Source organism: Microbulbifer elongatus (assembly GCF_021165935.1).
Taxonomy (GTDB): domain Bacteria; phylum Pseudomonadota; class Gammaproteobacteria; order Pseudomonadales; family Cellvibrionaceae; genus Microbulbifer; species Microbulbifer elongatus.
On record NZ_CP088953.1, the window covers coordinates 3,385,319 to 3,442,989 of the forward strand.

The following is a 57,671-nucleotide window of genomic DNA, read 5'->3' on the forward strand; positions in this document are numbered from 1 at the left end:
TCCGGCTCAATCACGTCGTCGCTACTTTCGCCCAGAACCTCATCCACTTCGGCCTGTACTTCGTCCACTTCGGCTTCGACGTCGTCCAGTTCGGCCTCGAGGGTGTCGACGTCGTCAATTACCTCACCATCCACTTCTTCCGCACTTTCGTAGCTGGACAGGTCTTCCTCTTCAGACTCTGGCCACTCGGAAAACGGGAACGGCTTCTCTTCGGTGTTGTAGATCAGAAACTGCAGCGTCTGATAGATATAGGAGGAAATCTGATCCCCCAGGCGGCGCAGGTTATCGTTGGCTCCGCCAGTAAAAATGGCGAACAGGAATTGGGCGATAACCACCGCCAGCATCACAAAGCCGGCGATTTCCAGCAGCACCGCAAACAGCACCATATACACAAGGCGCAGCCACTGGTTGGTTGAGGTCAGGTTTTGTTTCAATTCTTCATTGCTCATTGGGCGATCACCAGTCCGTTGTTGGGCACCACAAATGGGGACAGGCCGGCCACCAGGCCAGCCACGATTCAGTCAATCCGAAATTCAGGAACACTCAATATAGTCCGATTTCGTTTCAGATTTGATTCCGCGGCGAGAATCCAGTCCTCTACCTGGCGGCGCTCAGGATTCCGGCCACTCGGAAAAAGGAAACGGTTTTTCTTCGGTGTTGTAGATCAGGAATTGCAGGGTCTGGTAGATATAGGAGGCAATCTGATTGCCCATCTGGCGCAGATTCTCATTCGGGCCACCAGAGACAATGGCGAACAGGAACTGCAACACGATCGTCGCCAGCATGACGACACCCGCAACCTCCAGCAGGATCACGAACAGCACCATGAACAACAGACGCGTCCAGTGGTCGGCCGAGGTCAGGTTCTGCTTCAGTTGTGCATTATTCATAGTATTTCCGCAGCGATTGATAAGGAGTCAGGGTTTGGCCGAATAGGCCACATCAAAGGTTTGCGCCCCGGACATCAGCTCGCGGATAACCGTGGGAATCGGGGTACCTTCAAATAATATGGCGTGAATGGCAGAAACCAAGGGCATATAGACGCCCAATTCATCGGCTTTGGCCTTAATCAGGCGAACCGTGTTCACGCCTTCCGCCACCTGGCCGATCTCGGCAACCGCATCTTCCAGTTTCTTGCCCTTACCCACCAGGTATCCCACCCGGTAGTTGCGGCTGAGATCCGAAGAGCAGGTAAGAATCAGGTCTCCCACACCGGCAAGACCGATAAACGTCATGGGATCGGCGCCGATGGCCTCGGCAAAGCGCATCATTTCCGCCAGCGCGCGCGTGATCAGCAGACTGGTGGTGTTCTGCCCACGCCCCAGCGCAACGGCCATACCGGTGACAATCGCGTAAATATTTTTCAGCGCCCCCGCCAGCTCTACGCCAAACACATCGTTACTGGAGTAGACGCGGAAGGTCTCTGAATGCAGCACCTTCTGGATGGTAGTACACAGGGACTCGTCTTCACTGGCGATCACCGTGGCGGTGTAGTGCCCCGCGACAACCTCCTTGGCAAAGTTAGGGCCACTCAGTACCCCAACCCGCATACCTTCGGTTTCCTCGCGCAGAATATCGCTCATCAGGTGGAAGCTGTCGTGCTCCACGCCCTTGGTCAGGGAAATGAGCATGGTGCCCTGATCCAGCACCGGCGCGGCGCGGTGCACTACCTCACGGAAAGATTTACTGGGGATCGCCACAAATACCACCTGACAACCACGCACTGCCTGCTCGAGGTCTGCGGTGATATTGAGGTCCGGATGCAGTGCTACGCCGGGCAGGTAGTGGCGATTTTCCCGATCCGCCATACAGGCGGCGGCGCGCTCGGGGTCGCGCATCCACTGGCGGGTGTCGTGGCCGTTTCCGGCAACAATATTGGCGATCGCGGTGCCAAAACTGCCACCACCGAGCACGGCGATGGACATTCTGGATTCCGGGGCGTCTGAAGATACGTCTTGCTGGGTCATACCACTCTGTCGTGTTTCGTGTGCAGCGTGGGATTATACGGAGCCCGCTGCCAGCACCCAATGGGCGCAGAGGAAATTGATCATTTTTGCCAAGTTCGCCAATAAATGCCGCCTAATCACGGCCAATTCGCGTAAAAAACCGGCAGGCAAAATATAGCTCAGTCTTTTCCGCGCGGACCAAACCCGGAGCAGTTTTCGAGGCAACGCCACCCAATAAAAAAGCCGGCGGAGAAGCTCCGCCGGCTTTTGCAGCAAAACACCTACGGCGGGCTTAGCGATTCAGCTCCAGCAGCAGTGTGTTCAGGCGGCGCACATAGTCCGCAGGGTCCGCCAGCTGGTTGCCCGCCGCCAGATTTGCCTGATCCATCAGGATATTGGTGAGATCCGCAAAGCGGTCTTCATCCTGCTCCTGATCCAGGCGCTGCACCAGCGGGTGATTGGGGTTCACTTCAAATACCGGCTTGGCATCCGGCAGTGTCTGTCCCGCCTGCTCCAGAATACGGCGCATCTGCAGCCCCATATCGTTGTCGCTGGCCACCAGACACGCCGGGGAATCCACCAGGCGGGTCGTTGCGCGCACGTCTTCCACGCGCTCTTTCAGCACTTCCTTGACGCGCTCTACCAACGCACCGGCTTCTTTTTCTGCCTTTTCGCGCTCGGCCTTGTCGTCTTCATTTTCCGCTTCACCCAGATCCAGGGCGCCTTTGGCCACGTCCTGGAACGCCTTGCCGTCGAACTCCTGCATATGGCCAACGAACCACTCGTCCACCTGATCGGTCAGCAGCAGTACTTCGATGCCTTTCTTGCGGAAGACTTCCAGGTACGGGGAGGACTTGGCGGTGGCAAAGTTGTCAGCGCACACGTAATAGATGTTCTTCTGACCCTCCTGCATGCGACCAACATAGTCTTCCAGGGACTGATCCTGCTTGGCATCGTCGGTGTGGGTGGTGGAGAAACGCAGCAGCTTGGCAATTTTCTCTTTGTTGGAGAAATCTTCCGCCGGGCCCTCTTTCATCACCGAGCCGAACAGATCCCAGAACTTCTGGTACTGATCCGCGTCTTTCTTCGCCAGCTTGTCCAGCATGTCCAGCACGCGCTTGGTCAGGGCGCTCTTGATGGCGTCGGTATTCTGGTCTTTCTGCAGGATCTCGCGGGAGACGTTCAGCGGCAGATCGTTGGAATCCAGTACACCCTTGACGAAGCGAAGGTACAGGGGCAGGAACTGCTCGGCGTCGTCCATGATGAAGGTGCGCTGTACGTACAGCTTGAGGCCGCGGGCGGCATCGCGCTGGTACAGATCAAAAGGCGCGCGCGCCGGGATATACAACAGGCTGGTGTAGTCCAGCTTGCCTTCCACACGGTTGTGGCTCCAGGTGAGCGGGTCGTCAAAGTCGTGGGAGATATGCTTGTAGAACTCTTTGTACTCCTCACTTTTCACCTCGGAGCGCGGGCGGGTCCACAGGGCCTGGGCGGCGTTGACCGCTTCAAACTCTGGCGCCTTGTCTTCCTTGCTCTCCTCGTCATCAGAGGGCACTTCCTGCTTCAGCATTTCCACCGGGATAGCGATGTGGTCGGAGTACTTTTTGATGATGGAGCGCAGGCGCCAGTCATCGGCAAATTCTTTGGCTTCATCTTTCAGGTGCAGCACCACGCGGGTACCGCGGTGCGGCCATTCGACGTTCTCCACCGAGTATTCGGCTTCGCCGCTGCACTCCCAGTGCACACCCTGGCTGGCATCGGCGCCTGCGCGGCGGGTGAATACGTCGACCTTGTCGGCGACGATAAAGGCGGAGTAGAAGCCCACACCGAACTGACCGATCAGGTGCGCGTCCTTCTTCTGGTCGCCGGTAAGGTTCTGCATAAAGTTGGCGGTGCCGGAGCGGGCGATGGTACCGAGATTCTCGATGACCTCGTCGCGGCTCATACCGATACCATTATCGGTAATGGTCAGGGTACCCGCGTCCTTGTCGAATTCGATGCGGATACGCAGATCCGGGTCTTCCGCCAGGAGGCCGGGATTGGAGAGCGCCTCGAAGCGCAGCTTGTCGGCGGCGTCGGAAGCGTTGGATACCAGCTCGCGCAGGAAAATCTCCTTGTTGGAGTACAGCGAGTGGATCATCAGGTGCAGTAACTGCTTGGCCTCTGTCTGGAAGCCGTGGCTCTCTTTATGCGCCTCAACAGTCATGAGTGGTATCTCCCCTATCTAAAACAACTTCGGCCTGCCCGACGGCAGACAATTCAATGTCAGGGGATGCAATATTGGGACGGTCACGCGCAATTCAAGCGCGCGACCGGGTTTTGGCGGAGGGCGACCGGTACAGCTCCCCCCGGCGGCAGTGACTATTTTTTCGACGCTGCGGCGATTGCCTGTACCAGCTTGCCGTTACCAGTGATATCCGCAATAAAATTGCCGGTGAGATCAGAGATTACCCGGGACTCCGCGTTCATCAGGATGACAATGCCCACCTTGCGCTTCTCGGAATAAGCGATGGCTGCGCGGAAACCGGCGACCCAGCCCCCGTGGAAGACAATGCGATCATCCCCCACCGTGTACAGTCGCCAGCCGAGGCCGTAACCGGCGTGGTCGATATAGTCACGCCAGATCCGATGACGCAGGTGGCGGCGGGTCTCCACCCGCTCGGTGGTGAGGTCGTTGATCACCTCGTGGGACAGGATATCCGGGTAATAGCCCATCTGCGCCTTCAGCCACTGGGCCATATCGCTGATGCTGGCATTCACACCCGCTGCCGGAGCCGCCAGGTAATACTCTTTCTCGACCTTCACCGGGCGCCAGCCCTTGCCGGTCTGCACATGGGGCGCGGCGCGATTGTTCGCCGCCATAAAGCTTTCCCACCCCAGCGAAGCATCATCCATTTTTAACGGCGTGAAAAAGCGCTCTTTCAACTGGCGCCCGTAGGGCACGCCGGTGGCCTTCTGAATCACGTCTTCGATCAGGCTGAACAGCACATTCTGGTAGCCGTAGCATTTGCCGGGAGCGCAGTGGGGGTCGATGGAAGCAAACTTCGGCAGAATTTTGGACAGGGGCCGATTGTCTTCCAGATAGTTGTCGTAAGCGTTTGGGGTAAGGCCGGACGAGTGACTGAGCAGGTGCTGCACCTGCAGCTGCATGGACAGCGCCGGGGTCTTGAAACTGAGCTGTGGCACATAACGCACCACCTTATCGCCCCAGTTGAACTTGTGCTTGTGCTCCAGCACGGCCGCCATACTGGAGGCGAAGGTCTTGGACACGGAGGCGAGACGGAATACGGTGTGCGTAGTCACCTTCTGGTGCTTGCCCTTCATCCGCACCCCGTAGGTGTCCATGGCGACCACCTTGTCGCGATCCACGATGACATAAGCGGCGCCGGGAATTCCCTGCTGCTTCAGCAGTTGGCGGAAATAGCGATCAAACTCCCGGGCACTGGCTTCCACGCTTTTCGCGACAGCCTTGTTGGCTGTGCGCGCGCTGGCGGACTTGTCGCCGCGGCCGGCATCGGCAACCGCCGGGGCCGTGGCGCTGGTCAACGCAACGGCAACGAGAAACGGTACCCACGCGCCACGCAGATCACTGTAGATTCTGTGGAAAATGCCCTGAAACACCTTGAAGTACACCGTGTGCGTTACTGCAATACACCGAGTTGCCCAGCCATCGGCCGCCCCTGCTGTGCCCGGTCGGCATAACAGGCGAAACGCCCCACCCGCTCAGACTGCGTCGGCAAATGTGTGGAAGTCTGAATATAAGACTAGCAGCCCGGCAAAAAATTCTTTGCCCGGAAACCCCCGGTCACAGTATCCCCAGCGGCGACGCATTGTAATAAAACTGGAACAGGCGCGCATGTTAGCGCATTTTTTACCCCTGCTGGCGCAGGAAGATTTTCTCCGGGCATAAAAAAACCGCCTCGTGGCGGTTTTTCCAAGCACGGGAAGGCCGGCGGCCTTCCCTGCACTCCTGCAACTTACAGCTTGCCGGAGTTCTCGCTCAGGTAGGCAGCAACACCTTCCGGGGAAGCGTTCATGCCTTTGTCACCTTCCTGCCAGCCCGCCGGGCAGACCTCACCGTGCTCCTGGTGGAACGCCAGCGCGTCAACCATGCGCAGCATCTCGTCGACGTTACGACCCAGTGGCAGATCGTTCACCACCTGGTGACGCACAACGCCTTCTTCGTCGATCAGGAAGGAGCCACGGAAAGCAACGCCGCCTTCAGACTCAACGTCGTAGGCCTGGCAGATTTCGTGCTTCACGTCCGCAACCAGGGTGTACTTCACTTCACCAATACCACCGTCGTTGATGGCGGTGTTACGCCAGGCGTTGTGAGAGAACTGAGAGTCGATGGAAACACCGATTACCTCAACACCGCGCTTCTGGAACTCCTCAAAGCGGTGGTCGAAGGCGATCAGCTCGGACGGGCACACAAAGGTGAAGTCCAGCGGGTAGAAGAAGATCACCGCCTTCTTGCCCTTGATGGTTTCTGCCAGGTTGAACGCGTCAACGATTTCGCCGTTACCCAGTACTGCTGCCGCGGTGAAATCCGGTGCGGGCTTACCTACTAATACAGCCATGAGAACCTCCTCAATGAGATAGATAATGGATTGTAGAAATGGTCAATTTATAACCAGCAGCTATAAATAGACAAAAGATCGATAGGGGGCCGCTATGATACACAGGGGCCTAAGGCAGTCCCATTAAATTTTTATATAACGCCAATAGCAGCTGCCCCACGCCGTTTGCCCTCCTCATAACCCCAGACCAACGGGTCAAATTCAACCCTTCTGGTTACCATACGACCAACTAGAATACATACTGAACGGTCGAAAAATCTTATTGACACTTATTCTCATTAACAATAAGATCCACTCTCCGTTGAATAGAAGACTGTATTTGCGCCAGGTTACCGCGATGTATGTATGTATCTGCAAAGGCATCACCGACAGCCAGATTAAAGAAGCTGTATACGATGGTTCCACCTCAGTGAAAGCACTGCGTCGCCACCTCGGGGTATCCTCCCAATGCGGCCGCTGTGCGGAACTGACGCAGGAGATTATCGACGAGACCATGACCGCCGGTATGCTCACCAACACCAACAGCGCCCTCTTCTATTCCGCCGGCTGATTGCCGGCGCCCACTCGCCGTCGTCTCGCCCCGGCATCACTTATTTACCGGCACCGCTGCGGCATCCCGCTCCCCCACCTGCGCCCCCTGACCTAGGCTTAAAGCTGCCACTTTGCTTTTACCTGAGCCTGGAGTCTGTGCGGGTCCATGAAACAACAGCTGCTGCACCTTGCCGAACGACTGCGCGCCAGTTTCTGGGTTATCCCGGCAATCATGATGGCTGCGGCGATCCTATTCGCGCAGGGGTTTCTTAGTATCGATCGGCACTGGAACGTTGAACAGCTCCCCGGGCTGGGCTGGTTACAACTGCGCGACCCGGACAGCGCCCGCGCTTTGCTGTCCGCCGTTGCCAGCTCCACCATTACTGTGGCAGGTACCGTCTTCTCTATTACCACCGTCGCCCTGACCCTCGCCTCCAACCAGTTTGGCCCCCGTCTGGTACGCAACTTCATTCGCGACCGGGGCACCCAGATTTCCCTGGGCATCTTTCTTTCTACCTTTGTCTATGCGCTGCTGGTCATGCGCGGTATCGACACCAGCGGCCCGCGACACCATCACACCCTCGCGGTCAGCTTTGCGCTGCTGATGGCACTGGCCTGTATCGCCTACCTGATTTATTTCATTCACAACGTCGCCCAGTCCATTCAGATCGACAACATCACCTTTGAGATCAACCGGGAGTTTCGCAACGCGCTGGATACTATTTATCCCGCGGACGACTGTCGCAACCCAAGAACCTGCAGACGGGATATACGGGATATCCCACTCGCGGACGACCGCCTGCAGGTACGGGCCAACAAAGAGGGGTACATTCAGCGCATCGATAACCGCAAGCTGATTGCCTGGGCCTGCGAGCACCAGTGTACGGTGCGCCTGAAAATCCATCCGGGGGCATTTCTCTACCACTGGGGCAATATCGCCACGGTGCACAATCCGCCGCGAAATATTGACAGCCAGGCGATCGCCGAAGCCATTCAAGGCGCGATCACCCTCGGCGCGCAACCCACTGCCGAGCAGGATGTCATATTCTCCGTTCGTCAATTGGCACAGATCGCGGTGCGCGCCCTGTCGCCGGGGATCAACGATCCCTTCACGGCCTATACCTGCATTGACCGCCTGGTGGATGGGATCGGTATCATTCTGCAACGCCCCGCACTTCCCAACTGCTTTCACGACGACGATCAGAACCTGCGCCTGGTCACCACCGAACTCAACTTTGCCGATGTGTTGGCAGCGGCCCTGGATGAAATCCGCGAGTACGGCCGGGACAGCGGCGTGGTCATGCGACATTTATGCAGCGCACTGATTGCGCTTGCGGAAATCTGCTCGCGCAAGGAAGAGCAGCAGGCCCTTAGGCAATTGATCCAACGCCTGCAGGAGGATTGCGAAATCAGTCTGAAAGACAGATTTGATGTCGCCGCGATTCAGAAGCAGCTCTCCAAAATGCGCAGCGAGCTCGAATGAACCCGCGCCCGCCGCAAACAATCTAAACAGCAATCGTTCTCAGTGTAGTTTTCGGCCTTTTTCCCGTTAATTTTCTGGCTTTTTTCCTGCACGTTCGCCGACATTCCTCGCTTGACTTGTCCTTTTCTGCAACGCAAACTCCACACAATCTCGCGCTGTGGACTCTACAATTCTGATGGTACAGGCCGGAATAACTCCGTTGCTGTTCACCGCCTGTTTTAGAAGATCAGCGCCAACGTTTTGATTAATAATTACCGCCACAGGACATTGCGACCCGGCTCAAGGAGAACACCATGAAAGGCGATCCCAAAGTCATCGAACATTTGAACAAGGCACTGGGAAATGAGCTGATTGCCATCAACCAGTATTTTCTGCACTCCCGTATGTTCAAGGACTGGGGCCTGAAAGAGCTGGCCGACAAGGAGTATCACGAATCCATCGACGAGATGAAACACGCCGACTGGCTGATCGAACGGATTCTGTTTCTCGAAGGTATTCCCAACCTGCAGCATCTCGGCAAACTGCTTATCGGTGAGAACACCGAGGAAATGCTCAAGTGCGATCTGAAGCTGGAACAGAAAGCCATTCCTGATCTGCGCGACGGCATCGCCTACTGCGAATCGGTACGCGACTACGGCAGCCGTGAACTGCTGCAGCGCATTCTCGATTCCGAGGAAGAGCACCTGGACTGGCTGGAAACCCAGCTTGGGCTGATCGACAAGGTCGGCCTGCAGAACTACCTGCAGACCCAGATGGTGTCCGCCTCCGAGGAATAAAATACCCTGGGAGCCGGCCCTGCAGACGAACGGGGCGAAGCGCGCTGTTCGTCTGCAGGGCCGGCTCCTACAGGCAAATTCCGGGCACAAAAAAACCGCGAAATCTCGCGGTTTTTTTGTGCCCGGGCTTATGGCTCCGAGATTCGGCAGTGATTACTCGCCCTGCTCGGCATCCTTGGCGGCTTCCTCGATCAGGGTTTTCAGCTCACCGCTTTCATGCATCTCCATGATGATGTCGCAGCCACCCACCAGCTCCTGCTTCACCCACAACTGCGGGAAGGTCGGCCAGTTGGCGTATTTCGGCAGTTCCTGACGGATATCCGGGTTGGACAGCACGTCCACATAGGCAAATCGCTTACCACAGGCCATCACAGCCTGGGAGGCACGCATGGAGAAACCACACTGCGGCGCGTTGGGGCTGCCTTTCATATAAAGCAGGATGTCGTTATCGGCGATCTGCTTTTTGATGTTTTCCAGAGTATCCATAGTGGAATCTAACCTCGAGTTTATGCATTCATGCCGGAAGAGCGCACACTAAAGCACTTCCCATCAGCGGTCGCCGGGTGGCGATGTCGCACATCGCACGCCTCCGGGGCCACAGTCGCGCGGATTGTACCTGACCCCCATGCATTCCGCACCCTATGGGCGGGCTTTACTCCGGGGCGCCCTCCCGCCCCTGCATGACCGGGAAATCACAGGTGTGCCAGGCTTTCATCCCGCCGAGCAGATTGCGTACATCGCGAAACCCGGCTCGGCGCAGAATACTCACCGCCACGCCGGCCCGGTGCCCGACACCGCAGGTCACGACCAGAGGGGCGTTTTTATCCAGCGCCAACTTCGCCAGCTTCTCTTCGAGATGCCCCACAAAACAATGCAGGGCACCGGGAATATGTCCGGCAGCGAACTCACCGGCCTCCCGCACGTCGAGGACCCGCTGGGATGGCAGCGCCTGCCTCAGGGATTGTGGCGAGATCACCCCGCAACACCCCCAGGGCTGCCCACTATCGCGCCAGCCTGGGAAACCACCCTTGAGCCCGCCGACAACCCGGTCGAGGCCAATCCGCGCCAGGTGCATTGCACCCTCGCGGATGTCTTCCTCGCGGTCGCACACCAGCAGAATCCTGTCCTGGGACTCCGCTACCCAACCACCAAACACCGGCAAACCCTGGAGCCACACGCTGTAGCTGTTTTTGATATGCGCGGCGCAGTAGCCCTCGGGCTCCCGTGTATCGATCACCTTCGCATCGCGGGCAGCCTCAGCGAACCTGTCTGGGGGCATCAAGGCCACCGCGTCCACAGAGGCCGATGGCTGCAACCCACCGTTGAGATTGACGAGCTCCATCCGTCGGAAATACGGAGGTCGAGGTAGCTCCTCGCCACCTTTCTGCTGCGCAAATGCCGCCCTGTCTTTGACGAATACCGGGTTGACCCGACGCTCCCGCCCCAGGGTAGAGTGCGGAATGGCATGCATCCCACTGCCACAGACCGAGCCCGGACCATGGGCGGGAAACACCAGCACCTCGTCGTCCAGCCCCCCGAGTTTCTCGTGCACCGAGTCGTAGATACACCCGGCATTTTCCACTGCACGCGCTTCGTCCGGCAGATCGCTGCGACCGGTATCCCCGTAGAAAAGCGTATCACCGGTAAACACGCCCCAGGGGCGGTCATTTTCCAGCCCGAACACCAGATAGCACACACTTTCCGGGGTATGCCCCGGGGTATGCAGGGCGACCAGCTTCAGCGCACCAACTTCAAACCCCTCGCGGTCACCCAGTGCGATATCACCTCGCCCGAACAGCGCGTGCCCGGTATTCACCACTTTGGCCCCGGTTACCTCCGCCAGATAACGGGATCCCATCACGAAATCTTCGTGTCGGTGTGTTTCCAGAATGTGGGTAATCCGGCACCCAAGATCACGGGCAGTCCGCAAATACACGTCCACGTCCCGCCTCGGGTCCACAATAGCCGCTACATCGCCGTCCGTAATCAGGTAAGCGAAATGCGAGATGACCGGAGTTTCGATCCGCACCAGTTGCATAGTCGACTCCTCGCAATCGAATGCCAAAAACCTGCTCTGCCGCTTCCCCTTCCCGGCCCGAAAGTGGCTTTCAATGGTTACTACAGGTTAGGCACAGCCTGTGTCTTTAACGACTCCCGAGAAAACGATAAACCGACAAAAAGCTGTGCTAGTATTGCCGGTTCCCCGGGGAAATTGCGGTCACGATACGCCCAAGGCGTATTTTCTGCGGTTTCCCTTTTACTTTGGGCCCTTTTGTCTCGCATTGCTTGTCGAAAGTTTGTCGATCGCTATCGCGAAAGCAGGCCCAACAGAGACCCACCCACAGAGGAGATATACGGTGGCTACTCCCGCACTGATGCAGAACTACGGCAACAGAACCCTGACCCTGGTCAGAGGTGAAGGTAACTACGTGTGGGATGACAATGGCCGACGATATCTCGACGCGCTCTCCGGGATCGCGGTGTGTGGCCTCGGCCACTGCCACCCGGCGGTTACGCTGGCGATCCAGGAACAGGCCAACACCCTGCTGCATGTCTCGAACCTGTACAACATCCCGCCCCAGGAACAGCTGGCAGATAAACTGGTAAAGCTGTCGGGAATGGACAATGTGTTTTTCTCCAACTCCGGTGCCGAGGCCAACGAGGCAGCGATCAAGCTGGCACGCAAGCTCGGCAACGAGCGCGGCCTCGCCTGCCCCAAGATCGTGGTGACCGAAGGTGCATTCCACGGGCGTACCCTCGCCACCCTGACCGCCACCGGCAACCCCAAGGTGCAACAGGGCTTTGCGCCGCTGCCGGAAGGCTTTTTGCGGGTGCCGTATAACGATGTGGCAGCCATCGACGCGCTGGCCGATAGCCACGATGATATCGTGGCGATTCTGGTAGAGCCGGTACAAGGTGAAGGGGGCATCCGTATTCCGGACGCCGATTACCTGCTGCGCCTGCGCGCACTCTGCGACAACCGGGACTGGCTGCTGATGCTGGATGAAATCCAGACTGCCAACGGCCGTAGCGGCAAGCTGTTCGCCTATCAGCACACTGATGGCCTGCTGCCGGATGTGGTCACCACGGCCAAAGGCCTGGGTAACGGCGTGCCCATCGGCGCCTGCCTGGCGCGCGGTAAAGCCGCCGAACTATTTACTGCCGGCGCCCACGGCTCCACTTTTGGCGGCAATCCGCTGGCGTGCCGCGCTGGCCTGGCCGTGCTGGAGACCCTGGAGAGCGAGTGGCTGATCGAGAAAGCGGCAACCCTCGGTACGCAACTGCTGGAGCAGCTCAGATCCGACCTGGCCGGCTGTGCGCACATCAAAGACATCCGCGGCCTGGGATTGCTAATCGGCATCGAGCTGGATCGCCCCTGCGCCGAACTGGTGGATCTGGCCCGGGCCCAGGGACTGCTGATCAACGTCACCGCCGGCAACGTGGTGCGCCTGCTGCCGCCACTGACTCTGAACGATACGGAATGCCAACAGGTCGCCAGCACCGTCGCCGCACTGGTGCGGGACTTCGCGCAACAGGCCGCCTGACGACAAAGGAATTAAAGAGGATACCAATATGGCAGTCAGACACTTTCTCACTCTGCTCGACCTGAATCGGGACGAATTGCGTTCAGTCGTCGAGCGCGCGATCGAGCTCAAGGCACTGCGTAACCAGGGCATTGCCAGCGAACCGTTTCGCAATAAAGTGCTGGGGATGATTTTTGAGAAATCGTCCACGCGCACCCGGGTTTCTTTTGAGGCGGGCATGGCGCAGATGGGCGGCAGTGCCCTGTTCCTGTCCCCCCGCGACACCCAGCTGGGACGCGGTGAACCGATTGAAGACAGTGCGCGAGTGATCTCGCGCATGGTCGACATGGTGATGATCCGCACCTTCGGCCACAACGTGCTGGAGCGCTTTGCGGAATACAGCAAGGTGCCGGTGATCAACGCCCTCTCCGACAGCTACCACCCCTGTCAGCTGCTGGCAGACCTGCAGACCTACGTAGAACATCGCGGTAGCCCGGAAGGCAAAACCGTGGCCTGGGTAGGAGACGGCAACAACATGTGCCACTCCTATATCAATGCCGCGCTGATGTACGACTTTGAACTGCGTATCGCCTGCCCGGAAGGCTACGATCCGGACGAAGCCATCCTCGCCCGTGCCAAAGACCGGGTGCAGGTGGTGCGCACCCCAAAAGAAGCCGTCAGCGGCGCCGACTGGGTTGCCACCGATGTGTGGGCGTCCATGGGCCAGGAAACCGAGCAGCAGATCCGCCTCAAGGCGTTCGACGGCTACCTGGTCGACCACGAGCTGATGAGCCACGCCAACCGGGATGCCATCTTTATGCACTGCCTCCCGGCGCACCGCGGCGAAGAAGTCAGTGGCGAACTGCTGGAAGATGAAAAAATCTCCGTAGTGTGGGGCGAAGCCGAAAACCGACTGCACGCACAGAAGGCGCTGATGGAATTTCTCCAGGACAACAGCAACTGACCGGGTGATTCACCCACGGCAGGGTGCCGGCCTCTGACTTCCCGGAGGCTGGCGCCAGTACCTCCCCCCACTGCCCTGATGCAATGGGAGTTGTCCACAGAATGAACACGCCCCGGACCGGCAGATCACCCGATCTGGCACCAGAATCATCTCGCAACACAATCGCGACAATCCCCGGAATGCCAGCCTCTGCCTGGCGCCCAAATTGACCTGCCAGTGCCGATTTGATCAGAGAATGCCCAACCGGGAATTGTTATTGCCGGGCTTAATTTGAGACGGGTTTACTATTAAAAAATATTCTTAAACTGTGGATTGCGCGCCATCCACTGTTTACTTTTTATACCCGCCCAGTAATGGCGGGCGTTGCCGGGGAATAGAATTCAACCTCGCACCGCCTACCCACAAATTATCCACAAGTAACTCCGTGGTTATCCGCCTTGAATTACCCCCCCAACCGCATTATCTTGTTGCTCATTCGAGATCGGACCCCAATATATTGGGTTTAAGCACTAAGCAGCCCCCAGATGTAGCCCAGGCGGCATCGGGGAAAACGGCGCAATGTGACTTTCTGCGCCAGCAGATCAACCACAACATATAGTGTCTGTACTCTATCGCACCAACTAGCTGGCTTTTCAGGTTATCCACTTTTACAACCTTCCCTGTGAATGTGGCGCCAGAGGCAAATGCCCGGGCCAGACGCAGTATCAAAGCAGTACCCCACAAGAGTTACCCGAGCGAAGCCATGACTTCGCCGCCACTACTTGTGCCTGCGGAATCCTTACGATTCGCGCAAAAACTGTGCTGAATGGCGGAATACTGGTCGCGAGAACAAATTAAGGCCACAAGCCGACACACTGAAAAATCAGAGCAAAAACCCAGGCAGTCGACCCCGACGCGCACGAAAACTTACGGAGAAATTCATGCACACAGAGACAGGGCGTTCCCAGTCTGTGCCTAATGGCACTACCAAGGATTCGGTAACAGACCAGGCCAGCAGCAACACCTCACTGGCTGCCACCGCCCCCGGTCAGATTCGCGTCATCAAGCGCAACGGCACCGTTGTGCCCTATGACGACAGCAAAATCTCCGTCGCTGTTACCAAGGCGTTCCTCGCCGTTGAGGGTGGCACCGCTGCCGCCTCCAGCCGTATCCACGAGCGTGTGGCGGACCTGGTTGCCCAGATCAGCGCCACCTTCAAGCGCCGCATGCCTTCCGGCGGCACCATTCATATCGAAGAAATTCAGGACCAGGTCGAGCTGGAACTGATGCGCGCCGGTGAACACAAGATCGCCCGCGATTACGTGCTGTACCGCGAAGAGCACGCGCGCCTGCGTGCCGAGAAAGACAAAGAAAAGGCCACCGCGGCGGTCCAGTCCAGCGATACCCATCCAAGCATTCGCGTGAAGATGGAAGACGGCTCACTGGTACCGCTGGATATGGAGCGCCTGCGCACCATCGTCAGCGAAGCCTGTGAAGGGCTGACCGATGTAGACGCCAGCCTGATCCTGAACGAAGCGCTGAAAAACCTGTACGACGGTGTCTCTGAAACTGACATCAACACCGCACTGGTGATCACCGCGCGCACCCTGGTTGAGCAGGAGCCCAACTACACCTACGCCACCGCTTTCCTGCTGCTGGACAAACTGCGCAGTGAGGCCCTGCGCTTCCTGAACGTGGCCGAGTCCGCCACCCAGAAAGAAATGGAAAGCCTGTACAAGCCGGCCCTGGCCGCCTACGTGGCCAAAGGTATCGAGCTGGAACTGCTGGACCCGGCGCTGGCCAACTTCGACCTGGAAAAACTCGGCGATGCGATCAAACCCGAGTGCGATCACCAGTTCACCTACCTCGGCCTGCAGACTCTGTACGACCGCTACTTCCTGCACTCCGATGAAGTCCGCTTCGAACTGCCGCAGCTGTTCTTCATGCGCGTGGCCATGGGCCTCGCCATCAATGAAGACAAGCCGAATGAGCGCGCCATCGAGTTCTACGAACTGCTGAGCTCCTTCGACTACATGAGCTCCACCCCGACGCTGTTCAACGCCGGCACCCTGCGCCCACAGCTGTCCTCCTGCTACCTGACCACCGTGCCGGACGACCTGCACGGCATCTACGGTGCCATCCAGGACAATGCCATGCTGTCCAAGTGGGCGGGCGGCTTGGGTAACGACTGGACGCCGGTGCGCTCTCTCGGCTCCTACATTAAAGGTACCAACGGTAAATCCCAGGGTGTTGTGCCCTTCCTGAAAGTGGCCAACGACACCGCGGTTGCGGTCAACCAGGGCGGCAAGCGCAAGGGCGCCGTGTGTGCGTATCTTGAAACCTGGCACCTGGACATCGAAGAATTCCTCGAGCTGCGCAAAAACACCGGTGACGACCGCCGCCGTACCCACGACATGAACACCGCCAACTGGGTGCCAGACCTGTTCATGAAGCGCGTGTTCGAAGACAAGGAGTGGACCCTCTTCTCCCCGGCGGACACCCCGGACCTGCACGACCTGTTCGGCGACAAGTTTGAAGAGCGTTACAACCACTACGAACAGCTGGTTGCCGAAGGCAAACTGAAGCTGCACAAAAAAGTGCGCGCGGTGGACCTGTGGCGCAAGATGCTGGGCATGCTGTTTGAAACCGGCCACCCCTGGATCACCTTCAAGGACGCCTGTAACCTGCGCAGCCCGCAGCAGCACGCCGGTGTGGTACACAGCTCCAACCTGTGCACCGAGATCACCCTCAACACCAAGGCCAACGACGAAATCGCGGTATGTAACCTGGGCTCGGTCAACCTGTCCCAGCACATTGGCGAAGACGGCAAGCTCGACATGAGCAAGCTGGAAAGCACCGTGAAAACCGCCGTGCGCATGCTCGATAACGTCATCGACATCAACTACTACTCCGTGGAGACCGCGCGTCAGTCCAACATGCGCCACCGTCCGGTGGGCCTGGGTCTGATGGGCTTCCAGGACGCGCTGTACAAGGCCGGCATCTCCTACTCCAGTGATGAAGCCGTACAGTTCGCCGACACCACCATGGAAGCGATCAGCTACTACGCCATCTCCACCTCCAGTGACCTGGCGGCAGAGCGCGGCAGCTATGGCAGCTACGAAGGCTCCCTGTGGAGCCAGGGCATCCTGCCGATCGACTCCATCGAAATTCTCGCCAAGAACCGCGGCGAGCAGTTTATCGACCAGGACACCAGCAGCACCCTGGACTGGGATCTGGTGCGCGACAAGGTCGCAAGCCAGGGCATGCGTAACTCCAATGTGATGGCCATCGCCCCGACCGCGACCATCGCCAACATTACCGGCGTTTCCCAGTCCATCGAGCCCACGTACCAGAACCTGTACGTGAAATCGAACCTGTCTGGCGAATTCACCGTAGTGAACCCCTATCTGGTACACGACCTGAAAGCCCGTGGCCTGTGGGACAAGGTGATGGTCAACGATCTCAAGTACTACGAAGGTTCTGTACAGAAGATCGACCGCGTACCGGCCGACCTGAAAGCCAAATACGCCACCGCGTTTGAAGTAGAGCCGCGCTGGATCGTAGACGCCGCCAGCCGCCGTCAGAAGTGGATCGATCAGGCCCAGTCCCTGAACCTCTACATCGCCGGCGCCAACGGCAAGAAGCTGGACCTGACCTACCGCATGGCCTGGTACCGCGGCTTGAAAACCACCTACTACCTGCGCGCCCTGGCCGCCACCACCACGGAAAAATCCACCGTGAACAGTGGCACCCTGAACGCCGTGAGCGCCGGTGGCGCCCCCGCTGCCAGCGCCGCACCGGCAGCCGTACCCGCGGCCTGCTCGCTGGACGATCCAGACTGCGAAGCCTGCCAATAAGCGCTCGTTACAAGCCAAAAGACTCTCGGGGGAGAGCACCGCGTGGAGCCGCTGGCAGCAGCGGCCCCCACGCAACCAAGACCATAAGCGCCGCCCCGGCACCGGGCAAAAACTCAACAAAAGAGTCAAACCCGGGCCGGGCGCAGGTCGCACACGACACACATTTTGGATACCCCATCACCGATGGGGCATCGCACGGAAAAGATAAGGGGAAGACATGCTGAGCTGGGACGATATCGACACACAAGCCAAGCCAGAGCCCAAGAAAGCCGAACCGCAACCGGTGCCGGGTGCACTGCAATCCGAGCAGCAGGCAGTCACCGAACCCAGCGCTAACTACCAGGTAGAGAGCGCCAGCAGTGCCCCGGCATCGACCGCGGCCCAAGCCGAGTCCACCTCCAAGGCCACGCCCTCTTCAGCGGTCGAAGCCGCGCGTGCCGCCGTAAACGATCTGGATCCGGCCCCGGGCCTCGAAGAACTGGAAATGGGCGCTGCCCGTATCCAGGTAGACGAAAAGCGCATCATCAACTGCCGCGCCGACCTCAACCAGCTGGTACCGTTCAAGTACGACTGGGCCTGGCAGAAATACCTCGACGGCTGTGCCAACCACTGGATGCCGCAGGAAGTAAACATGAACAAAGACGTGTCCATGTGGAAAGACCCCAATGGTCTGACCGAAGACGAGCGTCGCATCGTGGAATACTCCCTGGGTTACTTCTCCACCGCCGACTCCCTGGTAGCCAACAACCTGGTGCTGGCCATCTACCGCCACATCACCAACCCGGAATGCCGCCAGTACATCCTGCGCCAGTCCTTTGAAGAAGCCATCCACACCCACGCCTACCAGTACTGTGTAGAGTCCTTAGGCATGGACGAAGGCGAAGTCTTCAACATGTACCGCGAAGTCCCCAGCGTCGCCAAGAAAGCCGCCTGGAGCCTCGCGCACACCGGCTCCATCAGCGATCCCAACTTCAAGACCGGCACCGCAGAAACCGACCAGGAGCTGCTGCGCAACCTGATCGCCTTCTACGCGGTCACCGAAGGTATCTTCTTCTACTGCGGCTTCACCCAGATCCTGTCCATGGGTCGCCGCAACAAGATGACCGGCGTTGCCGAGCAGTTCCAGTACATCCTGCGCGACGAGTCCATGCACCTCAACTTCGGCATCGACGTGATCAACCAGATCAAACTGGAAAACCCGCACCTGTGGACCGAACAGTTCCAGCAGGAAGTCACCCAGATGATCCTGGAAGGTATGGAACTGGAAGTGGCCTACGCCCGCGACACCATGCCCCGCGGCGTACTCGGCATGAACGCGGCCATGATGGAGGAATACCTCCACTTCATCGCCAACCGTCGCCTGAGCCAGCTGGGTCTGAAAGAACAGTTCCCGGGTGCCCAGAACCCCTTCCCGTGGATGTCCGAGATCATGGACCTGCGCAAGGAGAAGAACTTCTTCGAAACACGGGTCATCGAATACCAGACCGGTGGTGCACTGCAGTGGTAACGCACTGAGAACACATCGACTGTAGATAAGGAATACCTACAAGAAAGAGTCGCTCACAGGATGAGAGGTATTGAAGCGGGCGAAAGCCCGCTTTTTTTATATCTTGAGAAAAAGAGTGGAGAAAAGCGCAAAAACATCAAGTCTGATACAAAGTTGATCACGCTGCTGCGCCAGGCTATCGAAGCCACCAAGGACGACGATGGTTGGGCCGATCTCGGTGCTGTCGGCTCCAATATCTCCAATGGGACTTCCTTCGACTGCCGAAACTATGGCTTCAAAAACCTGAGCAGCCTGCTAAGGGCTATCGATCTTTTCGAGCTAAAACGCAGTCAGGGTAAGTCATATTTGGTCAGGGACACTAAAAGAAATAAAAAGAGTTAATTACCACTGCGCGCTGCTTAGCTAGATTACTCTTGTCCTTTCCGCTTTCCCCGCATTCCCTTGCGGGCCTGCTTCATTTCCTCTTCAGTTACAAAGCCGTCGCCGTCTTGACCTATGCGGGAAAACATTTCCTCAGGGTCGCCTCTTTTCGGCGAGAAAGCTGAGAACTCATCCACGGAAATTCGGCCATCGCCATCCGTGTCGAGCTTTGTCATCATATCGCCAAGGCGACCGCCCTTGCCCCCGGTAGAAGATTCTTCCTGGGCAAAGCTGGTGGAGGTAACCAGCAGCATGCTGCTAATAAACAGAGCGTGGACATTCTTCATTGGTAGATTCCTTAATCAGAAAATTCCGTCATTCACATTCATCAAAAACCCCGGCGCAAGCACCGGATGCACCTTATCCGAAGGCAGCCCCCGGATTCTTTACCACCACATACGTTGCCGTCTTCGGCAGCCAGCGATAGTAGTTACCTTTTGCATAAAAATAGGGTTTACCGCTGACAATCACCTTGCGGTATCCCACTGGTAGCGCTTTTGCACGATATCCCACTGGGTACATTTTTTTTCACAACCACAACCGTTTTCTGTTGCGGTTTCGCGTGATGGTGGTGTGCACTGTGACGCTCGCTATAGCGTGGGCTCGCATCCGCATAAGGGGCCGCAATACTTCCTGAAAACAGGACCAGTGTCATGGCAATGGCCATCAAGGGCTTCTGCAGATTTGGCATAGGTTTCCTCCTAAGTTTGCAGATCCGGTTCAGTCGCGTACGGCGTTCGAGTACCGATGGAAGAATTCTATTCGCTGGCCAGTTAAGTGGGGTTTCTGCAAGCTAAAGAAATGTAAATAACCGTTTACCGCACTTTACCCACAAAAAAGGCCGCAGCAGGTAACCCCACTGCGGCCTTGTTTTCCCCGGGGCATACCCGGGCTTGAGTTGGATCTACTGATTCAGGGACTCGTAGTAAGAAGAACGATCGATCAACAAATCACAAACCGGTTTGTGCAGGTCGATATGAATCTTACTTCCCTCGGTGTTGGAGCCCGGGGCGCCGGTTTCCGTGAGGGTTGCTTCTTCCGCAGTCATCGCACAGTACATCTGGAAGCCATCGTTGTTGGATACCCAGCCGCCAGTGGGTTCACCGTAGGGGCCGGCGCACCATTGGCAACCATCCAGTGGCGTGTTGCCGTTGCCCCACTCCTTACCGGAGAGCTGCCAGGCGTGCATACCGCCAATGGCGTCCTTGTTCTGTTCCGCCTGCGCGTACCAGTCGACAAACTTCTGGTAACGCACGTTCAGGTCTTCGGCCACTGTCGCTTCCGAGGCCACCGGCCAGCTGAACTCACCGATATAGGTTGGCTTATTCAGTACCCGCCCTACTTCGGCGAGTTGGTCGATATTAGCCAGGGTTTCCGCGTCGGACATATTCCACCAGGTGGGATAAAGGTGCGCACTGATTGCGTCGATAGTGGGCAAATCGTTGACCGTTCTGACGAAATTGAAGTCATCCCCGGTGCCATTATGGCCAAATGAGGACTCCGCACCGATCGATACCAGATGACTGGGGGCGAGTGACTTGATCAGACTGGAAATATCGTCCACCCACGCTTTGAAAATTTGCACATTACAGCTGCTTTCACAGCGGGGTTCGTTGGCCAGCTCCCACATCATGATGGCCGGATCTTCCGCGTAGGTATAGCCGGTCAAGGGGTTCTGGTGCTGCAACAGTTCGGTGATAAAGCCTTTGAACTTGTCTACGGACGACGGCGTGGAGAAATGCGGCGAACCGTAAGAATCCAGGTTACCGAAGTAGTTCCAGTGATCCGCCAGTGACAACACCAGCTTGATGTCGTACTGATGAGCCAGTGCCACATAGTTGTCGAACAGCTCGAAACTGCGATCCACAATGGCCTGCTCGGCAGCGGTGCGATTCGCTTTGGTCAGCAGGAAGTCTTCACCGGACTTCATGTTGATGCAGACACCATCATGGGTTTTGGTGTCGTTGCAGAACATCCAGGTGCGCACCGAGGTCATGCCGAGATGGTGCGCGCGCTGAAAGAAGTCTTCCGCCATAGCTTCCGGCTTGTACATCAGGTAGTACTGGTTGGAACCGTTAAAGTAGAACGGCTGGTTACCCAGAACAAACTGTGTGCCCAGGGTATCCACATAGAAGGGACCGGGGGCATTACCCACCTGCACCCTCAAAGCTTTTTTCAGGCTAGTGCCGGCAACTCCAAATTCCAGGTCGTAGAGACCATCACCGCTGGTAGGAATTACCAGTGGGCTGTTACCAGCATATACCTGGGTGGCACCACCGTTAACGGAATACGTCAGGTCACCGGTGGCGTCCTTATCGAAGTCCACGGTAATGTCCGCACCACTGCTCAAGTGGTCGAACGCCTGTGGGCTGTTGATTTCCAGGTTGCCGAGGAAGTTCACGCACAGGTTGTGTACGCTGGCCCAGCCCCAATCGCCTTCGCGATTAATCATGCCGATGCGATGTACACCCGCACTCAGGTTGTGCACAAACTCCATGTCCTGGGGTGCTGAAACGGGCGTATTCGGCCACACCATATTCGACAGGCCACCGTCGTCCAGCAGGTAGGACACATACTTGTCGCCGCCCTCGGTGCTATAGGTGAGCAGTACCTGATACTGACCGGCCTTTTCCAGACTAAAAGTCCAGTAGGCGGCGCTGCCATTGGTGCCGGTGACCTTCGCGCGGTCACCTTCAATTACAGCACCTTCGGAAGTCACCGTGCTGATATCGAAGCAGTCACCGGTAAGCGCTTCCGTAGCGGTCACCAGGAAATCTGCCGAGGCACTGCCGTGATCACTGCTGCTGAACTGGGCGCTATAGCTGACGGTTTGCCCACTACTTAGGCTGGCCACGTGCGCTTCATTCAAGGTGAGTACACCGCTGCCGTAGCTGTAGTCACTGGCCTGCAGAGCGACACCATCGGCGTTAACACCGGTAAAGGAGAAGGAACCGGAATCCAGGTTGAAGGCCAGCGCGGTGGGCGCATCTACATTGACGGTCTGGCTATCCGGAGAGACCGTTGGCATCACCACAGGCTCGCTGTCTACACGCAGCTCTACGGATACGGACTGGTTGCCCAGGTCGGCATCCTCGAAAGTAGCGGTCAGGGTATAACTGCCCACCGCGAGTGTGCTGATATAGCCCGCTTCCAGGGTCAGGCTCGCCGCACTCACGCTGTAGTCGATGCCCTGCTGGAGCGTGGTACCGCCATTTCTGAGGCCGGTAAAAGTATAAGAGCCACTGCTCAGGCTGTAGCTGACGCTTTCACCGGAACCAACCTGTACGCTCTTGCTGGCCGGGCTCAGTGTGGGATCTTCCGGCACTACTTCCGCCGGGATAACCCGCACGTCGCCCAACAGGATATAGCCCCAGTTACCACCGGTTCCATCCACGCCGATAACCTGTTCCCCGGCACTCAGGTTCGCAGTTATGGAATAGGTCTCGGTACCGGTGGTGGCCGGTGTTGCAACCTGTTGCGTGCTGCCACCCACATAGAATGTATTGGTTTTTTCACCGTGGGGGGACTGGTAATCAAACTCCACCACATATTCCCCGGACATGGGGGCGTAGTAGAGCCACTGCGCCTGGCCGTGATTGAGTTCAACAAAGCCGTCCACCAGTTCCGCGCCGTCGCTGAGCACGGCATCCTGCGGTGTCAGTGTCTGGGCTTCGTCGCTCACCTCCACCACATTGATATCGACCGCAAGTGGCGTGGCGCTGGCAAAATTTAGCTGGAAACTATAGTTTCCTGTGTCAAGGCTGCTCAGGTAGGCAGCACTGAAAGTGAGCTCGTAACCGTTCAGGCTGTAGGCACTTTCACCCATGGACGTCGCCAGCGTGGTGTTGTCCACGGACACCAGAGTGTCGCCATCAGTATTCAAGGTAAAGACCACATCGCTGCCGCCATCGCTGTTGAAGGAGCGGGATTGTGGAGATACGACTGGCACCGGATCGGGATCGGGATCGGGATCGGGATCGGGATCGGGATCGGGATCGCCACCAGTCTCGCAGTCTTCAATAAATTCCCATGGCCCCCAACGCTCATTGCGATCGGGTGCAGTGCCTATCACCCACCATTTGGCTTTGAAGTGGGCGCTGTCATAGGTGACCAGTTCGTTACCTTTGTACTGGAAGGCGGTATCCCATTCCGGCGCGGTACAGGCGGCCGCCTGTGCACCAAGGGGAACGGCCATCATCGCGGCTATTGCCAGCGACAGGCCTGTTTTTGCTTTTATCATTTCACTCACCATGCATTTTTTATTGGTGTTTCATTGGAGTGAGTTCGCCGTTAACTGCGACCAGTGTCGATACAGCGGACAACAGCGGCACAAGCAGAATCTGACTGCCCGGCAACTCTGCGGCCCGCGATACACGCACCGCACTTCACGGCAAAGGAACTGCCGTGCAATGACCAGCGCACCACGGTGCACCAGCCACTGTTCTTTGCCTATTGCCGGCACGCACCGGCAAATATCGGCGGTAATCACACCGCCTCAGGGCACCCTGCTGACACAGGCGGATACATCACCCGGCCACTGATTCCACTGCCAGGCCCAGCCTCCTGCATAACCGAGGTCGTGCAGGCGCGCGCACAGATCGCGGCCATCTACCGGGTCATTGAGAACATTCAGGTCTTCAACATAAAACTCGCCAACCACAATGGGCTTGTCGACGCCCCAGTAGTCTGCTGAGTGATGGAAAGGAGACCAGGCCCCGTTCTTGCCTTCATTGTTGTAGTAGTGGGGCTGATAGAAATCGAGCACGGCCAGAGCGTCCCCGTCTGCGGCGGCGATCAGGCGATCGTCCCGGTACAGATTGGTTCCGCCGGCCACATCGGAGTTGTATTTACCCATGGATTTAGAGCCGGTGGTCACCAGTGCCTGCTGGCCGAGGTTCTGTGCTACCCGGTGAATAGTCGCCGCCATTTTTGCCTGTACCCGCTGTAACTGGGCCAGGGTCGGCCGACGACCACCATCCGCGGCGAGCCAGGATTCCGTCATGTTTTCCGGTTCGTTGAACAGCTCCCAGGCCACGAGTTGTGGATGGCTGTTGAGCTGCTCCACCATCGGCGTGAGAGCGTTGTCCAGATAGGATTGCAATACCGCGTCCTGAGTCAGTAACCGGTAATTATCGAAGGTCGGCGGATTGCGCACGTCGTTGGCCCGCAACATATCGAAAGACCATAGGGAGGGGACAATGTACACGTCGTACTCCGCGGCAATATCCAGTGCCCGCTGCAGGTCCTGAATGAAGCTGCCACCAGGCCCGGTGACCACCTGCTCGCCATTTACATTGCCCCAGGCCGGGGTATAGGAACCGTCGGTGTGAATCCACCAGCGCAGGGTATTGCCGCCGGCATCCACCAGATCCTGCAAGGCACTGCGCAGGGAATTTTCATCCAGACCATTGCCAATATCGTTGGCGAAATTGAACCAGGCGATATTGAAACCGTTCAGGTACAGGGGCTTGCCGTTGTACAGAATACGACTGTTGGCGGCAGCGGCTTCCACCGTGACGGTTTTACTGTGTTGATGGGATTTTCCGCTGTCATCAAGCACCGTCAGGGTCACGGTGTACTCCCCGGCACTGTAGCTGTGGTTTACCTGTGCACCGGTTGCACTACTACCATCGCCGAAGGTCCACTGATAGCTGACGATTTCCCCATCTCCATCGTAGGAGTTGGTCCCATCAAAGCTGATCTGTTCATCGGGTTGCGGTACACCCGGTGCGAACGTGAAGCGTGCCAGCGGTGTACCGTCATTAGCGACCGGCACGTTTTTCTGAGCGACGATCTGCGAGTAAGCACCAAACACATCACAGGCATCGTCGTACTGATACTCTGGATTACAGTAGATGGTAAAACGATCCCAGTCGTTATACAGACCGTCACAGGCCATGGCCGGTCCCGGTGTGGTATCGCAGTAAGGGCCGCCCATATTTTCTTCGCTGGGGATTTCCCAGAAATCCGTGTCGGACAGAATCCACATCAGCGCGCCATCGAGATCCTCGGCGTCGGCAATTGCCAGCCATTCCTCGAAAACACGTTTGCGCTCTGCCGGGGTAATACCGTCGCGGCCGTCCCAGTGCATCCACGGCTTCATGGTATTGGGGTCAAACTGCAGCATCCGGCCATATTCACCCATGTACACGGGCTTGCCCATGGCGCGCGCCTTGGCGATACGGCTGCGGGCAAACTCCTTGGCCTGCTCCTCATCCAATCCCCACCAATCCGGGTACATATGGAAAGAGGCCGCATCGATATTCGGGAAACTGTGATCGGTGACGAAGTCGTTGCCGTCTTTGCCCTTCTGGTCTTCAGGTTCCCAGGGATTGTCCGCATCGAACCCTTCGGTGCCGGTGGACACCAGATGGCGCGGTGCGATGGATTTGATATGGGAGGAGATATCGTCAATCCAGTCGTGGAAGTCGGCTTTCTGTTCCGGCGTACAGGTGATGCAGCGCGGCTCATTCGCCAGTTCCCACATCATGATGGTGGGGTCATCCTTGTAAGCAACGCCACTGATGGTATTGACCCGATTCAGCAGGTAGGAAATGTATTCCTTGAAACGTGTGCGCGACCAGTCATCGCCGTAGTACTGGGCATTGGCTTCAGCGAGGAAAATATGATCTTCCTTCGCGACCATTTCCCCATCCACTTCCACCATCACCACCGGCGGTGTCACGCCCCGCTGGCGTTGTTCGGAGCGATAACAGGCTTCATAGTCCTGCGGTCCTTCCACACCGTCACCGTCGTTATCCACAATGATATTCGGCGACCAGTAGGCGTAATGGCACATACCGCCGAAACCACCCCAGTAGTTGGTCAGTGGCAGAATCAGTTTCAGGCCCGCTTTGCGTGCCTCTTCCACAACCCAGTCAAGGCGAGCGAAGGCGGCTTCATTAAAGCGCTCGGTAGCGCTGACCGAATCCGGGTTCTCTGGCTGGAAGCACATGATGTCGCCATCCAGGCCGGTATTGGCCAGGGTCCCGTAATACTCACCGTCGCAGAATGCCCAGGTACGGAAGCTGGTCATACCCAGGTTTTCCGCACTGGCAAACAGGTCCGTCACCATCTGCTCGTGCTTGTAGAACGGGATATAGCTGTTGGCGCCGTTGGTATAGAAATACTCGCCGTTAAGACCAAAGTGGCCGTCATCGGTGACGTAAACAAAGCCGTCTTCATAACTGCCTGCAGCCACAATGGAAATAGTGGAAGTGGCAGCATCCGATTGCGCGAATGTCACTTCCAAAACCAGCTGCTCACCAGCGGTGCGCCCGTGGAAAAGCTGCGAGGAAAGTGACAGCTGCGAGCCACCGAGTGTGTAATCACTGCTGTTTAGCGGTTGCCCGGCGAGTGTCACAGTGCTGAGGGTGTCGCCATCCAGATTCAGTGTTAGCACCAGGTCCGCGCTATCCCCTGCGGTGAAAGAAACCGTTGCCGGGGAAAGCGATGGCTCCGGGGTATCGGCCGTAACCAGCGCAATATTTGCACCCAGCACCTCGATATAGCCCCAGTTTGCCTGCGGGCGTCCATCCACCGAAAACTGGTGATTGCCACCTGACAGTGTGACATTGTCAAACACCACACTCTGAATGCCGGTATCCGCGGTGTTGGTCACCGCGCGACTTTCGCCAGCGGCGGTAAAGGTATTGGTTTTCGCACCATGGGGGGCAGCGATATCAAACGATACCCGGTATTGTCCCGGCTGACTGATGGCATGTGTCCAGGTTACGAAGCCATGGGCCAGCGTAATACGCTCACCTTCAAGCACCGCGCCATCGCTGAGGGAGCCGGCCGCGGCGCTCAGGGTGTAATCCCCGCTGGGATCGGGATCGGGATCGGGATCGGGATCGGGATCGGGATCAGGGTCCACAGAGCCCTCACATTGCGTCAGGTACTCCCAGGGACCCCATTGTTCACTGGGGTCAGGCGCCTGGCCTTTCACCCACCATTTCGCGCGGAACGCATCGCCCAGGTAGACGACTTCCTCGCCACCGGTGTATTGGGTATTCGCGGAATACGCAGGAGAATCACACCCGGCCGCAAGCACGGGCTGGCTGGCGGCGAATGATATCGCTGCCGCTAATTGCACTATTTTTTTCATCGCTATGGCTCTTACGTTTTTATTGTTCAGAGCACTGGATACAGCTGGATTCCAGTTTTCCTGGTTGTGAAAACCGATTGATTGAATGAATAAAAGAACTACTAATTTATTGTTGTAACCACCGGCGGCCGGCCACGTTGAAATGCTCACTACCGGCGCAGAATACCCAGGCGGACACCCTCCTGGGGTACTTCGCGCAACGCGAGGTTTGCGTTGCGCAAAATTTGAGATGCGTCTGCTGAATTAACCCTTTCTCCCGTTAGGGAACATTCCGAACACAGGCAGCAACCTTGTCCGGCCACTGGTTCCACTGCCAACCCCAACCGCCCGCATAGCCGAGATCGTAAAGTCGCTTGCACAATTCACTGGCTAAAACCGGGTCTCCCATGAGGACAAGGTCTTCGATATAGAATTCACCGATTACGATGGGCTTATCCAGGCCCCAGTGATCCGCCGAATGATGAAACGGGGACCAGGCTCCCTGCTTTCCTTCATTGTTGTAATAATGAGCCTGATAAAAATCGAGTACTGCCAGAGCGTCGTTATCCGCTGCAGCAATAAGCCGATCGTCGCGATACAGGTTTTCACCACCGGCAGCATCGGAGTTGTATTTGCCCAGTGATTTGGATCCCGTTGTAACCAGTGCAACTTGATCCTGCGACTGCGCTACCCGGTGAATTGTGGCCGCCATTTTTCCCTGGACCCGCTGAAGATCGGCAAGTGTGGGGCGTCGGCCACCATCCGCTTCAAACCAGGTTTCGGTCATATTTTCGGGTTCGTTAAACAGCTCCCAGGCAACCAGTTGTGGATGCCCATTCAATGCTTGCACCATCGGTGACAGGGCCTGGTCCAGGTAGGACTGCAATACCGCGTCTTCGGTCAGCAGTCGATAGTTATCGGCCGTTGGAGGGTTTCGATAGCTGTTCGCCCTCAGCATGTCGAACGACCAAAGGGACGGGACGATATACACCCCGTACTCCGCCGCTATATCCAGCGCCCGCGCCAGATCTTCAATAAAGGTACCGCCGGGACCACTAACCAGGCGCACTCCATCGACGTTTTCCCACGCCGGGGTGTAAGCGCCATCGGTATGCATCCACCAACGCAGTGTATTGCCGCCCGCATCAACAACGTCCTGTAGTGCCTTGCGCAGTTCGGGCTCAGCCAGCCCGCTGCCCACATCGTTGGCAAAATCAAACCAGGCAATATTGAAACCGTTTAAATACAGCCTTTCGCCCTGATAGGTAATAAAGCCTTGGGCAACCCGCTGTGGTTCATCATCTTCAGAGCCGGGCGTAGTCGGTGGTGGATTGCTTCCCACATCACTATCCGAGATCGTTGAGTGAGAGTCGTCACCGGATGATCCACATCCAAACAGGATCAGGAGAATACATGTGGCGATCAGTTTCGTTACGAATTTCATCAAAGATCTAGTCACTACCTGAGGGTGAAACACTCTCCACGGAAGACATGAGAAACATCACCCGTGAAAGATAAAATTTTTACAAAAGGTATTATTGTTTTTTTAAAAATGCCTCCGGCGAACCGGAGGCCAATGTCGAGAGTCCGACAACTGCGGAAAGGAGAGTCAGGCCACGCCTCGCGTAGCCCCGAAAAAAACCATCCACGCCGCTCACACGCGGACGGTTTTGCACAACGATCAGAACTTGGCGCGAACACCCAGCGTGTAACGCGGTTCATAGGCATTCTGCCAGGCCTTCTGATCTTCCCACTGGAGGTAGTACTCCTCCGTTTCTCCTGTGAGATTGGAGCCGTTCAGATAAACGGTGACGTCATCGTTGATGTCGTAGCTGACGGAAGCGTCGATATAGGTGGTCGGTGCCTGCATCAAAGTCAGACCTTCGGTGCCCCACACCTGGTTAAAGGCAACCACGCGCTCACTGCGGTAGTTGTAGGCCAGGCGTGCCTGCAAACGCTCACCTTCATACCAACCGACAAAGTTCGCCAGCTGCTCGGAGTTGTCTGCAAACGGCAGGTCATTCCCGTCAATGTCCACTTTGCCCGAATCACTGGGCGAGTAGGTGTAGTTCGCATCCACACCAAAGTTCGCCCAGACACCCGGAAGGAAGTCGAACGCCTGTTTGGCGGAAAGCTCAATGCCGGAGAGCTCACCACCATCGCCCTGAACATTGGTCTGAACATCGGTGGTGCGGCGCACTACGCCATCTTGGTCCGGCAGATCCATGGGTACAGAGCCACGCTCGATAAAGCTCTCGATTTCCACCAGGAACAGACCCGCACTGACCATACCGGAGCCAATGTAGTATTCGAGGGAGAGGTCGAAGTTGTCTGCGCGCCACGGGTCGAGATCCGGGTTACCGTTGGAATTGGCCGAAATCACTTCAAACACACCGGTGCTGGAATTGATCGCATAGGTAGGAGACAGACCACCGCCCCACTGCTCTAGATTCAGCGGCGACATGGTTTTGGCATAGGCCGCGCGCAGTTTCAGGTCATCGCGGAGATCGAACGCCAGGTTCAGAGAGGGAAGCACGTCGGTGTAAGAGCGGCTGGTAACAAATTCGCCACCGTCTACTTCCGGCGCGCCGTAATCACGGGCACCGCCAACTACGCGCTGACCAACTTCCAGGTCGGTTTGTACTACGCGCACGCCGAAGTTACCGCTGACCGGAACGCCCATTTCGGCAGCAAAGTTGGCCTGCAGGTAAGCGGAAGTCTCCTGCAGGTTTACCGCATAAGACTGGCCGGGAATAATTCCGCGCTCATTGTTCGGGTACAGGGAGTTGTGGAAGGCCACCACATTGTCCATGGCTTCCGGATTCAGCGCGTACACTCCGGGAATACCGGTAGCGCCGCCAAAGTCGGTCACCCACTGCACATCACTACCGAAAGAAGACAGTGGAATCGGTTTGCCAGCGGTGTAGTAGGTTCCGTTGCCATCGCCAAAGGAACAGGCATTGCCCATCACAACGTCGGTCGCTTTCCAGCGCACCAGACAGCCGTTGTTCCCGATCGGTGCCAGTAAGTGGTACTGCTCATTTTCCGCGTCGCGATCGGAGTAGCGCACACCGCCGTCCACAGACTGAAAGAAACCACTATTGTCAAAGTTAAATGAGCCATCGAACCGTGCAATGGTCATCTCGCCTTCGCGGTCGTAGTTATTTTCGGATGAGAGCGCACCCACGGAATAACCATCGAGGTTATTCACCAGATCCGGCACCCCACTCCAGTGGGGGTCGTCACCGCGGTAATCTACAACAATGGACTGGTAGGGATCCGAATAGCCATTGGGGTTACTGGCTTTGGCACCGCCGGGATATTCAGGATATTGCACGCCCCACTGGCTGCCGTCCGCCATATCCAGATCGATGTAGCTGTTCAGTTTGCTCTGTTCCGCACGACCGTGAACCAGGCGGGCACCACCGGTGAAGGCGCCACCATTGTCATAGTTCAGTTCGATATTGATGTTGCTGGACTCAGATACTGTTCCTTTGACTTCCGAGTAGGACTTCAGGCGGCGGCCGTCTGCCTGATACACCTGCACGGTGTGAATACCGTCAGCACCTTCGCTGGATTCCAGCGGAGCAGCCCAACCCCACTGTTGCCACTTATCGGAAATGGAAATACCCGCGCGGCGATCTTTTTCATCCATGTCGGTGTAAAAAAAGTCGGCGGCCAGATCAAAACCTTTGCCGAGGTCGGCCTGGAATGAGCCGTTCAAACCAAAGCGTTCGCGTTCAGCAAACTGGTTATAGGCGGTGTGACCCTGATAGGCGATGTAGCGATCGTCGAGGTCGCCGTCGCCGTTCATGTCGTTGCCGTGATAATTCCAGTTATCCGCATCACTGCCGGCTTCGGAAGGCATACCGGACCAGCCCGCATCCGAGCCACCCCCGGCCATGCCATTGTAATAGTTCGCAAGATTGACATTGGCGAGCGAAGCAGAAAGCAGTACACCGACTTGCTCATTATTCCAGGCAAATAAGCCCGAAACAGCACTGTCGGTTTCACCGGAGTCGCGACCGGTCTGCCCTTCTGCGGCAAATGAGGTGGTCGTGCCACTATCGAAATCCATCGGGCGATGGGTACGCAGGTTCACCATGCCGGTAATACCACCAGACAACTTGGATGCGGTCGGCGATTTGTACACATCGGCACCGGCAAACAGCGGCGCGGGAATATCGTTGAAGTTGGGCTGCACCGTGGTCACGGAACCGGCTCCGAGGTAGGACTCACCATTGAGAGTGGTCATCACCTGTGGCATGCCGCGCACGTTGATGGTACTACCCTCGCCTGCGGTCCGGCGGATCTGCACACCGGTAATACGCTGCAGCGAGTCAGAGATGGTGACGTCCGGCAGCTTGCCGATGTCTTCCGCCACAATCGAATCCACGATAGAGGTAGCGTTGCGCTTGGTGTTGATCGCAGTCTCCTGAGACATGCGAATCCCCTGCACCACTACCTCTTCAATTTCACCGGCCCCCTCCTGTGCGAACGCAACCGGTGCGCCTAACAGGCCATAGGCGGCAACACTTGTAGCCAGAATCGCTTGAGCAAACGGCAGTTGTTTTGCCAGCATTTTGTTTTCCCTCAATTATTATCGTGTAGAGACCGCGCGGATCTGGGCACGGCCGGGACGAAGACTTCGCCTCGCTTTCACTGCGGCTGGGACAAGCCCGCATGTAACCGGTTACAATCGATGGGCAAAAAAATACCGAATCAGTAACTCAGGCACTTTCTGCGCAACCGCATGTAACCGGTTCCATTTCGAGATTATTACAAGCACTACCCGAGTGCAAACTTTTTTACTATCGCACCACAAAAAGGCAAAAAATCACGCCATATGATGTAACCGGTTACACATTCTGGTTGAATAGCGGGATATCCCGCAGGAGATAGCGCGTCATTCCGCTCCCCCACAGGGTTTTCCATAAATTCAGCAACAAGAGATAGCAGCGAGGTGATCGTGAGCCCAACAGACATACCATCCCAGGAAAAACGCCTGTTAGTAGAACAAAAACGTCTTTCCAGGATACCGATGACAACCCTGTTCGAAGAGAACCCGGATCGTATGGAGAAGATGCACATCCAGGCCTCAGGGCTCGACCTCGACTATGCAAAAAACAGAATCGACCCACCGGCCATGGCGGCACTGTTACAGACCGCACGCGCCAGTGGACTTGAGGCGCGGCGGGATGCCCTGTTCCGCGGTGAACCCATCAATACCACGGAGCAGCGCCAGGTACTACACCCCCTGCTGCGCGGTGCTCTACCCGAGCAGCACGCGCACCGCGCACAAGTGGATGAAACCCTCGCGCGCATACAGCAGTTTGTGGGCGATGTGCGCGGTGGCCAGCTCACCGGTGTGACCGGCAAGCCCTTCCGCACCGTTATCAATATTGGTATCGGCGGCTCCCACCTGGGTCCGGCCATGGCCTGCCGCGCCCTGACACCTTTCGCAAAACGCAATCTTGATGTTCGGTTTGTCTCCAACGTAGACGCCAGTGACCTCAGTGAAAAACTGCGCGACGCCGCCCCGGAAACCACGCTGTTTATCGTTGCCTCGAAAACATTTACCACGCAGGAAACTCTTGCCAACGCCCGCACAGCACGAAACTGGATGATTGAGAGAACCGGCCGCCTGGATGCCGTCGAGCGCCACTTCGCAGCCATCAGTACCGCTACTGACCGAATTGCAGAATTTGGGATTCAACCCGCATTTACATTTCCTATGTGGGATTGGGTGGGCGGGCGCTATTCCGTGTGGTCGGCCATTGGCCTGCCACTGGCGCTATCGATCGGCTACGACCAGTTTGTGGAATTTCATCGTGGCGCCGCGGAAATGGATCAGCATTTTCAACAATCGCCTTTAGAAGGAAATATGCCGGTAGTAATGGCATTGCTGAGCTTCTGGTATCAGCAATTCTGGGGCGCCAACACCCACGCGCTTCTCCCGTACGATCACTACCTGGGAGACTTTCCCAGTTACGTACAGCAACTCGACATGGAGAGCAACGGCAAGTCCGTCTCCTTACAAGGAGAACGTCTGTCGCACCCTACCTCCCCGATTATCTGGGGCGCCGAAGGCACCAACGGACAGCATTCATTTCATCAGTTGTTACACCAGGGCAATCTGCTGGTGCCGGCGGATTTCATACTACCGCTGCACTCCCACAACCCCATCAGCAATCATCAGGACCTTCTGGTGGCCAATTGTCTGGGACAGAGCCGAGCGCTCATGGTAGGCAAATCGCTGGAGCAGGCGCTCACGGAACTCACTGAAGCGGGAATGGATGCTGACGCTGCCGCCGCACTCGCTCCTCACAAAGCCATGCCCGGCAACCGCCCCAGCAACACCCTCACTATGGATGCGCTGACACCCGCAACGCTCGGCGCGCTGATCGCCCTGTACGAGCACAAGGTATTTGCGGTAAGTGTACTCCGAAACATCAATGCCTTCGACCAGTGGGGCGTCGAGCTGGGCAAGCAAATATGTAATTCCCTACTTCCGCACCTCACTGACGACGCCGATTGCCAGGCATTTGATGGCAGCACCAACCGGCTGCTGAACCGCTATCGCACGGTAAAAGCAGAACGCGCCAGCCAACATACGGTCGCCAGTCACCAGAAAAATAACTGAATGCACCCAGTGCAGAAAATATGAGGATCCTCACCTATGAAAACAATAAATACCCTCGCGCTCACGGTGGCGGTAGTCATCGCAGGCTGTGACCATAGACAGGCAACGGAGGCTGGTACCGCTACCGCGCCGGCAACGGCATTTGTACGCGTCCAGGACGGGCATTTCGAATTGAATGGCCGCCCCTACCACTTCACCGGTGCCAACTACTGGTACGGAGCTTACCTGGCGGCAACCGACCCGGAACGCCTCACCCGTGAGCTAGACCTGATGGCGGCCCAGGGCATCGACAACCTGCGAGTGCTGGCACTTTCGGAGCAGAGCAGTCTGTCACGCAGTGTCAAACCTGCAGTGGTAAACGCCCCCGGACAACTGAATGAGACACTGCTGCAAGGGCTAGATCGGCTACTTGCTGAGATGCACGCACGGGATATGAAAGCGGTTTTGTACCTCACCAATTTTTGGCAGTGGTCCGGCGGAATGTCTCAGTATCTGGTATGGCATCAGAATGCCGCGCTGGACGACCCGGATGTGAGCGGCAAGTGGGATGAATACATCGAAAGCACCACGGACTTTTACCGCTGTGCGCCCTGCCAGAAACAGTACCTGGATACGGCGGCCACTCTTACACAGCGCCAAAACACCATTACAGGTACACCATACCGCGACGACCCCACCATCATGGCCTGGCAACTGGCCAACGAGCCACGCTCAGGTGGTGCAACCTACAATGCAACACGGGCCACAGACTATATCCGCTGGGTGCAGGACAGTGCCGAGACACTCGATCGACTGGCTCCCAACCAACTGGTCAGCACCGGCAGTGAAGGACTTGCCGGTACGCAACAACAGGCGGACGTGTATCTGCAAGCCCACGACACAGATGCCATTGACTACCTCACGGTGCACCTGTGGATCAAGAACTGGGGCTGGTTTGACAGCAGCAATCCGGAGAGCACCTACCCCGTCGCCGTCGACAAGGCGACCGACTACTTGAGCCGCCATATTGCATTCGCGAAACAACAGGAAAAGCCTCTGGTACTGGAAGAATTTGGTGTCGAGCGCGACGGCGGCAGCTTCTCACCGGAAGCGAGTACCGAGTACCGGGACCGATTCCTGGCGCTGATCTACAAGACAATCGAGCAGAGCAGTCGCACCGGTGGCCCACTGGTAGGATCCAACATCTGGACATTCGGTGGCTATGGCCGTTCAAACAACCCAGAGTATCAGTGGCGACCCGGTAGCGATTTTCTGGGTGACCCACCCCAGGAACCGCAAGGCCTGAATTCCGTGTTCGACACAGATACCAGCACCCTGGCCATCATTCGCAAACATTCCGACAGTCTGAAAAATTAACCAGAAACGTACCCGATGCAGGCTGCCTGGCAGCCTGCATCGGCCACATTACTACCTCGAAAATCGGGTAGGAGGCGCGGTCACCCGCGCCGTCCTCCCACACCACCGTACGTACGGATCCGTATACGGCGGTTCATGTTGTACTTAAGGGCCGGTGGTACTGAGCAACCACGGACATCAGACCAGCTCGAGCAAAGAAACGATTTGGCAGTGCATGTCGCAGGTGCATTGCGCCTGCATTCCACCAAGCTCCCCGGCCGTTCACTGAGCTTTTCCACGCACGCTCCACACTTAATCCCAACCGAACCAGCATCCGCATCCGGGTAGACGGACGTTTCCACTGACGCCATAGGATTTTGCGTATGTGGCGGCGTATCCAGATATCCAGTTCTCGCAAGATTCCTGTCACTCGCGTGTGGCGGTAGTAGTTCATCCAACCACGCAGCACTGGATTAAGGCTCTTCACCAGCTTCAGCAGGCTTAGCCCTCTTCCACGCCTGAACCGCTCTTTCAGGTTACCCTTGAGCCGCACTATCGACTTCGGCGCAATCTTTAGCCGCGCGTTTGAGTTGCTCCCGTACACGGTGTACCCCAAGAAGGTACGTCGGCTCGGGCGCGCAACATCACTTTTGCTCGGGTTTATCTTGAGCTTCAGTCGGCGCGACAGAAAGCGACTGACAGACTCGAGCACCCTCTTACCTGCGCGTTCGCTTTTGACGTAGATATTGCAGTCATCAGCATAACGACAGAAGCGGTGCCCTCGGGCTTCCAGTTCCTGATCCAATTCATCCAGCAGGATATTGGATAGCAATGGAGAGAGAGGTCCGCCTTGAGGCATGCCCTGGTAGCGAGCGGTTTCCAGTCCGCCGATCATCATACCCGCCTCGAGATAACGGCGGATCAGTTTGAGCAGCCGCTTGTCCTTGATTCTCCGTGCCAGCCGCGACATCAAGATGTCGTGATTGACCCGGTCAAAGAACTTCTCGAGATCCAGATCCACGACCCAGCCACAGCCTGCGGCAATGTGTTTGCGCGCTTGCCTGACGGCGTCTCCGGCGCTGCGCCCCGGGCGATAGCCGTAGCTGTGCTCGGAGAACACTGGATCGTAGAGAGGGTTGAGCACTTGATGTATGGCCTGCTGGATCAGCCGATCCATTACCGTGGGGATGCCCAGGGTTCTGGTTCCGCCATCGGGCTTGGGGATATCCACCGCCCTGATGGTCTGCGGCCGATAATCACCTGCCAATAAAGCTTCTCTGGTCTTTGGCCAATGTGTCTGTAGCTGAGCTTTCAGCTTGTCGACGGTTACACCGTCTACACCCGGAGCGCCTTTGTTGCGCATGACCCGTTTGTAGGCGGCGTGCATGTTGGCTCGCACCACCACGTCCGTCATCAGGTCACCGGTCTCTTCTGGAAACGGGTCTTCATCCACCGTGACGTCTGGCACCACCGACGGCTTGCCCATCGGGTACCACCCTCTGGGATAGATGTCGGCAACAAGCTGTTCTTGTTTTGCGGTGTTTGCGTCCGTCATCGAGAACTCGGGGTTTCCAATTTCCAACATGTTCCGCCCTTCAACCTGCGGTGACAGATCTACTATGGCTTCTGCTGACTTCTGTCGTCCCATCCCGATACCTCACAGCATCGGTAGCCATTGGCAGGACGGCAGACCTCCCAGGGTAATGCGCGTGACCTTCACACTTATACCCGCCGCATTTACGTCCGCAGTGTTCGTGCAAGTATTGGGCTTTGAAGAATTGTGCCTTCTTACCCGCTGCGACCGCCTAATATGCGATTTCTGTTCGTCGGGTCAGTGTTTTGCCTTCGGCTTCCTTCAGATTCCACCTCGCGGTGGACACCCTTGCCGTTCAGCTAATCGTTCCCCTTGCCGGGCCGATAGTGGACTTTCACCACCAAGTCATCCGGCCACCACCACGCGTACCGGAACAGCGCCAGTCACGGCGCTACGCGCCATGCCTGGCGCACACAAAAAAGCCGCTGTGGGTTTCCCCAACAGCGGCAACCGACGAGGTCGACGAGAAAGACCTCTACCACTCAACACAGATTTTCAGTCCGGCGTTACTGCCTCTAACTGCATAATCTGTGACTCGGGAGCTTTTACTTCTACAGAAACCAGATATAGTCTGCGGAAGGAATCAAAGCGCGCCCAGGGCGTCATACTTTCATTACCCTGGAGTTCAAAACGCAGGAATGCTTCACCGGCGGGGAGCTCGAATTCCCCAATCTGCTGAATGGCTTTTTCCTCCAATAAAAGAGGGACTTGCTGTCCCGCAAGAGACACGGAAAACCTGAGCCCTGCGCCCTGAAACCCGGATTTATCCAGAAACAGGCGATAGCGCCCCGCCGCCTCGACGTGCAACCGGTATTCGGAAAAATCACCGGGTTCGGAAAACCCTTTCAGGTTGTGCGGGCCACTGACCACCTCGCCACCGGTACTGGCTGGGCCAAAAGCATTGATAACGTCCACCGGGCCGTGAACCGGGTAGACTGGCGTGCGCAAACTATCGGCATCGATCATGATTTCCTGATACAGCTCGCGCATGGTTCTTTTCAGCTCTGAAGCCAATTGTGGCCGCTCGCGTAAGATATTCTCGCGCTCACCGGGATCTTTCTGCAGATCGAACAGCAGATAGCCGTCCACTGGTTCGGGGTAATCGGGCTCATCCAGAATCGGATTCAAGATCAGCTTATAAGGCCCCTGGCGCAATGCTAGCATCTGAGACTCAAACGGCATCTGTGCACGTGCCGCCGCGTCTACCGGGGTCCATTCATTGAAATGTTTCTTATGAGATACCAGATCGTGGCTCCCGATCAGAAATGGTTTTTGCCGCTGGTACTTGACATTGCCTTCCAGCGCGGCGAGAAAGCTTTCCCCATCGAGTGGTTTCTCCAGCTCCGCAGCGCCGCCTGTAACCTCCATTAGCAGGGGAAAAATATCGGTTACATGCACAAAGGCATTGGATGTTGCCGGCGCGAAGCGGGCCGGCCAATGCACAAATAGCGGCGACTTGACGCCGTTTTGCCAGTTGCGCCCTTTTTGCCCCAGCGACTTGTTGGGATTGCGCTGCCGCCATTCGTTGCGCAGCATCGGACCCGCGTTACTCGATCCGTACCAGGGACCGTTGTCGCTCATGAATATGACCAGTGTATTTTCCGCGAGTCCCGAGTCATCCAGATACTGTAAGAGCCGACCGATATGAAAGTCCATTTCGGACACCATACCGTACAGATTGGCGATGGCATCACGCTGCCCCTTTTCCCGGTAGGGCTGAACAAATTGCTCCGGCGCCTGCCAGGGTTCATGGGGAGCCAAATAACTCAAGTAGGCAAAAAAAGGCTGCTCTCGGTTGCGCTCGATAAAATCGATTGCGTAGTCGGTAACCACTTCAGATACCCAGGTGTCGTGCTCGACACGTTCGCCCTGCCGATATCCAAAACTGTTGTCGTGTACATACAGCTCCGCGTAGTAGGTATCGTCAAAACCACGCTCCCAAGGCAGGTAACCGCGGGTTTTTCCCAGATGCCACTTACCCCAGAGGCCAGTGGCGTAACCACGCTCTTTCAGTACTTCGGATATCAGCGTTTCATCCCGGCTCATATAGTCGCGGCCACCGTGTACTCCGGAAACACCCGCTTTATAGTGATGCCTTCCGGTCAACAGCGACGCACGGGTTGTGGAGCAGACCGGGGTCACGGTGAAATCACTGAATTGGACGGACTCTGCTGCCAGTTGATCCAGACTTGGAGTCTCGATCACCGGATTGCCGTGCAGTGAAAGGTCGTCAAACCCAAGGTCATCTGCGGTAATCAACACGATATTCGGCCGCTCGGTCCCAGCGCGACTTTCAGGTGCGAGCAGCGCTGTCAGTACGACGGCAACAAAACAAAGAATTGCGGTCGTCCAAAGCCGATGTTGATTCGCCATAGTGCTCTCTCAATGCTGATTATTATTGTGCGCAGTAGGTTTCTATATTGGAGGGTTCGGATTCCCCAGTTCCGTTAACGGCAGTCAGGCGGTACTGAAAACAGGCGTGTTGGGCACTGGTAACTTCACTGGTGTTATCCCTGCTTTTCAAAGAGTACAGATCCATTGTTTGCGGATCCCACCCATTCGCACCATCGTTCAAGTCGTCCGCCACAAGCGCCCAGTCTTTGCCATCGTTTGCCGATGCGTAAAGCCGGTAGATAAGGGCAGTAGGCGCCCCCATCCAATTAACTCCGCCGGTATCCGAAATCGGGTGCAGTAGAGGTGCCTGCGGTACCGGCCAGGAAGTGGCAAATGTCTGTGTGCGCTCGTCGTTTGCGATTGCCGCCTGCGCAGAGCGGACCATGTGAATGACCGCACGCTCGTTGTTGCCGTCATTTGCCGCAAAACCCGGCAAGTGGTAGCTCATATACTCGCCGGACTCCTTGTGCCAGTAAAAACCACCTGCCTCGCGGTGCCCGCGGTATCCCCACACCAGGCCACCGGCAACCGCAGGTTCATCCATCCAGGCGTCGGTGACCGCTTGCAGGTTGTCCATGGGCTGCAAACCGTATTCGCCGATAAACAGCGGTTTATTAAATTTCTCCGCCAGAGCCGCCTGCAACCGCACCTCTTCCGCCGACATATAAGGGCCGTAGAAATGGTTTGATTGCAGATCGACGTTGGAGTCGGTCAGCCCCAGGAATTCCCCCTGCTCGATACTCGCAGTACCCGCTGCGTTGATATAGTCCGCCTGCTGGTCACCGTCTATCACCAGCTGATTCGGAGCGAGCTGCTTAAACAGTGCTGCCGTCTCTGCAAGAAACGTCTTGTTGGTGCCACGTAGCTCGTTGCCGGTTTCCCAGGCCATGATGGCTTTCTCATTCCGGTACTCACGCCCGGTACAGGTATTCTTGCGGGTGACCAGCTGCTCAATAATATCCCGATAGGCTGCGTAGGTTTTACTCTGGGTATCGTAAAGCGGCCCGCTTTCCTTGGTATCCTCATTCGCCTCGCCCACCATCAACGCCAGCTCACGCTTACCTCCCCACCAGCTCCAGTGATCGATCACTGGGATAATGAGACGCAACCCAAGGGTATCGGCCAGGTAGACCATGCGGTCCATCACCTGCATGGCTTCTTCATTGAGAGAAATCGCCCCGGTCTCGGCATTCTGCACAATATGCGCGGGCATATTCGCACGTACCGACGCGGGCAACGAAATATCATCGACCGACAGGGTATAGATACGGGAAACCGTATGACCGCTGTAAACCAGGGCCTGAATCCAGTTGCTCTGCTCCCTCGCAGTGGGCCAGCGGAAATGGTCGGACTTTCCGATACTACTATTGGCCGAAGCAACATCATCTTCAATCCGATGCAGCTCTGTGGCGTGCAAGCCAATAAAACGTAGCGGGCGCTCCCCTTCCAGCAATCGAATACCGTCGCGGGTCACGAATTCCTGGAACCCGGCAAATGGCGCCACATTGGGGTTTGGCTCAGGAACAACACAGTGCGCCGGCAGTGTGGTGGAATCGGCAATCTCGCAGCCCGCAAGTGCCAGAGCACCGACGGAGGCCATCAATATCTTATGCAGTAGCCGCACGTTCTTCTCGCTCCTGTATTTCGCTCATGGTCGCCTCAGCGATACTCTCGAGGCGGCGAATGACTTCCATCATCGCGCGCCCATTGTGGTAAGGCCCTTTCCAGAAACCGAGTTTGTATCCCTGGTCCGCCTTCATTCGATCAATAGAAGCGTGGTACAGCCACTCACCGTGCTCCCAATCAATCTGGTGATTTTTGATAAAGGTCCACACATTTTCGAATGCTGTCTTGAACCGCGGATCGCCAGTGCTCTGCCACATATTCAGAAACCCGACCAATGCCTCCGCCTGGACCCACCACTCCGAATCCAGGTGACGCGACTGGGTTGTGAAATCAAAGGTGTCCAGAACCTGACCGAGACCACCAATCCCCTCTTCCACGCAGGATCTTCCCAGAGCCTCCACCGTCGGCTGATATTTTTCGGAGTACGCCGGCTCATCCAGTACCTCCAGCGCTTCTGCCAGCAACCAGCTACCTTCGACATCGTGTCCGTAAGAGTAGCTTGCGGAAACATCCGTCCAGTCATGCTCCAGAAACAGCCGCAAGTGGCCGTTTTCCGCATTGCAGATATTTTCACAGAACCAATCGATGCTGTTCTTCAGGGCTAGCGCGACCTCTTCAGTGGGCGCTACACGATACAACCCGGTGTACGCTTCAAGTACATGCAGGTGGTTGTTCATAGTCTTCGGTGCATTCAGGTCTTTATCGCTGAGCCGGTAATCCGTAACCGGGTGCCACTCTCGTGTCACCGCTTCCAGATAGCCCCCCAATTTTCGATCCACGCAATGCTGCTCAATCGAGCGGAAGTACGCCAGCGCTAAATCCAGCGCACGAGATTCGCCGCTCAAGCGGTAATAACTAGCATAGGCATAGATGCAGAACGCCTGCGCATAGGTCTGTTTCTTGCCCTCTTTCATTTTTCCGATGTAGTCCACACACCAGAATGCACCACCAAATTCCTCGTCATGAAAATGTGACGTCACATAATCGAAAGCACGGGCGGCCAACAACCGGTATTCCTCGATCGAATCACTGTCTGCATCAGGGTCCTGTTGCAGGTGCAGACATAACTCACTGAAAAACCAGAGGATACGCGCGTTGAGCACAATACCTTTGTCGGCTTCTGGTGCCGGGTTGCACGCCACACTCACTTCACCAAAAAAACCACCGTTATGCGTATCAACGGCATGGTTTTTCCACCACTGGCCAATATCCAGTAGTTGCCGGCGGAACTCAGGCAGATAGTTGGTCAGGCCCAGTTTTGGCTGGGATTTGCTAGTCGCTTGCATTGTATAGATGCCTTCCATGTTGTTTACCGCCAGCGCCATTACAGATCTCGGAGAACTGCAGCGTTGTTTTCAATCAACTGGATACGTGTAGCCACAGATACCGCCGAGCGCAGCCCGTCTTCCGGTGTGTTTACACAGTAATCCACCAGCTGTTCCACGGTAGAGGTGGCCACGTGCATTCGGGTATCGGAAGAGGCGTAGTAAATAAAAACGTTACCTTGATCTTCAATCCAGCCATTAGCAAAAGCCACATTCGATACATCACCCACGCGCTCGCTGCCTTCCGGCGCAATAAAGTGGCCACCCGGTAAATGGGTAATTTCCCACGGGCGCTCAAGGTGCGTCATGAACATGTAAAGTACGTAGCGCAGGCCGGCCGCGGTATTGCGCACACCGTGTGCCAGGTGCAGCCAGCCGCGATCGGTTTTGATGGGGGCCGGCCCTTGACCATTCTTGACTTCCTTGATGGTGTGATACTCCTTGGTATCCACCAGCACCTCTTTCACTACCTCGGGATTTTCCATGGATTCCGTCAGCCCCCAACCAATGCCGCCGCCACTACCGACACTGATAAAGCCATCTTGTGGTCGGGTGTAAAGCGCATACTGGCCGTCAACAAATTCCGGGTGCAGCACCACGTTACGCTGCTGGCCACTGTGTGTGATCAGGTCCGGCAAGCGCTCCCAGGTTTCCAGATCGCGGGTGCGGGCAATGCCACACTGGGCCACTGCCGCTGTTGTATCGTTAGGACGGGTATGATCCTTACGCTCGGTACAAAAAAGGCCGTAGATCCAACCGTCTTCGTGCTGAGTCAGGCGCATGTCATATACGTTGGTATCCGGATCTTCGGTTTCCGGCATCACCACCGGCTTGTCCCAAAAGCGGAAGTTATCCACACCGTTTTCGCTTTCGGCCACCGCAAAGAAAGACTTGCGGTCCACACCCTCCATGCGTACCACCAGCAGGAACTTTCCGTTCAGTTTGATCGCGCCGGAATTCAGCGTCGCATTCACGCCCAGCCGTTCCATCAGAAATGGATTGGTGGACTCATTCAGATCATAACGCCATGCGACTGGCGCATGGTGACGGGTGATGATCGGATTCTGCCAACGCTGATAGATTCCATTACCACCGTCTGCCGGAGTATTCTTTTTCGCCAGCAGAGACTCTTGATTTACGATCAGTGCGCGTACTTTTTCCAGGTGACTAGACATAATTCACTCGGCTAATGTTATTTTCGAAAGTGTTCTTTTGCGCGGCACCTCAGTGCCGCCATTTTCTGTTCAGTGCCCGTACAACCAGATTAACCTGCGGCTGCAACCGGGCTCTGCCCTGAGCCCTGTTCAGGCTTTTTTATCTGTTCGCCCATTTCTGCATCCGGGTCATCCCGCATCAGGCGATACCAATTCTTCCAGAGCAGATAGCTGGTCAATGCAATGACACACATGGCAATGGAGAATTCGGTCCAGCGCTGAATCACCATAAAGATGGGTGCTGCGGTAAGCGCGGTGTGCCAGACGAGACCAATCGCACAGTTGAAGAGGTCACGTTTACAATCGGTATTGCGCTTCAGCTCTGGATGCTCCACCAACAGGGCCTGGTGAATGGGCTTCCAGAATCCCCAGGGGCGCGTTTTGAAATAGAAGGTTTTGAGCGTTTCCATATCGTCTGCCTCGGTGAGCAGTGAGCCGGCGACACTCGCGGTGAGGCACAGTGCAAACATACCCGGGAACGCATACAACGGAGAGATATCGGTAAACATCATCGGAATCGCGGCCAACAGCCCCGCAAGCATGCCGTAGAAATAACCAAAGCCATTCATACGCCACCAGTACCACTTGAGGATATTGGCTGCGGTGTAGCCACCGTACAGTGCGCTCACGATCCAGAGAATGATGGAATTGAGTGATGGTGCGAAAAGGCCGATACCAGTACCGAGAATCACAAAGGTGATTGAGACCAGGTAGCTCATACGCACATAGGTTTTCTCATCCGCATCCTTGTTGAAGTAGCGCTTGTAGATATCGTTGACCACATACGCCGGCGCCGAGTTGGTGGTAGCAGCAAAGGTCGACATAAAGGTCGCCAGCAATCCGGCGACTACCAGCCCGAGCAACCCGGCGGGGACATAGTTGGCGAGGGCAAACGGCAGAATCTGTTCAAAGTCCACACCCTCGCCCATCGCACGCAGGTCGTCGACAAAAAACACCAGGGCAAGAATTGTCAGACCGGTGATCATCATATAGCGAGGGAACAACAGCACCAGATTGACCAGCCAGCTCATCTTTGCCGCCTCTACCGGAGTACGCGCAGAAAGAATACGCTGCATGTCGTAGTTGGGTGCCGGGCCCGCCATGCTCTGAAGAATACCTTTCAGCAACACCAGCATGAAAAACACGGAGAACAGGGACCAGCCGTCGTCGACAATACGCTGATTGGCGCTATCGAGAATACCGCTCCAGTCGAGATCAAGGGTGTGCCCGAAGCCCATACTGAACCAGCCCTCAGGAACAGCCGCGCGCAACATGTCTGGCGAGACCTGGTACATGGCAATCACACCAATCGCGATACAGGCCACTGTCATAATGACAAACTGCATGACCTCGGTGAGTACCACACCGAACATCCCACCTTTCACCACATACACGGCAGTGATCGCGGTGAGAATCAGGCCGTAAAAAATCTCATTGTTGTGAGGATCTGCCGAGAGCTGCCAGGGCATAAACGCGGCCGCGAACTTACCGATTCCCACAAAGCCGTAGGCGAGATAGCCAAGTACCACCAATAACGCAAAACCGACAATGACCAGATGGGAAAGCTCCGCACCGCGGCCCTCTCCAAAACGGAAACGAATCCACGCGGCACCGGTCATCACGCCCGAGCGACGCAACCAGATCGACAGGAAAACCATCAGGAAAATCTGATTGAAGGCCGGCCAAAGCCAGGGAATATAGATACTTTTCAGACCATAGATAAACAGCAGGTACACCATCCACATGGTGCCGGAAATATCGAATTGCCCGGATGCATTCGACAAGCCCAGGTAGTACCAGGGCAGCTTGTTGCCACCGAGAAAGTAACTCTGAATATTCTTCGATGCCTTGCGGGATACCCAGAACCCGATAAACAGCGACGCAAATAAATACAGTCCGATGACCATTAGGTCTATTGGTGCAAGGCTCATAGGCAACTCATCTCTCTATGATCGCTTGGCGCGGCGAAGGACCAGCGCTCTTTATTGTATTGAGGGCGACCCGAGGTAAACCCCCTTGTGAGGGGCCGCCAGAAACACCAATGTAACCGGTTACACACAAATTTGCTAGAGCTTTATGACAATTTCCGGTAACTTTTCAGCGCCTTCCAAGGTCACCAGCGCCTAGGAAGACCGCCGCCAATAACCCCCGGCGGTCATACCGCAGCCCTTGCCATCAACGGCAGTTGCGGCGAACCAGATACCGATGGCCAGTAATTATGTCGAGCATTAGGGAAGTGTCGCGCGTAGCGGGCGTATCCATCGCCACCGTCTCCCGGGCACTCAGCACACCGGAAAAAGTCTCCAAGGAAGCACTGCGTAAAGTGCACGAAGCCGTGGAAAAGGTGGGGTACCGCCCGAACATGATGGCGCGCAATTTTCGCGCCGTACGCGCCTACTCCATCGTGGTCCTGGTGCCGAACCTCTCGAACCTGTTCTTCGCCACTGTTATTCGCGGTATTGAAGATGCCGCTCAGCAGAAAGGCTACAGCGTTCTACTGGGCGACACCCGCGATTCCAGCGCGCGCGAAGAGGAGTACACCCGCCTGGTGGAAACCCGCCAGGCCGATGGCATCCTGCAACTGCGACCGCATATTCCCGGCAAGTCTTTGCAGCCCAAGGCGGACATTCCAATTGTTTCCGCCGCCGGCTGTGAAAATACCCCCTACCCCTCGGTGCGTATCGACAATGCAGGTGCCGCTGAAGAAGTGGTCACCTACCTGATTGCCCAGGGCCACCAGCGCATCGGCGTGCTGGCCGGCCTGGCGGACAACCCCCACTCCCGCGATCGCCTGCGCGGCTACCGGACCAGCCTTGAGCGCGCCGGCATCCCATTTGACGAGGACCTGCTGGTCAATGGTGACTTCACCATGGGCTCCGGACTAATGGCCGCCAACCATTTCGCACGTATGAAGAACCGCCCCACTGCCATCTTTTCAATGAACGACGAAATGGCCATTGGTTGTATGCAGGGGCTTAAAAGTGCGGGCATCAAGGTTCCCGAGGAAATGTCCATTACCGGCTTCGACGATATCGAGTTTGCCCGCTACAGTGACCCACCCCTGACCACAGTTTCCCAGCCCGCGGAGGCGCTGGGACGAGCGAGCTTCAACACCCTGCTGGAGCTGATCGAAGGTAAAGAACTGCAGCAGACCGAAACCGTACTGCCCTACGATTTTGTGGTGCGCAAAAGCACACCACCCCTTCCCCGCTAATCCGCAGCGCAAGCGAGGCACTTCGCCGGCCTCGCAGGCCCCACTAACTCGCTGGCCCCACTAAATAGTACCTACAGATAGCGATCGCCATTCGCCAAGCCGAACTGGCAACGCAAAAAGCACATTTGTAACCGGTTACACTACACTGCATAATAGCGGCCATAAAAAGTGGTGGCTGTACATTCAGGAAAATGTAACCGGTTACCAACCCGACAAATCGCCAGAAAAGGCCAATTCGATGTCTTTGAGTATCAATCACTGGGCACAGCAGCTGGAGCACTGGATGACCAGCGCCGCCCTCCCCCTGTGGATGGAGCAGGGGTTTGACCGCGCCAGTGGCAGTGCCCACGAACGCCTCACCCCCGAAGGTCTCCCCGATACCGGCTGCCCAAAAAGGGTTCGGGTGCAGGCCCGGCAGATGTTTGTACTGGCCTGCGCAAGCCGACGGGGTTGGGTCGCAGGCGCCGAGGGAATCGTTGCCGATCTCGATCGTTTCGTCACCCGCTATGCCCAGCACCCCAGTGCACCGCAGGTGTACGTACACGTGCTCAACAGCGAAAATGCAATACACGACCCGCGCCAGGATCTGTACGACCTGGCATTCTTTCTACTGGCCAGTGCCTGGCGGTTTCGCGCGTTTAACGACAGTGCCGCGCTGCGCAAGGCAGAAGCGCTCATTCAACACCTCGATGTATACATCAAGGGCCCCAGAGGAGGCTGGCTGGAAGGCGACTACAGCTCCGACATTCGCCGTCAGAACCCCCACATGCATCTGCTGGAGGCCTTTATCGCCCTCTACGATGCCACCAATGACGGGCGCTGGCTGGCGCGGGCGGGAGAAGTCTTCGCCCTGTTCGAAAACTGCTTCTACGACAGCAAAAACGGTGTACTGCTGGAATATTTCCACCACGACTGGCGTCCACTCAGCGACGACGAGGGACAGGAAGTGGAACCCGGACATATGCTCGAGTGGGTCTGGTTACTACATCAGTACAGCCAGCGCAGTGGCGCGCCTGTAGGACGCTACACCAACACCCTGTACCAACGGGCACTGAAATTGGGCACAGAGCCGGGCACCGGCCTGCTGTATGACGCCGTCTCGATTCAGGGCAACGTCCTTAAAGCCAGCAAGCGCTGCTGGCCACTGACCGAGCTGATCAAAGCGAGCCTGTGTCAAGCAAACAGTGGCGATCGAGAAGCGGAAGCACACGCCGCCCGCGGGATTCAACTGCTATTCAAATATTACTTTGACGACAACGTTCCCGGACTCTACATCGACCAGCTCGATGCGGAAAACCGGGTCGCCAACAATCTGGCTCCCGCCAGTACGCTCTACCACCTGATGGTGGCCACCACCGAAGCGGCAGATTACGCCGCTGCCACCAAACTGAAAATGCGAGCAGAATATGAAGCCGTTTCCGGTTGATGCCTTCAAGGCCTATGACATTCGCGGCCGAGTGCCGGAACAACTGAATGAGTCCATCGCCTGGCGTGTGGGGTACGGCTTCGCCAAGCTGTTGAATGCGCGCAATCTGGTTGTCGGCCACGATATCCGTCTCAGCAGCCCGGCGCTTACGGACGCGGTAGTACGCGGTATTACCGCCGCCGGCTGTAACGCCTTAAATATCGGCCAGTGCGGGACCGAAGAAATCTACTACGCGACTTATGCCGGGGATAACAACGGTGCCGTGTTCGATGGCGGCCTGTGTATTACCGCCAGTCACAACCCCAAAGATTACAACGGCATCAAACTGGTACAACAAAGTGCCGCCCCGCTTTCTGGTCCGAGCAGCCTGGAAAACCTCAAGGCACTCGTCGCAACCGCCGATATGCCGCCGGTAACTCAGTCGGGCAAAGCCCAGCGCGGCAATTTCAAACCCCGGTACACAGACTATCTTCTCGGCTGGGTGGACAGAGAAAAGCTGAAGCCACTGCGCATAGTTGTGAACCCGGGTAATGGCGGTGCGGGCGATATCGTCGAACGGCTGGAATCACATCTGCCATTTGAATTTATTCGCCTCAACTGTGACCCCGACGGCAACTTCCCCAAAGGGGTACCCAACCCGCTGCTCCCTGAAAACCGCGAGGAGACTGCAAACGCCGTCAAACAACACAATGCTGACCTCGGCATCGCCTGGGACGGCGACTTCGACCGCTGCTTTTTCTTTGATGAACACGGCAACTTTGTCGACGGCTACTATCTGGTCGGCCTGCTCGCACAGATTCTACTCAAGAAGCAACCCGGCGCGACCATCGTGCACGACCCGCGCCTCTACTGGAATACCCATGCGGTTGTTGAGGCTGCCGGCGGACACTGCCAGGTCTCACGCACCGGTCACGCTTTCATCAAGCAGGTGATGCGTGAGCAAGACGCCATCTACGGTGGTGAAATGAGCGCGCACCACTACTTCCGCGACTTCGCCTATTGCGATAACGGCACCATTCCATGGCTTCTGATCTGTGAGCACCTGAGCAAATCGGGGCTTCGACTCTCGCAACTGGTGCAAGAGATGACCGAAAGCTACCCCTGCTCTGACGAACTAAATATCAGCGTGCACGACGCCGATGCAGTGATTGAAGATGTAACACGGGAGTTCGCCAAAGGTGCCGCGAGCACTGAAACCACCGATGGCCTCGGCATCAATTTCAAGAACTGGCGATTCAATATCCGTCGGTCCAATACGGAACCACTGCTCAGGATTAATCTCGAAGCGCGCGGTGATCGCAGCCTGATTGAGCGGAATGCCGAACGCCTGCTGGGTATTATTCTGAAAGAAGAAAAGACCGGCGAGAAAGCAGACTAGCCAGGGTAGTATCCGACGGTAAGACCAATAAGGGGGCTATTGCCCCCTTGTTAATTACAGGTTTGGGTTACTGAATTGGAATACCGGTCTTGGTAACAGGTAATAATTATACCTACCGCCAATTCAGTTTAAAAAACATACCTATTTCAAAAGCTGTACAACTTCATCACCAAGCGCACTGGCAGACTGAGGGTTCTGACCGGTTACCAGGCGCTTATCAACTACTACATGCGACTTGAATGCCTCGCCACCAGAGAATGTGGCACCCTGCGCTTTCAGTGCATCTTCCAGTAAAAATGGTACGACCTCCGTCAATTCAATTGCGGCCTCTTCCTCGTTGGTAAAGCCGGTAACGGTTTTCCCCTGCACCAGTTTGCTGCCATCGGGGAGCGTCAGGCCCACCAGCGCAGCCGGGCCGTGACAGACGGCAGCGACAACGCCACCGCTGGCATAGATATTTCCCGCCACGCGACTGACTGCCTTATCCTCAGGAAAATCCCACACGGTACCGTGCCCACCAACAAATACGATGGCATCGTAGTCGGCCGGCTTTACGTGTTCGAGCTTTTTCGTATTTTCCACCAGAGATTGCGCCTGTGCATCTTTTTGAAAGCGCTGATTGACTAGGTCTTGCTCATCGAGGCTACCAGGGTCCACTGGCGCCTTACCTCCGGCAATACTAGCAACCTCTACGTTCAGTCCTGCATCCGTAAACTTGTAGTAAGGATGCGTGAATTCACCCAGCCAATAACCGGTACTTTTCCCGGTATCACCCAGTGCCGAATGGCTGGTTAACACCATTAGCACTTTGACATTTTTGGGCGTTGAATCCACATCACTCTGGCTACCACCAGGTTTAGCGCTGCCAGCAGCCAACGCACCCAGTGAAAAACACAGGGCTGCGAATGACACCACAAAGACTTTGAACCTATGCATACTGCAACTCCTACTTACTAATTTTTTGGACCAGTGTTTATTGATAGGCACCGCTACCGTAGGTCAACTCATAACTGTGGCTGTATATTTCCAAAATATTGCCAAATGGGTCTTCCATATAAATCATCCGGTAAGGCTTTTCACCCGGATAGTAGTAACGGGGCTCCTTCATTCGGCGCTTGCCGCCGGCAGCGACGATCTTATCCGCCAGCTCTTCAACATTCGGATCCTGTACACAAAAGTGGAAAATTCCCGTTTTCCAGTATTCAAAATTGTTTTCCGGGTTTTCTTGCTGCTTGAATTGGAAAAGTTCCACACCAATGCGATCACCGGTCGCCAGGTGCGCAATCTGAAATTCTTCCCAGCCGGGACCAAAAACATCGGTACACATAATGCCAACGGCGCTGTAATCCTCTTTGATCTTGGTCGGCGGCATTATTGTGTACCAGCCCAAGACCTCCGTATAAAAGCGCATAGCGCGCTCCAGGTCTGGAACGGAAATACCAATGTGTGAAAAGGTTCTTGGATAGGGTGACTGACTCATCGTGACCTCCGTGGGGACTCCCCGCTGTTAAGGCTTCTCATTACGGGGACATGATAGCCACAGCCACACCAAACAAAAAATTATGAATTATAATAAATTGCATAATGTTACCTTATGGACTTTACCGTGCTGAATCACCAATGGCTGAGGACCTTCCGCACACTGGCCGCTACCGGCCAGTTCACCAAAACCGCAACCGCGCTGCATATGACCCAACCCGGGGTAAGCCAGCACATCAGCAAGCTGGAAGCCCAGGTGGGCCATGAGCTTCTAGAGCGGGAGGGACGTCACTTCGACCTTACTGAAGCTGGGAAAGCGGTACTCGCCTACGCTGAAAATATCGCTGCGCTGGAAGACAGCCTTCTTCGCAATCTCAGTGAGGACAGCCCGCATCGCGGCGAGTGCCGCATTGCCTGCTCCGGCAGCCTGGCTTTGTTGATGTACCCGAGCTTCTTGAAATACCAGCAACAGTACCCCGAGTTACAGTTGATACTTGAGGCAGCACCGAACCGCCGTATTCGAGAACTAATTCTTAACGACGAGATGGATATGGGCATAGTCACCAATCAGAGTAGCGACGCCGCCCTCGCCCAACATCCGATTGGCAAGCAGGCACTTTGCTTGGTACTACCGGCCAGCACGAAATTGAGACGCGCACAGTCCCCGTCGATCGACGAGCTGCTCGAACTCGGCTATGTGGATCACCCGGATTGCACACTTTATGCGGAGCAGGTGCTGGCATCTGTTTTCGGGAATCGCTACGAAGGCATTCAAGCGTTTCCCCGGCGCGGATCTATCAATCAGATAACCCAGATTCTGTTGGCTGTTGCCGCAGGAACCGGTTTTACCGTTTTACCCGAGGCCGCTGTGCGCAGTTTCCCACATCCTGAAAAAATCTTGACCGCGCGTTTTACCGGCGCAAAAAATCAAGCCCTTTTCGAAACCCTGTACCTGGTACAGAGAAGGCGCCACACTTTGCCCGCTCGCTATCAGTGGTTTATTTCGTGCTTTCGCCAAGAGCTGGCGCAATAAAACGCCGATCTTTGAAAATGCGCCGCGTATAAAAAAGCCCGGTAAAACCGTAATGCTGTTCACTTAAGCATTGCAGCCTAAGGTGGGGCCCCGGAAAATCCGGTTTCCAGATCAGGAAACCGGATTTTTTTGTGTCTCTTCAGCAGTCTCTCTTCGATATTGATGCCCTCCAGTCCTTCTGTGACCTGAGTACCTTCACCCAGAACATTCCCGTTGAATGGGTGGATTCCGCTCTGCAGTTATCCTCGCAAGCCACTATTCGCCGCCGTCGACTTCCCGCCGATCAGGTACTCTGGCTCGTGCTGGGCATGGCCCTGTTCAGGAATGAACCGGTCTCAGAAGTTGCCCGCAGGCTCAATATCTGTGCTCAGGGGCTCGCGAACGATAGCCTGTTGGCCCCAAGCGGGGTATCAAAGGCGCGACAGCGTCTTGGTGCTAACCCCGTTCAGTGGCTATTTCAACGTACCGGGGTGCACTGGGGACATGAGCGTTACCCCGAAGATGAATGGCGAGGATTGCAAGTTCTCGCTGTCGATGGCGCGCTGTTGCGCACTCAAGATACTCCTGAGCTGCGAGATCATTTTGGCTCCGGTAACACGAGCACAAACCGGCAAACTCCGTACCCTCTTATGCGCCTGGTTGCTCTAATGAACGTACGTTCACATGTACTTCTGAATGCAGAGCTAAGCCCTTACCGACGCAGCGAAATACGCCTGGCCGATGAGTTTATGAATCAGGTGCCGGAAGCCTCCGTAACCCTGTTTGATAAGGGTTTTTGGAGTGCAGACCTTTTGCTGCGGTGGGCGGATCAGAACACGCAACGCCACTGGCTGATCCCCGAACGCAAAGGCCTGGTCAGTGAGACAGTGGAGGTCTACAACAAAAATGATCGACTACTGCGAATGAAGGTCTCCCCCCAGGCTCGGAAGCGCAATCCGGCCCTTCCCGAGTACTGGGAAGTTCGAGCAGTGAGCTATAAGCATAATGGCAAAAACAAAACGGTATTTACCTCGCTACCAGCAGATACTTACGGCACTAAAGCCGTCGCGAAGCTCTACCAAGAGCGCTGGGAAATCGAAATCGGCTTCCGTGACATCAAAAGTTCCATGCAGCACAACGCCGTCACCCTACGTAGCAAGACCGTGGCACTGGTTTATCAGGAAGTGTGGGGGCTACTGTTGGCGTACAACGTGATACGTCGAGAGGCAAGCCAGGCAGCGGTCGCTCACGGGGGAAACCCAGCCAGGATACGCTTTAAGTTCGCATGCCAGTATATTGCTGCGCAGCTGATTGTCATGGCCGCGGCTCAGCCATTATCAAGGACTGGAGCGCGCTTATCGGAGCTTAGGGCGGGGATTGGGAACCTGTTTTTAGAGGACCGTCCTCGGCCTTCTAGGCCGAGGACGGTAAAGATCAGCAAAACCCGCTATCCGGTGAATCGTCGTGCTGCTCCGCTTAAGTGAACAGCATTACGGTAAAACCGGGCGAACTATCAACGAAAGGACGAGAGAATCCTGTGAGAGATTTTTTGAGAAACTGGGACGGAATTCACCGCCCCTTGATCGCGATTGCTGCCGATCAGTAGCGTCCGATAATACCGAGCTGGAACACGCGATCCAGCTGCTGGAAGCTCAAACGACGCCCTTCGATTTCAACATAAGACTCCAGGTTTTCTTCTGTCAGGTTGAGGCCTTCGAGAGTCACCTTGAAGTTGTCGTTGATATCGTAGGCGAGGGAGAAATCCAGCTGACCGTAGTCCTTGCTGTATTCTGAACGCCCACCGGAGCCACGTGCGGCCAGCAGCGCATCATCACGCCAGTTGTAGGCCAGACGCGCACCGAAGTCGCCTTTTTCGAAGAATACGATCGCGTTCGCACTGTGTTCTGACAGCTGCGGCACGGGCATACCGTCTGGTGTTTCACTATCCACGAAGGTGTAGTTCAACACAGAACCGAAACCTTCCAGCATGCCCGTGTACATCTGCTGATACGACAGCTCTGCACCCTGCACCAGACCTTCATCGTTCACGGCCATACGGCCGTTGTACTGAACATCCTCGATCTCACCAGTATCCGGGTTCGGCGTTCGGCCGGGGCCCATAAAAGTCTGGCTGTAGTCGTGGGTGATGAAGCTTTCGATATCTTTGTAGAAGAGCGCTCCAGAAAGCAGCGAGCCTTCATTGAAGTACCATTCCAGCGAGGTATCAAACTGATTCGCACGGTACGGATCCAGATCCGGGTTGCCGATAATGCCGGTACGGGACGTAATACTGGTGATAAAAATACCAGATGTCAGATCTGTGAGATCGGGACGCGCCATGACTTTGGAGGCTGCGGTGCGCAACTTCAGATCGTCGGTTATATCCCAGTTGACCGTGACGCTCGGCAAGACATCCGTGTACTCACGGCTCAGGGTATTCGCCAGATAGTCTTGCTCATCGTAGATGGATACAAACAGGTACTGGGAGCTGGCACCTTCACGCACGGTGTAATTGGTGGAATCTGTTTCAGTCTGCACCAGACGAACGCCGAGGTTGCCACTGACGGTGCCACTGCCATTTTCAAAGTTCACCTTGGCATAGGCTGCCTGGGTGTCCTCTTCCACCAGATAGTCGTTTACCTTGTCTGAAACCGGGTAAATACCCCAGGTATCGTTCAGGTCACGCAGTGGGTCGCCGTAAATGGACGGATTGCCGGAAATCCATTGACGCGGCAGGTTGCCACCAACTTTTTCCAGGAAACTACCATCGTTTACAGTAACCGCATTCTGAATCTGGTGCGGCTGCACATAGATGGAGTTGGCATCCTCGACGCCAAGACGCTGATCGGTAACCACGGTACAGCTGTCATCGGTACACTCTGGCTGCCAGTGATCGCCGATACCGCGCTCTACACTGCGTTCATTGCTGCGGTTTGCCAGTCGCAGACCGAATTCAACCTGTGAGAAGTTCAACGCACCCAGGGTTTCATCCAGGTTGTAATCGAAATCCAAAGCAACGGCGTCTTGCTCGGATACAAACTCGTCCTTCCACAGGCTGACAAATGCGATCGCATAACTGTAGGGGTCGGTCAGGTAGTTCGCATTGGGATCCATGGGGTTAGCCGCGGAGAGGTTCGGATCCAGCACAATGCTGCCCACATCCCCCTGGGTCAGGTCATACCCCCAACGCACTGCGTCGGCACATTCCACTTCCAGCCCCGTATTCGGGTCCACCGGGCGCGGGTCGCGCCAGGCACAGTTCACGTTGCCGTAACTGCCTTTCAGATCCTGGCGCAGCCAGATGCTGTCGAACTTGGAGCGGCCGCTGGACAGGTTTGCGGATACGGTCCAGTCATCGCTCCACCAGCTGCCACCGACGGAGATGTTGTGGTTCTGGACATCCCGGGATGCCGCCTGGCCACCCATACGGTGTGCATTGCCGTTATTGTTCCAGCTGATGGGCGTAAAACCACCGGAGAGCAGCGTCACTTCGCCGTCAACCATATTGGGGTTGCCCGGTTCAATACCGGCAACTACGGGCGCATCGCTACCCTCGGTATATTGACCGAGCACAAACGGCATAATGGATTCGTCGAGTATCACACCAGTGTTGGGGAAATCGATATCGCGAATACCGTAAGTGAGAATGGTGGCATGTTGCTGCTCTTCGTATTTGCTGGCAATCACGTCCGCGTACAGACTCATATTTTCCGTGGGATTCGCCTGCAGAGACAGGTTTACCCCGGTGCGGTCGCGATAGATTTCCTTCTGCTGCAGCTCCACTTCCTGCGGGGCGATCACCTGGCTGAGATTTCCGGTTTCCGGGTCCAGATACATCATGGTCGGCAGCCAGCCGCCATTTTCACCGGCTACGTTTGTGCCGGTACCGTCGTCACCCCAGCCCATATTGCGCCAGCAAAAGGGGGCGCAAACGGTGGCTGGATCCTGCTCCGCATCCCACCATACATTTTCATTCCAGGATTGCAGCGAGGACACGTTGGAATTCCAGTCTTCAAATACCAGACCATCCCAGTTGCGGTAGTCGATGGAATCGTTGCGGCTGACGCTTTCGCCCTGGGTAACATTCAGCAGCACGCCGAACTTATCGTCCCAGTTGTTGCCGATTAGAAAGGAGTAGCGCTCGGTCGGTTCGTCGGCCAGCTCGGAATAAGACGCTTTGCTGGAGCCCGCCACCTGGAAGCCGTCCTGATCCAATGGCTTGCGGGTTTTCATATTGACCGTTGCACCAATAGCACCTTCAATACGATCCGCAGTGGGCGACTTGATCACCTCAATGCCGGAGAGTAGCTCCGCAGGAATATCTTCCAGGGTCGCATTGCGGCGCACACTTGAGCGGAAGCCAGGCTGTGAAGGCGTGCCCACGTAGGAGACACCGTTCATCTCCATATTGACCTGGGACATACCGCGCACTTGGATCTCAGAGCCTTCCCCATCACGGGTGGAGATCTGAACCCCAGTCACACGCTGCAGTGCGCGCGCTGCGTTTTCGTCTGGCAGTTTGCCGATATCTTCCGAAAAAATGACATCGACAATCACATTCGCATCGCGCTTCTGGTTTACCGCATCCCGCAGGGATTTGCGGATGCCGTAAACAGTAATTTCTTCGAGGGCGGCATCAAACTGCTGACCTGTCTCTTCTCCAGCGTCGCTTTGCGCCTGTGCCAAGGGCACCACCGCGCTCAGCGCCAGCGTGCTCACCAGCCCCAAAGGTAGAAATTTCGAGATTTCCCTCTTCATCATGAATACCTTGTTATCGTTATTTGACGAATTGTGCGCCATATACCGCTGCAGCGCACCCACTTCCGATCAACATTTGAGCACCATCCGCACAAATGTAACCGGTTTCATTGTAGATTCATAAAACGCCCCTCTCTGGGGGCTGAAGACTATGCTGCCAGCGGCCAATGCCCTGCGCAAGCGTTAATTACCACCATGTAACCGGAAACATTTCGCTATTTTCGGTGAAAATGCGAGTTTCCACGCTTTCAGGCTTCCAATAGTCGAGAAATTTTAAGGTGTTGTAGCAACATGATGGTTTTTGCATCGCAAATCCCCCCGCTTCCGATCATGGAAAACGCCTGCTCAAATGGCGTCTCCAGCACCTCAATGTATTCCTGTTCCGCATCCAACCCGCCCCCCCTGGTGAGCCGGTCTTCCTCGGAATAGCGTGCCAGGTAAAAGTGCAGTTTTTCCGTGACCGAGCCTGGCGACATGTACACCTCAAACACCTTCTCTAGTTGAGAAATTCTGTAACCGGTTTCTTCCCTGGCCTCGCGAATAACGCACAGCGTGGGATCCTCCCCCTCCAGCGCACCGGCACAGGCCTCTATCATCAGGCCCGACTTATTGCCATTAAG

39 protein-coding genes (2 of these 39 running past the window's edge) are annotated in these 57,671 nt (G+C 56.3%); 15 read left to right on the plus strand and 24 right to left on the minus strand.

The window, feature by feature from the left end; translation table 11 throughout:
* From LRR79_RS14060 to LRR79_RS14085, 6 genes are all read right to left on the minus strand, one after another.
* On the minus strand, positions 1 to 449 hold the 5' portion of the coding sequence (locus LRR79_RS14060; RefSeq protein ID WP_231757817.1) for a DUF4389 domain-containing protein. It extends 169 nt beyond the left edge of the window; only the first 449 of its 618 coding nucleotides appear in the window; the start codon lies at positions 447 to 449; the stop codon falls past the left edge of the window.
* A gap of 162 nt (positions 450 to 611) precedes the next feature.
* The gene (locus LRR79_RS14065) at positions 612 to 890 is read right to left on the minus strand and encodes a DUF4389 domain-containing protein (protein ID WP_043315464.1); all 279 of its coding nucleotides are present in this window, start codon (positions 888 to 890) and stop codon (positions 612 to 614) included.
* 27 nt (positions 891 to 917) lie between these two features.
* Positions 918 to 1,967: an NAD(P)H-dependent glycerol-3-phosphate dehydrogenase gene (locus LRR79_RS14070; protein WP_231757818.1), complete on the minus strand. Its 1,050-nt coding sequence runs from the start codon at positions 1,965 to 1,967 to the stop codon at positions 918 to 920.
* 271 nt (positions 1,968 to 2,238) lie between these two features.
* Positions 2,239 to 4,152: a molecular chaperone HtpG gene (gene htpG, locus LRR79_RS14075; protein ID WP_231757819.1), complete on the minus strand. Its 1,914-nt coding sequence runs from the start codon at positions 4,150 to 4,152 to the stop codon at positions 2,239 to 2,241.
* 155 nt (positions 4,153 to 4,307) lie between these two features.
* Positions 4,308 to 5,567, minus strand: coding sequence for a serine hydrolase domain-containing protein (locus tag LRR79_RS14080; protein WP_231757820.1), 1,260 nt, complete (start codon positions 5,565 to 5,567; stop codon positions 4,308 to 4,310).
* Positions 5,568 to 5,923: 356 nt separating this feature from the next.
* Positions 5,924 to 6,526, minus strand: coding sequence for a peroxiredoxin (locus LRR79_RS14085; protein WP_231757821.1), 603 nt, complete (start codon positions 6,524 to 6,526; stop codon positions 5,924 to 5,926).
* Between the two features lie 301 nt (positions 6,527 to 6,827).
* Between LRR79_RS14085 and LRR79_RS14090 the strand changes: the two genes are divergently transcribed.
* From LRR79_RS14090 to bfr, 3 genes are all read left to right on the plus strand, one after another.
* Positions 6,828 to 7,076: a bacterioferritin-associated ferredoxin gene (locus tag LRR79_RS14090; RefSeq protein ID WP_407665211.1), complete on the plus strand. Its 249-nt coding sequence runs from the start codon at positions 6,828 to 6,830 to the stop codon at positions 7,074 to 7,076.
* Between the two features lie 147 nt (positions 7,077 to 7,223).
* The gene (locus tag LRR79_RS14095) at positions 7,224 to 8,540 is read left to right on the plus strand and encodes a DUF2254 domain-containing protein (protein WP_231757822.1); all 1,317 of its coding nucleotides are present in this window, start codon (positions 7,224 to 7,226) and stop codon (positions 8,538 to 8,540) included.
* Between the two features lie 293 nt (positions 8,541 to 8,833).
* Positions 8,834 to 9,316, plus strand: coding sequence for a bacterioferritin (bfr, locus tag LRR79_RS14100; protein ID WP_231757823.1), 483 nt, complete (start codon positions 8,834 to 8,836; stop codon positions 9,314 to 9,316).
* Positions 9,317 to 9,469: 153 nt separating this feature from the next.
* Here the strand turns inward: bfr and grxD are convergent, their stop codons facing one another.
* The gene (grxD, locus tag LRR79_RS14105; protein WP_043315455.1) at positions 9,470 to 9,802 is read right to left on the minus strand and encodes a Grx4 family monothiol glutaredoxin; all 333 of its coding nucleotides are present in this window, start codon (positions 9,800 to 9,802) and stop codon (positions 9,470 to 9,472) included.
* A gap of 166 nt (positions 9,803 to 9,968) precedes the next feature.
* Positions 9,969 to 11,354: an MBL fold metallo-hydrolase gene (locus LRR79_RS14110; RefSeq protein ID WP_231757824.1), complete on the minus strand. Its 1,386-nt coding sequence runs from the start codon at positions 11,352 to 11,354 to the stop codon at positions 9,969 to 9,971.
* A 319-nt stretch (positions 11,355 to 11,673) separates the two neighbouring features.
* Between LRR79_RS14110 and LRR79_RS14115 the strand changes: the two genes are divergently transcribed.
* From LRR79_RS14115 to LRR79_RS14135, 5 genes are all read left to right on the plus strand, one after another.
* A complete protein-coding gene (locus tag LRR79_RS14115) occupies positions 11,674 to 12,861 on the plus strand; it encodes an aspartate aminotransferase family protein (RefSeq protein WP_231757825.1) in 1,188 nt (395 codons plus the stop codon).
* A gap of 28 nt (positions 12,862 to 12,889) precedes the next feature.
* Positions 12,890 to 13,804: an ornithine carbamoyltransferase gene (argF, locus tag LRR79_RS14120; protein WP_231757826.1), complete on the plus strand. Its 915-nt coding sequence runs from the start codon at positions 12,890 to 12,892 to the stop codon at positions 13,802 to 13,804.
* Positions 13,805 to 14,724: 920 nt separating this feature from the next.
* Entirely contained in the window at positions 14,725 to 17,640 is a 2,916-nt protein-coding gene (locus tag LRR79_RS14125; protein WP_231757827.1) for a ribonucleoside-diphosphate reductase subunit alpha, read from the plus strand.
* 217 nt (positions 17,641 to 17,857) lie between these two features.
* Complete coding sequence (locus LRR79_RS14130; protein ID WP_231757828.1) at positions 17,858 to 19,147, plus strand: ribonucleotide-diphosphate reductase subunit beta; 1,290 nt, start codon at positions 17,858 to 17,860, stop codon at positions 19,145 to 19,147.
* 60 nt (positions 19,148 to 19,207) lie between these two features.
* The gene (locus LRR79_RS14135; RefSeq protein ID WP_231757829.1) at positions 19,208 to 19,528 is read left to right on the plus strand and encodes an OST-HTH/LOTUS domain-containing protein; all 321 of its coding nucleotides are present in this window, start codon (positions 19,208 to 19,210) and stop codon (positions 19,526 to 19,528) included.
* A 26-nt stretch (positions 19,529 to 19,554) separates the two neighbouring features.
* Here LRR79_RS14135 and LRR79_RS14140 read toward each other — a convergent pair whose 3' ends face one another.
* From LRR79_RS14140 to LRR79_RS14160, 6 genes are all read right to left on the minus strand, one after another.
* Entirely contained in the window at positions 19,555 to 19,854 is a 300-nt protein-coding gene (locus tag LRR79_RS14140) for an EF-hand domain-containing protein (protein ID WP_231757830.1), read from the minus strand.
* 73 nt (positions 19,855 to 19,927) lie between these two features.
* Positions 19,928 to 20,089: a DUF6515 family protein gene (locus LRR79_RS17400; RefSeq protein ID WP_407665212.1), complete on the minus strand. Its 162-nt coding sequence runs from the start codon at positions 20,087 to 20,089 to the stop codon at positions 19,928 to 19,930.
* A gap of 382 nt (positions 20,090 to 20,471) precedes the next feature.
* Positions 20,472 to 23,807, minus strand: coding sequence for a X2-like carbohydrate binding domain-containing protein (locus tag LRR79_RS14145; protein WP_231757831.1), 3,336 nt, complete (start codon positions 23,805 to 23,807; stop codon positions 20,472 to 20,474).
* A gap of 255 nt (positions 23,808 to 24,062) precedes the next feature.
* Entirely contained in the window at positions 24,063 to 27,674 is a 3,612-nt protein-coding gene (locus LRR79_RS14150) for a PKD domain-containing protein (protein ID WP_231757832.1), read from the minus strand.
* A gap of 259 nt (positions 27,675 to 27,933) precedes the next feature.
* Positions 27,934 to 29,097: a cellulase family glycosylhydrolase gene (locus LRR79_RS14155; protein WP_231757833.1), complete on the minus strand. Its 1,164-nt coding sequence runs from the start codon at positions 29,095 to 29,097 to the stop codon at positions 27,934 to 27,936.
* Between the two features lie 237 nt (positions 29,098 to 29,334).
* A complete protein-coding gene (locus LRR79_RS14160; protein ID WP_231757834.1) occupies positions 29,335 to 32,235 on the minus strand; it encodes a TonB-dependent receptor in 2,901 nt (966 codons plus the stop codon).
* Positions 32,236 to 32,694: 459 nt separating this feature from the next.
* Between LRR79_RS14160 and pgi the strand changes: the two genes are divergently transcribed.
* Both pgi and LRR79_RS14170 read left to right on the plus strand, forming a co-directional pair.
* A complete protein-coding gene (gene pgi, locus LRR79_RS14165; protein ID WP_231757835.1) occupies positions 32,695 to 34,296 on the plus strand; it encodes a glucose-6-phosphate isomerase in 1,602 nt (533 codons plus the stop codon).
* 36 nt (positions 34,297 to 34,332) lie between these two features.
* The gene (locus tag LRR79_RS14170; RefSeq protein WP_231757836.1) at positions 34,333 to 35,652 is read left to right on the plus strand and encodes a glycoside hydrolase 5 family protein; all 1,320 of its coding nucleotides are present in this window, start codon (positions 34,333 to 34,335) and stop codon (positions 35,650 to 35,652) included.
* A gap of 133 nt (positions 35,653 to 35,785) precedes the next feature.
* Here the strand turns inward: LRR79_RS14170 and ltrA are convergent, their stop codons facing one another.
* The 6 genes from ltrA to LRR79_RS14200 all read right to left on the minus strand — a co-directional run bounded on the left by ltrA (position 35,786) and on the right by LRR79_RS14200 (position 45,715).
* Positions 35,786 to 37,279 carry a group II intron reverse transcriptase/maturase gene (gene ltrA / locus LRR79_RS14175; RefSeq protein WP_231757837.1) on the minus strand — a complete coding sequence of 498 codons (1,494 nt, stop codon included), beginning with the start codon at positions 37,277 to 37,279 and terminating at the stop codon, positions 35,786 to 35,788.
* Between the two features lie 441 nt (positions 37,280 to 37,720).
* The gene (locus LRR79_RS14180) at positions 37,721 to 39,598 is read right to left on the minus strand and encodes a sulfatase-like hydrolase/transferase (protein ID WP_231757838.1); all 1,878 of its coding nucleotides are present in this window, start codon (positions 39,596 to 39,598) and stop codon (positions 37,721 to 37,723) included.
* A 22-nt stretch (positions 39,599 to 39,620) separates the two neighbouring features.
* Positions 39,621 to 41,243, minus strand: coding sequence for a cellulase family glycosylhydrolase (locus LRR79_RS14185; protein WP_231757839.1), 1,623 nt, complete (start codon positions 41,241 to 41,243; stop codon positions 39,621 to 39,623).
* Positions 41,227 to 42,531 (minus strand): AGE family epimerase/isomerase, encoded by a 1,305-nt coding sequence (locus LRR79_RS14190; protein ID WP_231757840.1) that lies wholly within the window; start codon positions 42,529 to 42,531, stop codon positions 41,227 to 41,229. Before LRR79_RS14190 ends, LRR79_RS14185 begins: the two co-directional genes overlap by 17 nt.
* 38 nt (positions 42,532 to 42,569) lie before the next feature.
* Positions 42,570 to 43,745 carry a glycoside hydrolase family 130 protein gene (locus LRR79_RS14195; protein WP_231757841.1) on the minus strand — a complete coding sequence of 392 codons (1,176 nt, stop codon included), beginning with the start codon at positions 43,743 to 43,745 and terminating at the stop codon, positions 42,570 to 42,572.
* An 89-nt stretch (positions 43,746 to 43,834) separates the two neighbouring features.
* Positions 43,835 to 45,715 carry a sodium:solute symporter family protein gene (locus LRR79_RS14200; RefSeq protein WP_231757842.1) on the minus strand — a complete coding sequence of 627 codons (1,881 nt, stop codon included), beginning with the start codon at positions 45,713 to 45,715 and terminating at the stop codon, positions 43,835 to 43,837.
* 287 nt (positions 45,716 to 46,002) lie between these two features.
* On the opposite strand from LRR79_RS14200, the gene LRR79_RS14205 reads away from it, so the two are divergent.
* The 3 genes from LRR79_RS14205 to LRR79_RS14215 all read left to right on the plus strand — a co-directional run bounded on the left by LRR79_RS14205 (position 46,003) and on the right by LRR79_RS14215 (position 49,802).
* Entirely contained in the window at positions 46,003 to 46,998 is a 996-nt protein-coding gene (locus tag LRR79_RS14205; protein ID WP_231757843.1) for a LacI family DNA-binding transcriptional regulator, read from the plus strand.
* 238 nt (positions 46,999 to 47,236) lie between these two features.
* A complete protein-coding gene (locus LRR79_RS14210; RefSeq protein ID WP_231757844.1) occupies positions 47,237 to 48,424 on the plus strand; it encodes an AGE family epimerase/isomerase in 1,188 nt (395 codons plus the stop codon).
* On the plus strand, positions 48,405 to 49,802 hold the full coding sequence (locus LRR79_RS14215; RefSeq protein ID WP_231757845.1) for a phosphohexomutase domain-containing protein: 1,398 nt from the start codon (positions 48,405 to 48,407) through the stop codon (positions 49,800 to 49,802). The genes LRR79_RS14210 and LRR79_RS14215 overlap by 20 nt, the downstream gene beginning before the upstream one ends.
* Positions 49,803 to 49,943: 141 nt before the next feature.
* On the opposite strand, the gene LRR79_RS14220 is transcribed toward LRR79_RS14215, so the two are convergent.
* Positions 49,944 to 50,738 (minus strand): type 1 glutamine amidotransferase domain-containing protein, encoded by a 795-nt coding sequence (locus LRR79_RS14220; protein ID WP_231757846.1) that lies wholly within the window; start codon positions 50,736 to 50,738, stop codon positions 49,944 to 49,946.
* A gap of 37 nt (positions 50,739 to 50,775) precedes the next feature.
* Positions 50,776 to 51,213 (minus strand): lactoylglutathione lyase family protein, encoded by a 438-nt coding sequence (locus LRR79_RS14225; RefSeq protein WP_231757847.1) that lies wholly within the window; start codon positions 51,211 to 51,213, stop codon positions 50,776 to 50,778.
* A 183-nt stretch (positions 51,214 to 51,396) separates the two neighbouring features.
* On the opposite strand from LRR79_RS14225, the gene LRR79_RS14230 reads away from it, so the two are divergent.
* On the plus strand, positions 51,397 to 52,314 hold the full coding sequence (locus LRR79_RS14230) for a LysR family transcriptional regulator (RefSeq protein ID WP_231757848.1): 918 nt from the start codon (positions 51,397 to 51,399) through the stop codon (positions 52,312 to 52,314).
* 158 nt (positions 52,315 to 52,472) lie between these two features.
* On the plus strand, positions 52,473 to 53,777 hold the full coding sequence (locus tag LRR79_RS14235; protein ID WP_407665253.1) for an IS4 family transposase: 1,305 nt from the start codon (positions 52,473 to 52,475) through the stop codon (positions 53,775 to 53,777).
* 115 nt (positions 53,778 to 53,892) lie between these two features.
* Here LRR79_RS14235 and LRR79_RS14240 read toward each other — a convergent pair whose 3' ends face one another.
* Positions 53,893 to 57,054 carry a TonB-dependent receptor gene (locus tag LRR79_RS14240; RefSeq protein ID WP_231757850.1) on the minus strand — a complete coding sequence of 1,054 codons (3,162 nt, stop codon included), beginning with the start codon at positions 57,052 to 57,054 and terminating at the stop codon, positions 53,893 to 53,895.
* A 245-nt stretch (positions 57,055 to 57,299) separates the two neighbouring features.
* Positions 57,300 to 57,671 carry the 3' portion of an NUDIX domain-containing protein gene (locus tag LRR79_RS14245; RefSeq protein ID WP_231757851.1) on the minus strand. It continues 213 nt past the right edge of the window, so the window shows 372 of its 585 coding nt (coding positions 214-585); its start codon lies off the right edge, out of view; the stop codon is at positions 57,300 to 57,302.

What these genes read in the sequence shown, in the direction of transcription:
- LRR79_RS14095 (WP_231757822.1), top strand. Translation starts at nt 7,224, where the DNA reads ATGAAACAACAGCTGCTGCACCTTGCCGAACGACTGCGCGCCAGTTTC.
- LRR79_RS14150 (WP_231757832.1), bottom strand. Translation starts at nt 27,674, where the DNA reads ATGAAAAAAATAGTGCAATTAGCGGCAGCGATATCATTCGCCGCCAGC.
- LRR79_RS14240 (WP_231757850.1), bottom strand. Translation starts at nt 57,054, where the DNA reads ATGATGAAGAGGGAAATCTCGAAATTTCTACCTTTGGGGCTGGTGAGC.
- grxD (WP_043315455.1), bottom strand. Translation starts at nt 9,802, where the DNA reads ATGGATACTCTGGAAAACATCAAAAAGCAGATCGCCGATAACGACATC.
- LRR79_RS14110 (WP_231757824.1), bottom strand. Translation starts at nt 11,354, where the DNA reads ATGCAACTGGTGCGGATCGAAACTCCGGTCATCTCGCATTTCGCTTAC.
- LRR79_RS14130 (WP_231757828.1), top strand. Translation starts at nt 17,858, where the DNA reads ATGCTGAGCTGGGACGATATCGACACACAAGCCAAGCCAGAGCCCAAG.
- LRR79_RS14160 (WP_231757834.1), bottom strand. Translation starts at nt 32,235, where the DNA reads ATGCTGGCAAAACAACTGCCGTTTGCTCAAGCGATTCTGGCTACAAGT.
- LRR79_RS14225 (WP_231757847.1), bottom strand. Translation starts at nt 51,213, where the DNA reads ATGCGCTTTTATACGGAGGTCTTGGGCTGGTACACAATAATGCCGCCG.
- LRR79_RS14070 (WP_231757818.1), bottom strand. Translation starts at nt 1,967, where the DNA reads ATGACCCAGCAAGACGTATCTTCAGACGCCCCGGAATCCAGAATGTCC.
- LRR79_RS14195 (WP_231757841.1), bottom strand. Translation starts at nt 43,745, where the DNA reads ATGTCTAGTCACCTGGAAAAAGTACGCGCACTGATCGTAAATCAAGAG.
- LRR79_RS14065 (WP_043315464.1), bottom strand. Translation starts at nt 890, where the DNA reads ATGAATAATGCACAACTGAAGCAGAACCTGACCTCGGCCGACCACTGG.
- LRR79_RS14125 (WP_231757827.1), top strand. Translation starts at nt 14,725, where the DNA reads ATGCACACAGAGACAGGGCGTTCCCAGTCTGTGCCTAATGGCACTACC.
- htpG (WP_231757819.1), bottom strand. Translation starts at nt 4,152, where the DNA reads ATGACTGTTGAGGCGCATAAAGAGAGCCACGGCTTCCAGACAGAGGCC.
- LRR79_RS14230 (WP_231757848.1), top strand. Translation starts at nt 51,397, where the DNA reads ATGGACTTTACCGTGCTGAATCACCAATGGCTGAGGACCTTCCGCACA.
- LRR79_RS14170 (WP_231757836.1), top strand. Translation starts at nt 34,333, where the DNA reads ATGAAAACAATAAATACCCTCGCGCTCACGGTGGCGGTAGTCATCGCA.
- LRR79_RS14135 (WP_231757829.1), top strand. Translation starts at nt 19,208, where the DNA reads ATGAGAGGTATTGAAGCGGGCGAAAGCCCGCTTTTTTTATATCTTGAG.
- LRR79_RS14210 (WP_231757844.1), top strand. Translation starts at nt 47,237, where the DNA reads ATGTCTTTGAGTATCAATCACTGGGCACAGCAGCTGGAGCACTGGATG.
- LRR79_RS14200 (WP_231757842.1), bottom strand. Translation starts at nt 45,715, where the DNA reads ATGAGCCTTGCACCAATAGACCTAATGGTCATCGGACTGTATTTATTT.
- LRR79_RS14190 (WP_231757840.1), bottom strand. Translation starts at nt 42,531, where the DNA reads ATGCAAGCGACTAGCAAATCCCAGCCAAAACTGGGCCTGACCAACTAT.
- bfr (WP_231757823.1), top strand. Translation starts at nt 8,834, where the DNA reads ATGAAAGGCGATCCCAAAGTCATCGAACATTTGAACAAGGCACTGGGA.
- LRR79_RS17400 (WP_407665212.1), bottom strand. Translation starts at nt 20,089, where the DNA reads ATGTACCCAGTGGGATATCGTGCAAAAGCGCTACCAGTGGGATACCGC.
- argF (WP_231757826.1), top strand. Translation starts at nt 12,890, where the DNA reads ATGGCAGTCAGACACTTTCTCACTCTGCTCGACCTGAATCGGGACGAA.
- ltrA (WP_231757837.1), bottom strand. Translation starts at nt 37,279, where the DNA reads ATGGGACGACAGAAGTCAGCAGAAGCCATAGTAGATCTGTCACCGCAG.
- LRR79_RS14085 (WP_231757821.1), bottom strand. Translation starts at nt 6,526, where the DNA reads ATGGCTGTATTAGTAGGTAAGCCCGCACCGGATTTCACCGCGGCAGCA.
- LRR79_RS14180 (WP_231757838.1), bottom strand. Translation starts at nt 39,598, where the DNA reads ATGGCGAATCAACATCGGCTTTGGACGACCGCAATTCTTTGTTTTGTT.
- LRR79_RS14215 (WP_231757845.1), top strand. Translation starts at nt 48,405, where the DNA reads ATGAAGCCGTTTCCGGTTGATGCCTTCAAGGCCTATGACATTCGCGGC.
- pgi (WP_231757835.1), top strand. Translation starts at nt 32,695, where the DNA reads ATGACAACCCTGTTCGAAGAGAACCCGGATCGTATGGAGAAGATGCAC.
- LRR79_RS14145 (WP_231757831.1), bottom strand. Translation starts at nt 23,807, where the DNA reads ATGATAAAAGCAAAAACAGGCCTGTCGCTGGCAATAGCCGCGATGATG.
- LRR79_RS14220 (WP_231757846.1), bottom strand. Translation starts at nt 50,738, where the DNA reads ATGCATAGGTTCAAAGTCTTTGTGGTGTCATTCGCAGCCCTGTGTTTT.
- LRR79_RS14205 (WP_231757843.1), top strand. Translation starts at nt 46,003, where the DNA reads ATGTCGAGCATTAGGGAAGTGTCGCGCGTAGCGGGCGTATCCATCGCC.
- LRR79_RS14140 (WP_231757830.1), bottom strand. Translation starts at nt 19,854, where the DNA reads ATGAAGAATGTCCACGCTCTGTTTATTAGCAGCATGCTGCTGGTTACC.
- LRR79_RS14155 (WP_231757833.1), bottom strand. Translation starts at nt 29,097, where the DNA reads ATGAAATTCGTAACGAAACTGATCGCCACATGTATTCTCCTGATCCTG.